The following is a 57,671-nucleotide window of genomic DNA, read 5'->3' as shown; positions in this document are numbered from 1 at the left end:
CCCGACATCTTCTATCCCGACGGCCATCCCACCGCCGCCGGCCACGCGGCGGCGGGGGAGCGCGTCGCCAACTGGCTGGTGGAACACGGCGCGGGGGGTGCGCCGCGTCAGCGCCGCTGATCGGGACGCGCCTGAGCGCGGCCTGGAATCGGTGCTGGCACTGACGCGCCGCACGCCTTGCGGCCGACCACCAGCACGCCGGCGCAGGTGGCCCATGGCGACAGGGCGTTCAGCGTTCGCGCCAGCAGACGGCCGGGGGCGTTGAGCTCCCAGCCGCCGGCGGCCAGACCGCGCGGGCGCACCAGGCCGCCGAGGTCGACGCACAGGCCCTTCGCCCACGGATAGCGGTAGTCGTCCGGCGCCACGCGCTCGACCGCGAAGCCGGCGCCGCGCACCGCGGCGAGCACCTCGTCGCGCCGGAAGCGGTGCTCGGTGAAGGCGAGGGGCCGGCCGCGCCAGCGCGCCCAGGCGTAGTAGGCGCGCAGCGCCGGCTGCAGCATCGCCCGCCGGAACCAGTTCTCGAAGGGCACGATGAGGACCAGCGCGCCGCCGGGGCGGACGACGCGATGCAGCTCGCGCAGCACGGCGTCCGGGCCGTCGGGAAAGTGCTCGGCGACGTAGGCCGAGAACGCGACGTCGAACACGCCGTCGGCGAACGGCGAGACCAGCGCGTCGCCGCGCACCAGCGGCATCGCCGCGTCGTGCGCGCGCGCCACCCGCAAGGGGCCGGCGCTGTCGTCGAGGCCGACCGCGCGATGCCCCTGGCGCGCGAACCACGCCAGCCAACGCCCGCTGCCGCAGCCCGATTCGAGGATCAGCTTGCGGCCGCCGGCGAGGACGTCGCGCAGGATCGGGACGCACTGCTCGCGCTCGTCGATCACCGCCGCGTGCACGTCGTAGTACGCCGCCCCGGGCGTCTGCCCCGCCCACGCCTCGAAGCGGTAGGTCTCGTCGAGGCCGGCGGCGATCTCGGCGTGCACGTACTGCTTGAACATCAGCGAACGCCCGGCGGGCGCCGCGGCGGCGGTTCCTCGCGCCCGGCGCCGCCCAGCGCCGTCACACGTACTCCACCCGGTGCACCGCGACGGTGCGCTGCGATTCGGGCAGCGCGGCGAGGGCGGGGTGCTGGGCGAGGTCGGCGGGCTCGGGCGTCAGGCGGACCTCCACCTCGTCGCCGGGGCGGGCGCGGTAGGCGCCGAGCGGCAGCTCGACGCGCTGCCAGCGGCCGCGTTCGAGCGCGACGACGGCGTCGACGTAGACGTTCTGCGCCTGGACGCGGCCGAGCCAGCGGTCCCACACGATGACGTGCAGGCGCGCCGGCGGCGCGCCCGGCGCCGCGGCGGCGTAGAGGTCGAGGGCGACGCCGCGCGCCTGCTCCGGCGTCTTCAGGAAGGCCTGGCCGGTGTCGCGGATCCAGCGCTGCATGCCGGGCGCGCCGTCGCGCGGTTCGAGCGCGTGCCAGCCGGCGGCGCACTGGATGGCGTCGTTGATGCCCATCTCCATCCAGGCGTGGCGCACCAGGGTGTAGAACTGGATGTTGTCGAAGAGGTCGGGCGGGAAGGCCCAGCGGAAGCGCTCGCCGCGGCGGGCGCGCAGGAAGATGTGCTCGGCGCGCGGCATGTCGGAGTAGAGGCGGAGGAAGCGCTCCCAGGCGCGGCGCTGCCAGCGCTCGCGCGGCGGGTGCTCGACCAGGTCGCGCAGCGCCATCGCTTCGACGGTGAAGCCGCAGGCCTCGAGCAGGGCGCGCAGCTCGACCGGGTTGTACTCGCGGTTGTGGCGGGCGCCGTAGCCGAACAGCGGCGAGTAGCGGTCGACCATCTGGCTGCCGCCGCGCACGAAGGTCGCGAAGCGTTCGAGCGAGAGCGCGTTCGGGGTCGTCACCACCACCGCGCCGCCCGGCCGCAGGACGCGGTGGATCTCGCTCAGCGTGCGCACCGGATTGAGGCCGAGGTGCTCGATCAGCTCCGAGAAGACGACCACGTCGAACGACGCGTCGGGGTAGGGGAAGTCGTCGCTCTCGATGTTGAACAGCTCGAAGGCGAAGTCGATCGCCTCGCCGGTGCGCTGGTGCACCAGGCGGTCGCTGCCGTGGCGCGCCGTGGTGCCGAAGTAGTTGCCGTGCGCCACCCGGCCGCGGCAGAGGCGGTGCAGGCAGAGGCTGAGGAAGTACGGGCTCGAGCCGAGCTCCAGCAGGTCGCCGGTCGCCGCCTCGTCGGGGATCATCTCCAGGGTCGCCAGCAGTCGCGGCAGCCCGGTGCGGATCAGCTCCTCGCGCACGCCCGGCTCCTCGAGCTCGGCGCGGAAATTGATCAGGTCGTCCCTGAGCTCATCGAGATCCGGCGGCCGCATGGTGAACCGTTCGCCTAACATCGCGCCTGCCGAAACGCCACGCGCTGGAGGGCCGCGCCCGGGCGCGGCCGGCGCGGCGCGGCGGGGCCAGCGGGCGATGGATGCAGGCGACCGCGTCGCGCGGTCGCGCGGCCCGCGCCCAGCGGCCACATCGTCAGCGTTTGCCCGACGGCACGCACGGCGAAATGCCGGGCACTGGAAGGCGCTGGCGCCCGCACGCGCGCCGCCGACGCGTCACGGCTGGCTGGCGGCGGCGAGGGGCTCGCGCGGCGAGCCGAGCGCGGGAATGAGATGGTTGGCGCGCAGGTAGTCCTCGACGCGGGGGGCGATGTAGGCGGCATAGCCCGCGGTCAGGTGGTGCGCATCGACCTTGACGATGCGGTCGCTGACCACCGGATCGCACACCGGCCACCACGGGCAGACCAGGCGGTCGAAATCCGCCGACCAGATGCGCGGGTTCGCCGCGGCGATCTCGCGATAGAGCCGCTCCAGGCTGCTCGGCTTCAGCGAGGCGAGGTAGCGACAGTCCTCGAGGAAGCGGGCGTGCACCAGGCAGGCGGTCGGATTGGCGCTGGGTTGCGCGACCGGAATCGGCTCGACGATGACGAGGCCCTCGGTGGCCATCGGTTCGAGCTCGGCGGCCGACGCCAGGGTCGCGTCGCGCCACAGGCGGTCGAACGCGGGCGTGCCGCGCCAGATCAGGACGCCGTCCTCGCCGGCGGTGCCGAACTGCTCGAAGTGCGGATCCTCGTATCCGAGGTTGATGGCGACGATCAGGTCCGGCTTCAGCTCCGGGATGAGGCGGGTGTAGGCATCCTCTTTCAGCGTCCGGCACCCCGGGTCGCGCGGCCGCCCGTAGAGATGGCGCTGCCAGGGACACCCGCCGCGCGCCACCACCGAGAGCGTCAGGTTCTCGCGCTCCGCGATGGCCCGAAAGGTCGGGATCAGCATGCGCGCGTGGCTGTCGCCGAGCAGCAGCACGTGCGGGCCACTGCCGTGCACGATCGTGCAGTCGCTCGCCGGACCGCCGGCGCAATCCGGCGGCGGGGGCAGCCTGGTGAAGCTCGCCGCGGCGAAATCGAGGTTGGCGGGAATCGGCGTGCCGCCGGCGCGCATCGCGCGCAGCGACGCGGCCGCCGGATCGACGATCGCCGGCATCAGCGCCAACGCCGCCGCGCCGCTGGCGCACAGCCCGGCGGCGATCACGGTGCGCGGCCGGCGGTCGAGCAGCGGCCACTGGCGGAGCGGGTTCTCGAGCATCTGGAAGCTGAGCGACGCGAGGGCGCTGGCGATGACGGCGGTGAGCGCCATCAAGGCCGCGCCGTCGAGCGAGGCGACCACCGTGAGCACCAGCACCACCGGCCAGTGCCAGATGTATGTGCCGTACGAGATGCGCCCGAGGTAGACGATCGGCGGGATCGAGAGCAGGCGTCGCGCCGGGCCGCCGGGCGCCGCTTCGAGGGCGGCGATCGCCACCCAGGTGAGTCCCGCGACGGCGGCGCCGCGGACGATGGGATCGAGCGCGACCAGCGAGGACGCCAGCGCGACGAACCCGGCGACGCTCAGGGCCGCCAGCAGGCGCGCCGCCCGCGGCACCCGCCCCAGCCCCTGAATCACCCCCGGGGCGAGGGCGAGCAGCGCGCCGGCGAGGAGCTGATAGGCGCGCGCGTCGGTGCCGTAATAGGCGTGCTCGGGATGGTCGGCGCGCAGGGCGAGCGCGAGCAGCAGCGAGCCGATGGCGCCGGCGCCCACCGCCCGGCGGACCAGCGGCAGCGGCGGCGCGCCGCGCCACCGGCCGACGGCGACGAGGCCGCCGAGGACGAGCGGCCACAGCAGATAGAACTGCTCCTCGACCGCCAGCGACCAGAAGTGCAGGACCGGGTTCCGTTCGATGTCGCCGCCGAAGTAGGCGGTCGAACGCGCGATGAAGAACCAATTGGCGACGAACAGGAACGCGGCCTTGAAGCCGCCGACCGCGGCCGCCACGTCCGATGGCGAGGCGATGGCCACGTACAGCGCCGCCGTCGCCGTCAGCGCGACGAGCGCCGCCGGCAGGATGCGGCGCACCCGCCGAGCGTAGAAGCGAGCCAGGCGGATCGCGCCGACCGCGTCGATGTCGCGCCAGAGCAGTTGCGTCACCAGGTAGCCGGACAGGACGAAGAACACGTCGACGCCGACGAAGCCGCCGGTGAAGTGCGTGCTGCCGCCGTGGAAGAGGACGACCAGATACACCGCCAGGGCACGCACGCCGTCGAGATGCGGCCGGTAGCCCTCGGTGGGGGGCGGCTGCGGCGGCGCGGCGGGGGACACCATACGGTTGCTACCGTCGGCGACTGGGTTAGGCAAAGCGCGGCGGCAGCGCGCCGTCCAGCTCTACCGCAGCCCCAGCTCGCGCAGCGGCAGCGGCCGGTCGCGCCAGCCGTCGCGCAGACCGCGCAGGTAGGCCGCGAGCTGCGCGGCGCGGCCGCTGCGGTGCGCGTCGCGGATGCGGGCCGGCAGCCCGGGCCGCTCGCGCAGGGCCAGGCGCGCGGCGTCGCGCCAGCCGAAGCGGCCGAGGCGGAGCCAGCCCTCGCGGTCGTAGACCATCGCCAGGTACTCGAGCGGGATCTCGCGCAGGCAGGCGAGCGCGAAGGCGCGGCGCTGCGCCGGCGTCGCGTGCGCCCGCATCAGTCGCACCAGGTTGCGGGCGCCGAGGTAGGCGCGCACGGGATTGAACGGCAGCGGCTCGGCGTTCGGCAGGTCGGGATGCGCCAGCGCGGTCGCCGCCGGCCGCGCCACCAGGCCGGCGGTGCTGCCCGAGCCGCGGTGGAAGACGCGCGAGTAGGGCTCGTAGAGCAGCGTCCAGCCGAGCCGGCGGGCGCGCAGGCACCAGTCGACGTCCTCGTGGTAGGCGAAGTAGGCTTCGTCGAACAGCCCGACCTCGCGCAGCGCCGCGGCGCGGAAGAGGACGCTGCAGCCGACCGCCACCTCGATCTCGACCCGCTGCCCGAATCCCGAGCCGGGCAGGCAGTTGACGCCGCGCAGCTTGACCGCGTCGCGCTCGCCGAAGCGGACCTCGGAATACGCCACGTCGAGCATCTCCGGCCGATCGGCGCGATGGATCGCGCTGCACACCGCCGCGGCGCGCGGCACGCCGTCGAGCGCCCAGTGCAGCGGCAGCAGGAAGTCGGGCGAGACGGTGGTGTCGTTGTTGAGCAGCAGGATGCGCTCGGCGCCGGCGTCGAGCGCGGCGCGCAGGCCGGCATTGTTGCCGCCGGCGTAGCCGCGGTTCTCCGCCAGGGCGATCAGCCGCTCCGCCGGCAGGCGGGCGCGCAGCGCCTCGCGCGAGCCGTCGCGCGAGCCGTTGTCGACGACGAACAGCTCCGCCCCCTGCAGGTCGGCCTGCGCCAGGCTGTCGAGACAGGCGAGGGTGGCCTCTCGCTGGTTCCAGTTGAGGACGACGATGGCGGTGGTCATCGTCCGAGCAATCGCGCCAGGATGACCAGCGCCGTCTGCAGATCCGCCGTGACGAAGACGGTGGAGACGCTGAAGAAGCCAACGGTGATCGCCGTGCTGAGCGTGGTGGCCGCGGGGTGGCGACGCCACCACGTGACGAGCCGGGCGGGAAGTCGGCGGCCAACGTCACGCGCCAGAACCGTGACCCAGATGAGCCCGGCGCCGTGCACGAGCCCGAAGACGATGAAATTCCATCCGAATCCGTGCCACAGGCCGATCAGGAGCATGGTCGCGAGCTGGCCGATCGCGAGCGCCAGGCGGTCGTGGCCGCGGACGCGGCGCATGAGACCGCGCGAGATCGGGGTGAACACGTAATAGCGCAGCCAGCCGGTGAGCGTCATGTGCCAGTGCGCCCAGAATTGCGCGAGGTTGCGGCGGGCCCAGGGCCGGTCGAAGTTCTCCTGGATCTCGTAGCCGTACATGGCGCTCAGCCCGATCGCGATGTCGGTATAGCCGGCGAGATCGAAATAGAGGCGCAGCGCATTGGCGATCAGCGCCAGAAAGAGGGCGGCGGGCGACTGCTGGGGCGGAGCCGCGAGCACCGGGTCCGTCCAGCGGGCCAGGTAGGAGGCGATCAGCAGCGCCTTGACGAGGCCGAAGAGGATGCGCTCGAGGCCGCCGAGCACCCGCGCCAGGTCGTAGTCGGGCGTCTGGACTCGGAAGTGCCCGAACGCCTCGATCGGTCCGCTCGGGTAGGTGGGAAGAAAGACCAACCATGCCGCCACCTCGCCCGCGGCGATGCCGGACACGACGCCGCGGGCGGCGTCGATCAGCGCCCCGGCGATCTTCAGCGTCAGGAACGACACGCCGAGGAACAGGAGACCCTTCTGGGTCGCGAGCGCGGTGGGCTGCGCGCCTGCGAGCTTGTTGACGGCGAACAGCGCGGCGCAGGCGAGGATCCCGGTGCTCAAGAGCAGCCGCCGCTGCGCCGCCCCCGGGTGCAGCGCGCGGAGCAGCAAGGTCGTGGTGGCGATCACGGCGGCGAGCAGCGGCAGCAGACGCCAGTCGACCAGCGCCAGCGCCGCCAGGCTGGCGATGGTCAGCACGTCGCGGCGGGCCGGCGCCGGGACCAGCAGCCAGTAGGCCGGAACGGCGGCGATGGCGAGCACGAGGCCGGCGAGCATGGGCGGGGGGCCCGCGGGCGGACCAGGACCGGGGTCAGCGCGCCGCGGCGGCGACGTAGGCGAGGATCTGGCGGATGGTGTCGAAGTGGGCGATCGTCACGTCCTGGTCCGGGATCGTCGCCCCGGTGGCGTCCTCGACGAAGGCCGCCAGGCGCATCAGCCCGGCGGAGTCGACGAGGCCGTGGCTCATCAGTCGCGTATCGACGTCCAGGTGCGGAGCCTCGACGCCGAGGTCGTCACGCAGGAAGGCGATCAGCCGAGCGGTCAGATCGGGCGGCAGATCAGGCATCCGGGGGCCCCACCTCCCTCGGCCGCGCCGCCGAGTCGCTAGCCATCTGCGCGGCGTAGCGCTCGCGCGTCGCGGCCCTCGCCAACTTGCCGCTGGTGGTCTTCTGAACGCCACCGGGCGGCACCAACAGCACATGGCGCAGCCCGAGCCCGGTGGCGTCGCTGACGGCGCGGCGAACGGCTTCGCGAAGGGGTTCGAGGGCGGCTCCCGTCTCGCGCGTTTCCGCTACTGCCACCAGGTCCTCCGTCCCACGCTCGTCGTTGAGGACGCCGAAGACCACCACGCATCCCTCGCGGATGCCGGGCACCTGGTTGATGGCCATCTCGACGTCGTGCGGGGCGTACTTCTCGCCGCCGACCACCAGAAGGTCCTTCTCGCGGGCGATGAAGAAGAGATCGCCAGCGGCGAGATAGCCGCGGTCGCCGGTATCGAGCCAGCCGCCGACCAACACCTCCGCGGTTCGCGCCGGGTCGCGGTGGTAGCCGACCGAGAGCGAATCGGAGCGCAACCAGATGCGCCCCACTGCTCGCTCCCCCAGGACGCGTCCGGCCTCGTCGCGGATCTCGACTCGGCAACGAGGCAGGCAGCGGCCGATCGCCACCGATGTCAGCCCCTCGCCCGCCGTCGGGAGGGCATCGCCGCGGCTCGCCAGCGCGGCGCGATCGATCACCTCGATTCGCGGCGGTTCTCCGATCGGATGCGCCGTGGCGATGGTGACGTTCTCAGCCAGTCCCCAGGCCGGTGTCATCGCCCGCGGGCGGAAGCCGTAGGGTTGGTACCGTGACGTGAAGGCCTCGATGGTGCTCGCGAGCACCGGTTCGGCGGCGTTGATCGCGACCCGCCAGGACGAGAGATCGAGGCCCTCCAGATCACGGTCCCCGACCCGCCTGGCGCAGAGCGTGTAGGCGAAGTTGGGGGCCCAGGAGATCGTTCCGCGATAGCGATGGATGGCCCACAGCCAGAGCGAGGGATCGCGCATGAAGTCCGTGGTCGGCATGAGCACGGTCGGGCAACCGCTCAGCAGCGGCAGGAGGAAGGCGTCGATCAGGCCCATGTCGTGGTAGAGCGGGATCCAATTGACGCTGATGTCCGCCGGCCGCAGGACGAGCCCATCGCGCACCGCGCGGATGTTGTTCAGCATCGCGCCGTGGGTGAGCAGGACGCCCTTGGGCGTTCCGGTCGAGCCCGAGGAGTACTGGACCGTGGCGACGTCGTTGCCGCCCACCGGGACCTGCCGCGCGGTTCCGGGCCGGGCCGCTGCGGGGGTCAGCACGGCGGTCGCCGCGGGCAGGGTCGTCGCCGCCCGCAGCAGCGCGACGACGTCGTCGTCGCCGCAGATCGCCGCCGCCGCGGCATTCTCGGCGATGCGGCCGACGTGACGAGCGTAGGCGGCGGGGGCGGCGAAACGGTTCGAGGGGCCGGCCGCCAGCGCGGGCACCATGCCGGCCAGCATGGCGCCGAAGTAGGCGCCGAGCAGCTCGGGCCCGGTGGGCAGGATGACGAGGACGATCGAGCCCGGCGCGTTGGCCGCGAAGACGGCGGCGTACTGCTGGGTGCGATTCCAGAGCTGGGCGATCGTCAGGCGCTGCTCGCCGCCGCGGCGGTCGAGGATGATCAGCGCCTCGTGCGCCGGGTGCTGCGCGGCCATCGTGGCCAGCGCGCCGGTGAGGGTCTCGGCCTCGTCCAGCAGCGAGGCCGGCACGCGGCTGGGGGGCAGCGGGGTCACGGAGAACCGCATCTGCCCATTGCTACACCGCGCCGCGCGGCGCGGGCAACCGAATCCTGTCGGCACCGCGGCACGGCAGCGGCGGCCTCACGCCGAGCGTCCGGCGTGCTTGACCATCGCGGGAGGCGGACGGAAGATCGCGCGATGGGTTGGCGTCGTGCGGCCGCGGGTTCGCCGATCACCTGGCTGCTGGCGCTGGCGTTCCTGGGGGTGATCGAGCTGGCGCTGCGCTCCACCGATCTGCTGTGGCGGCCGACGGCGTCGGAGAACGATCTCGGCCTGTTCGTGGCGCAGGTGGCGCAGAGCTACCAGGTCGCGCGCCGTCTCTACGGCCCGCCGCCGGCGCCGGCGGGCGAGCGGGTGGTGATCCTCGGCGACTCGCGCATCTGGTTCGGCGCCCAGGCGGCGTATGTCGAGCGCGAGCTGCGGCGGCAGGCACCCGGGCGCGACGTGCGGGTCGAGCAGCTCGCGATCTTCGGCGCCCGCATCGGCGACCTCGCCGCGCTCGGCCGCCAGCTCGCCCGCCTGCGCCCGAGCCTGATCGTGATCGCCGTCGACGGCATCGAGCTGCTGCCGTACGCCAATGGCGGCTACGGCCAGTGGCCGCAGCGGATCTTCGACACCGGCGCGGCGCGGGGGTCGCTGGCGCCCGGCGGCTGGCAGGAGCAGATGGACCGCTGGGCGCGCACCGTCTCGTGGCTGTACCGCTTCCGCCTCTTCGGACGCATGCTGCTGACCGATCGCCTGCTCGACCGGCCGGCGACGCCGCCGCTGCCGGACCACTTCGAGTCGACCGCCGACGTCCACCGCTTCCTGCACGGCGACCGCGCTCCCGCCATCGAGGCGGCGTACCAGGCCTGGCGGGCGGCGCCGACCCTCGACCACTTCGTCGCCTACCTGCGCAGCAAGGACCCGCTGCGTCCCATCGACCGCACCGTGCCGCGCGGCACGGCGCTCGCCGCCGACAGCCCGGCGTTGCGCGGCCTCGGCGAGCTGCTCGACGAGCTGACGGCGGTGGCGCCGGTGATCGTCCTGCTCGGCCCGGAGAACCCGCTGCTCGATGCCGACGCCGCGGGCCGCTATCACGAACCGGGCTTCTCCGACGCGGCGGCGGCGCGCATCGCGGCGGTCGCCGCGGCGCACGGCGCGCGGGTGGTCGATGGCCGGCGCTGGTTGCCGGCCGACGCCTTCTTCGACTTCCTCCATCCCTTTCCCGACGTGAGCGGGCTGCAGGGCCCGCTGGCGACGGAGATCCTGCATGGCCTCGGATCCTGAACGCCCGTCCTGGATGGCCGTGGTGTTGATGGCGATGGTCTACGCCGTCTGCATCGCCGCCCTGATCCTCTACGCGCCGGTCGGCGAGCACGTGTTCGTCTACCAGGCGTTCTGAGCGTCAGCGCAGGCCGAGGCGGCGCAGCGGCAGCGGGCGGTCGAGCACGCCGTCGCGCAGGCCGCGCACCAGCTCGACGACCTGCGCGTCGCGGCCCTCGCGATGGGCGCGCCAGGCCTCGCGCCCGAGCCAGGCCGGCAACGCCAGGAGCCGGGCGCCGGCGCGCAGCCCGCGCGCCAGGCCGGCGAGCGGCGGGCGGTCGCCGTCGTCCAGGCAGTGCAGGGCGAGGGCGCGGCGAAAGCCGAAGGCGCCGATCTTCAGCGCCTCCTCCTCGCGCATCAGCATGGCGAGGTACTCGAGCGGCACGTTGTAGGCGCTCGACAGCGCGAAGTAGAGGCGCTCGCGCCAGCCGCCGTTCTTGCGCACGAAGCGCACCGTGTTGCGCGCCCCGAGATAGGTGCGCACGGGATTCCACGACAGCGGCATCGGTCGGTTCAGCTCGGCCTTGCGCCGGCGCGGGACGCGGCGCGGCTGATCGAAGCGCTCGGTGCTCTTCGAGCCGCCGTGGAAGACGCGCGCCAGCGGCTCGTAGCACAGGCGGTAGCCGGCGCGGCGGGCGCGCAGGCACCAGTCGACCTCCTCGTGATAGGCGAAGTAGGCGTCGTCGAGCGGGCCGATCGCCTGCAGCGCCTCGCGGGTCATCAGCAGGCAGCAGCCGACCGCGGCATCGACCTCGCGCCGCTGCGCGAAGCCGGCGCCGGGCAGCGCGTTGACGCCGAGGCGGCGCACGATGCCGTGCCCCCAGTAGAGCTCGAGCCAGGCGACGTCGAGCATCTCGGGATGGTCGGCGCGCAGGATGGCGCTCGACACGCCGGCGATGGCGCGGTCCGCGTTCACCGCCCAGAGCAGGAAGGTGAGGAAGTCCGGCGCCACCTGGGCGTCGTTGTTGAGCAGCAACACGCCCTGCGCGCCGGCGGCGAGCGCCGCGGCGATGCCGGCGTTGTTGCCGCCGGCGTAGCCCTCGTTGCGCGGCAGGGCGACGATCCACTGCTCGGGGAAGCGGGCGCGGATGCGCTCGACCGAGCCGTCGGCCGAGCCGTTGTCCACCACCAGCGTGCGGGCGCCGTCGAGGTCGGCGGCGGCGAGGCTCTCCAGGCAGGCGATGGTCGCCTCCGGCTGGCGCCAGTTGAGCACCACGATGACGACGTCGGCGGCGCGCAGCCGGGCGCCGCGCAGCCACACCCGGCGGACCGCGGCGCGGCGGGCGCGCCGCCCGGGCAGGCGCAGGCGCCGCGGGTGGTCGATCCACACCTCGACGGCGAGCGTGCTGTCGATCGGCGGCGAGGCGCGCAGCGGCAGCTCGAGGATCTGCCAGCGGGCGGCCGGCACCCGGAAGCAGCCCTCGACGTAGGGGCCGAAGTCGCGGTGCCGGCCGACCTCGGCATCGCCGGCGAACAGGCGGACGACCGCCTGCGATCCGCGGCGTCCCGGGACCCAGACCTCGACCCCGACGTGGGTCGGGACGCCCGCCACCCGCACCGCGGCGCGGGCGCCGGTGTCCGCCCAGCGCGTCGGCGTCCCGTCCGGCCCCGGCGCCGGCTCGTCGAAGCCGGCGCCGTAGCGCACCGGCGCAACGGCGCCGGGGACGGCGTCGGCGGCAGCGGCGGTCTCGGCGTCGGCCACGGGAGAACGAGTCTGGGGAAGATCGCGCCGCCGCGCGCGCCGTCGCGCCTACTGGACGTAGCCGAGGGCGCGCAGGCGCTCGCGCGCGGCGGGGTCGAGGGTGGTCTCGTCGACCGGCTTCGCATCCGGCGCGGCTTTGAACTGGCTCGGCTGCCAGGCGCGTTCGGCGAGGGCGCGCAGGGTGTCCAGCGCGACCGGCTCGGCGGCGGCGCGGTTGCGCCGTTCGAGCGGGTCGGCGGCGAGGTCGTACAGCTCGTCCGACTCGGCGGCGCCGTAGGTGGCGATCAGCTTGTCGCGACCGTCGCGCAGCGCCATCTGGCGATCGCAGAGCACGACCACCGGCGGCGGCGGATCGGGGTGGGCGAGGCCGAGGCCGGGGAGGACGTGGCCGCGCATCCACGGCGGCGGCGCGAGGTCGAGCAGGGCCAGCACGGTGGGCGCCAGGTCGATCAGCGACACCGGCGTCTTGACGCGCCGCGGGCCGGGGCGCCGCGGGTCGCGCACCAGCAGGGGCACGCGGACCAACTCCTCGTACGCGCGGAGCTGGCAACTGTGACCGCGCTGGTCGTGTTCGTCGAGGCCCTCGCCGTGATCCGAGGTGACGATGACGATGGTGTGCCCGTCGGCCTCGACGTCGCGCAGCGTCTGCAGCAGGGCGCCGAGCCGTCCGTCCGTTTCGGCGATCAGCGCCCGGTAGTGCGCGTCCAGCTTGGTGTACGTGGCGGCATCGAGCTCCGGCCAGGTGCCGAATCCATCGCCGGCGCCGGGCGGCAGGAAGGGGCAGCGGTCGTGCACGTCGTAGGTGTGGACGAAGAGGAAGAACGGGCGGTCGCCGTTGGCGCGCAGCCAGTTGTCGGCGCGCCGGAACACCTCGCCGCCGTCGAAGCGATCGGGCGGGCAGGCGTCGGCGACGTGCGTGGGCTGGGCGAACTCGTAGTAGACATCGAAGCCGCGGCGGAAATCGAAGGGCAGGCCGAGGAAGCCGCCGCCGGTGAAACCGGCGGTCGTCCAGCCGTGCTGGCGCAGGAGCTCGGCGAGCGGCTGCTCGGGGATGTCGAGGGCGGCGGCGTCGCGCTGCTGGGCGCGCAGGCCGGCGGGGGTGTCGGGCAGGTGGGCGCCGTAGAACAGCGAGGCGTGCGAGGGCAGGGTCCACATCGCCGGGCTGTAGGCGTCGGTGAACATGACGCCGCTGTTCGCCAGGCGGTCGAGCACCGGGGTGCGCACCACGTCGTCGCCGTAGACGCCGACCCGGTCGGCGCGCAGGGTGTCGATCGAGACCAGGAGGACCGACAACGGCGCATCCGCCGCGCGGCGTGGGATCAACGCCGGCGTGGCGACGGCGGAGCGCAGGAGGCGGCCGATCGATCCCGAGACCAACTCGCGGTTGATCACCACGCGCGGGTCGACGAGGCCGTCGGCGTCGATCTCGACCAGCATGTCGTGCCAACCCACCTCGCCGGTCTCGAAGCGCTGCAGCAGGCGATCGGGCACGCCCCGGCCGCGCAGCGAGACGTCGAGTCGGACCACGCCGCCCTCGCCCTCCAGCGGCGTCAGGCCGAGCGCGATGCTGAGCCGCGAGCGCACCGCCTCCGGGCCGATGGGCAATTCGTGCGATTGCTGATTGCGCGGCAGCACGCCGCGTTCCTCGCCCCCGATGCGCACTCGCCCGGGCGGCACGTCGAGGTTGACGCTGGCGGCGGCCGGCGTCGGCACCGCCGCGGTCGGCGTCGCGGCGCCGCCGGACGGCGCGCGCTGGCAGCCGGCGCTCAGGGCGAGCGTCGCCACGAACAGCCCAAGGACCCGGGAGCACGGCATCAGACCCTCACCCTCCCACATCCGCACCGCTGCATCGAGACCTCGCGTCCGCTTTCTCGCCGATCGCCGGCGCGCGTGACGGCGGCGCTGCTGGCCGGCGCGCCATCGCCGCCCGCGCCCCGGGGTTGCGACTGACGGCGCCGCTTGGCAGCTTCGAGTGGTTCCGCATGCGTCCGGTCGTCGGTGCCCTCGTCGGGCTGCTCGCGCTGGCGCTCGCCGCCTGCCAGCGGCCGGCGCCGCCACCGACCGTCGTCGTCGTGCTGCTCGACACGCTGCGCGCCGACCGGCTGGGGTGCTACGGCAACGACCAGCACCTGACCCCCTATCTCGACCAACTGGCGGAGCGCGGCGTGCGCTTCGAGCGCGCCTGGGGTACCAGCTCGTGGACCATGCCGTCGGTGGCCTCGCTCTTCACCTCCCGCTATCCGAGCCAGCACGGCGTGCAGACCATGGAGTCGCGCCTGGCCGACGGGGAAACGACCCTGGCCGAGGTCCTGGCGGCGCGCGGCTGGGCGGCGGCTGGCTTCAGCGCCAACCTCCTGGTCGGCGCGCCGCACGGGTTCGGCCAGGGATTCGATCCCTGGCTGGTGCCGGCGGTCGAAACGCCGACCGACAAGGTGCGCGGCCCGCGCCTGCGCGCCGACGGCGCGCGCTGGCTCGATCAGCAGCCGGCCGGCGGCAGGCCGCTGCTGCTGTACTACCAGTTCATGGAGCCGCACGCGCCGTACGATCCGCCCGAGCCGTACCGCGGCCGCCATGTCCGCGCGCACGCGCCGGGCGACGTCGAGGCGGCGGCGCAGGTCATGGCCGAGCACAAGATCTGGAATCGCCCGGCCGAGCAGATCGCGCTCCTCGCCTCGCTCTACGATGGCGAGGTGGCGGCCGCCGACGAGGAGGTGCGGCTGCTGTTCGCCGATCTCGAGCGTCGCGGCCTCCTCGCGAACGCGGTGGTGGTCATCACCGCCGACCACGGCGAGGAATTCGGCGAGCGCGGCGCGCTGTCGCACGGCTTCACGCTCTTCGAGGAGCAGGTGCGGGTGCCGTTGATCGTTCTCGCGCCCGGGCTGGCGCCGGCGGTGGTGCGCCAGCCGGTGTCGCTGGTCGACGTCGCGCCGACGCTGCTCGAGCTGGTCGGGGTGCCGGCGCCGCCGGCGTTCGAGGGGCGCTCGCTGGTGCCGCTGATGCGCGGCGCGGCGGCGCCGCCGGTGGAGCTGGTCGCCGAGCTCGAGGCGATGGGCCCGCGCAAGGCGATGCGCAAGCACCAGCAGGCGCTGCTGCGCGGCGACCACAAGCTGCTGCGCTCGCCGAACCCGTTCATCGCCCCGCAGGTCTTCGACCTCGCCACCGATCCCGGCGAGCGCCAGCCCGACCCGCCGGCGCTGGCCGACGAGCGCGAGGCCATGCTGGGCGACCTCGACCGGCTCGTCGCCCGCCTCGCCGAGCGCGCCAGCCCGGCGTCGGCGCCGGTCGAGCTCGACGCGGCGACGCGCGAGAAGCTGCGCGCCCTCGGCTACGGCGGCGACTGAGACGCGGCGGCGGCGCGGCGGGCGCGGACCCGCTCGAGCATGGCGTCGAGCGGCGCCCGCAGGCGCTCGGCGACCTTGCGGTGGCCGGCGGCGGTGACGTGCACGCTGTCGAAGAAATCGTCGTCCGCCAGTTGGTCGTGGAGATCGACGAACGCGAGCCCGCGCCGGCTCGCCTCGGGACCGATCCAGGCGCCGAAGTCCGCCATGTCCTGGTAGGTGAAGCGGGCGCTGAAACACTGGCCGGAGGGATTGGCGGCGAGCGGCCAGTAGACCACCATCACCTCGACGCCGGTCTCCCGGTGCAGCGCTTCGAGCTCCGCCAGGATGTTCCAGCTCTGCCAGTCGGCGAAGTGCCGCAACTGCTTGGCCATGACCTCTTCGCAGTCGTAGGGAGCCGCCGGTTTGCGATTGCTGCCCGGCGGCACCCCGGGCGGCGCGCCGAGCGCCGTGGGCAGAACGGCGCCGAGCTCGCCGGCGGCGGCGCGCGTCAGGCTGCCGAGATCGCGCAGGCGTTCGAGCAGCGGCGCGCGCGCGTCGGCGCGGGCGGGGAAGGCGGCGTAGCGCTGGACCGGCTCCTCGAGGCCGCGCGGCGGGTCGGCGAGCATCTCGCGCACGACGTTGCGATTGCTGGCGAAGAAGGCGTACGGCGGCCCGTAGAGGTTGGGCGCGACGTGGACGAACTCCGCCAGCGTCAGCGGGTAGATGATGGCATCCGGGTGAAAGGCCATCGCTTCGCGCAGGATGATGGCGTCGCGCAGTTGATAGGGGTTCACCCAGGCGAGGTTGAAGACCGCCGCGTCGACGCCGGCGGCGGCCAGATCGGCGGTGAGCAGGGCGCTGAAGGTCTCGGAGGCCCAGATGCCGAGCCCGAACACGGCGCTGCTCCCCAGGACGATGACCCGCATCTCGTCCGGCCGCAGGGCGGCGTGCCAGCAGAGCTGGTGCTGGCGCAGCGCCAGGGGCAGCCAGTTGACGCGCGGCGCCGGCGAGGAGTGCAGGCGCTGGCCGCCCTCGAAGACCGGCGGCAGGCACCACGTCGGCATCGCCCGCGCCGGCGCCGCGGCCGCCGCCAGGAGCAGGGCGGCGGCGATCAGAAGGCGACGTAGATGAAGGGCGGCGCGCTGTTGTTCCACAGCGACAGGACGGCCATCAGCATGAGCGCGTCGAGGAGGATGCGGCCGGCGATCCGGAGCGAGGTCCACACCTCGCCAGCAAGCCACAGCCGCGCCGCAATGGAAAGCCCGCACGCGCTCAGCCCAGGCCCACCAGCGCCGCCGCCATGCCGGGCAGGCGCTCGACCGGGTAGAAGAAGAGCAGCCAGCCGAGGGACACCCAGGTGTAGGTGACCAGCCAGCCGAGGGCGCGCTCGCCGCGCGAACCCTCGAAGAGCCGCGGCCGGCGCAGGCGCGCCGCCGCTTCGAGGGCGAGGCCGCCGCCGTGCCACAGTCCCCAGAGCGCGAAATTCCAGGCCGCGCCGTGCCACAGGCCGCAGATCACCATGGCGAGCAGCAGATTGACGCCGCGGCGGACGCGGTTGCCGCCGAGCGGGATGTAGACGTAGTCGCGGATCCAGGTGCTCAGGCTCATGTGCCAGCGGCGCCAGAATTCGCGCAGGCTGGTGGAGAAGTAGGGGCGGTCGAAGTTCTCCGGCACCCGCAGCCCGATGGTCTGGCCGAGGCCGATCGCCATGTCGGTGTAGCCGGCGAAGTCGTAGTAGATGCGCCAGCCCTGCAGCACCGCGAGCGCCAGGACGATGGCGGCGCTCGGGTGCGGCACCTTCTCCAGCGGCGTGATCAGCTCGACCAGCAGGTCGGCGATGCAGACCTTCTTGAACAGGCCGAGCAGGATGCGGCGCGCGCCGGCCAGCCACTGCTCGGCGTCCGGGTTGTCGAGCTGCTCGAGCTGCGGCACGAAGTCGGGAAAGCGCTTGATCGGGCCCGCGGCGAGGGTCGGGAAGAAGACGGCGAAGATGGCGAAGTGCATCGGGTTGCGCACCGGTTGGTGGCCGCGCACCCGCACCTCGTACAGGTAGTGGACGAACTCGAAGGTGAAGAACGAGACGCCGAGGGGGATGGCCGGCGAGCGCCAATCGGTCATCCAGGTGGCCGACACCAGGCCGAGGGCGTTCAGGGGGAGGCGGACGCTCTCGAACAGAAAGTCGGCGTACTTGTAGAGCACCAGCGCGCCCACCAGGACCACCATGCTGAACGCGGTCACGGCGCGGGCGCTCGGCGCCAGTCCCACCAGGTAGGTGAACAGCGCCAGGGCGACGATCGGCAGCATGCCGGCCGGACCGGCGAAGTGGTACTGGAAGATCAGGCTCGCCAGCAGCACCCAGGCCGGCTTCAGCGACCGCGGAACGATCAGGTACAGCGGCACGACCAGGGCGCTGAAGCCCCAGAACCAGTTGCTGAGGAAGAGCATCGGCTAGTCTCGATACGACAAAACAACTTCACCACGGAGACACGGAGCCACGGAGGGTGCAGCGTGGGAATGGCGGGTGGGCGCGATCCCCATGGCCATTGCTGATGGCGTTGCGGATCTCGCCTCCGAACCCTCTCTTGTCCAGGTGACTCCGTGTCTCCGTGCCTCCGTGGTGAAATGTTTTCGTCACGTCAAGGCTGGCTCGGATGATTCACCAGCTCGCGTCGCGAGCGCGCCGAGGGTGCGGCAGGTCTGGCCAAGCGCAACGACGACCGACGCAGACGGACTCGACAGTCCGTCGCGGAGGTACGGAGCGGGCGCGGCCAGCGATGGCGTGCCCTCGGTGCGCGCAGGAGCGAGCTCATGAATGATCCGGGCTGGCGGCGGCCGGCGGCTCAGGGCGCGGCGGGGGGGGCGTCCGGGGCGGGTGTCGTCGGGACGGCGGGGATGACCAGGGGCGCCGGGACCACCGGCGCGGGCGGGGTCAGGATGTGGGCGGCGAGCGCCTGCGCGATCAGGGCGTGGCCCTCGGCGTCGGGCAGGTTGGAGTCGGCCATCAGCGGCACGACGCCGAAGCGGTCGACGCCGTTGGTCGCCGGCGCGACGCGCAGGGTCGGATTGCGCTGCGTGCCGCGCGTGAACTCGCGCACCGGGCCGAGCACCGAGGCGCCGCGATAGGTGTAGGCGAAGCGCTCGCCGAGGCGACCGGGGACCAGGGCGGTGAAGACGTCGTCGTGCGCGACCTGATCGCCGCCGCTGCCGTCGTCGCGCATCGGCACCAGCGTGCTCTCGCCGCCGCGGACGATTTCGAGCCAGATCTCGAAGTGCGCCGGCGCTTCGACCCGGAACGCCACCTGGCCGGGCTGCGGCGGCGGCGCCGGCAACTGGTGCTGCACCGCGACGTCGGTGGCGCGCTGCCGGGCGACGGCGCGCACGGCGCCGACGGCGTCGAGATAGTCGGCGCCGCTCTGTCGGACGCCGCGGCGGATGCCGTCCAGCGCGTCGGTGGCGGCGAAGTCGGCGTTGAGCACCAGCAGGCGGCCGCCGGCGGACTCCACGGCCTGCTGCGCCGCGACGATCGCCAGGGTGAGATCGTCGAGGGAGGCGCGCTGGACGAGGTCGGCCTTCGGGGTCGGCAACGGCTCCTGGCCGACCAGGGCGATGAACAGGCGCACCGCCGTCGAGCCGTTGACGAGCGCGTCGACCCACGGCGGCGGACCGTCCGCCGCGCGCTGCATGCGGGCGTCGTCCGACTCGGCGGCGCGGAGCAGGCGGTCGGCGGATCCGAACGCGAACACCACCAGGTCGGGCCGCAGCGCCAGCGCCTGGCGGCGCAGCAGCTCGAGGCCCTGACGGCTGGTGTACCCGGGGACGGCGAGATTGATCACCTCGTACGTTCCCGGCGCCGCCTCCTCCAGGCGCGCCGCCAGTTGCCGCGGGTACGCCTGCTCGTCGTCGACATAGGCGCCGAAGCTCACCGCGTCGCCGAGCACGACGATGCGCGTCACGCCGGGGGCCTTGGCGGCGGCGAAGGGCGGGGTGCGATAGCCGCTGGCGTTGGTGTGGACGCGGAAGCGCGGGATGCCCAGGTCGAAGGCGTTGCTGCGCGGCAGCTCGGCGTTGGCGTCGGGGGCGAGCGCGAACAGCAGATCGTGGTCGGGGCGCAGCAGGTCGGGCAGCCCCGTGCTGTCGAGGTTGCGCCCCAGGGAGACCCGTGGCGGCTCCGGCAGCAGGGTCGGCCAGGCCGCGACCAGCCCGCGCGCCGCCAGCTCGAGCGCGGCCGCGACGGCGACGAGGGCGAGCGGAACGGTGAGCCAGCGGGAACGGGCCGAGGCCATGCGGCGGCCGACGCGCTTACTTGCGGGCGCGGGTGACGAAGAAGATGCCGCCGGCGGCGGCCCACGGACCGAGGCCGCGGATCGCCGCCGCGACGGCGCGGCCGATGGGGCCGAACTCGTACGGCGGCTTGGGCTCGTAGCGGAAGAAGCAGCCGAGGTCGCAGGCGTCGCAGAACAGCCCCTTCTGCCAGGGGGCGAAGAAGTCGTCGGGCTTGACCTCGAGCACCTCAAAGTCGGTGCGCCGCAGGAAGCCCTCCATCTCGGCCCGCGTGTAGCGGAACTCGGTGAAGCCGAGGCCGCGGCCGCGCCACTTCCACACCTGCCACAGCGCCATCAGCAGCGGATTCACGACGAAGCGGCGGAAGGCGTTGTTGAACGGCACGACGACGAAGAACAGGCCGCCGGGCTTGAGCACGCGGTGGATCTCGCGGAACAGCGCCTCCGGCCCCTCCTCGAAGTGCTCGGCGACGTACGAGGAGAAGCAGGCGTCGAAGGTGTCGTCGGCGTAGGGCGTCTGCAGCACCGTGCCGCGCACCAGGTTCATGTCCGGATCGTGCTCGTGGGCCAGGCGCAGCGGCCCCCAGGCGTCGTCGACCCCGTAGGCGCGGTTGCCGAGCGATTCGAAGAACGCCATCCAGCGGCCGCTGCCGCATCCCGACTCGAGGATCTTCAGACCGCCCTGGCCGAGGTACTGGCGGAAGGTCGGCGTCGCCATCTCGTGGTCGCGGATGGTCGACAGGTGGACGTCGAAGTACCGCTTGCCCGGGTAGTCCTTGGCCCAGGCCGCATCCACCTTGTAGGTCTCGTCGAGACCCTTGGTGACCTCCTCGACCAGATACTGCTTGAAGCTCACGCCGGCGATCCCCCTCGAACGATGTGCCAAACCACAGATGCGGGCCGAGTGCCACAGCCGATTGCAGGATCGGCGCCGCCCGGCGCCCGCGACCCGCGCCGCCCGGCGGGCCGGAAGCCGATCAGTGCGTATAGCCCAGCGCGCGCATGCGCTCCTTGGTGTCCTCGTCGATGACGGCGGCGCCGCCCGTGCCGTCGCCGCCGTGCGCCGCCGCGGCCTGCAGCGGCTCGGTGACGCGCTCGAGCGCCGCGCGGACGGGGGCGGCGACCGCGTCGCCGTGCCGTTCCGCGGGGTCGCTGGCGAGCTCGTAGAACTCGCGTTGGCCGTCGACCCCGGCGATCATCTTGTCGCTGCCGATGATCACGGCCCGCTCGTGCGGCGAGTAGCGGGTGGCGTTGGCGACCTTGATCAGCTCGCTCACCACCGGCGGCTCGCCGGCGGTGCGCGCGGCGAACCAGTTGCGCAGCCCCGCCAGCGACCAGGCGCCATCGCGGCCGCGGCGCAGCAGCGGCGCCAACGAGCGCCCCTCGTAGGCGGCGGGGCGGGCGATGCCGGCGAGGTCGAGCAGGGTCGGCGCGACGTCGACGAGCGAGACGTTGCGGCGCACGTCGTAGCGCGCGCGCTGGCCGGGCAGGTGGATGATCAGCGGCACGCGGATGACTTCCTCGTACAGCGTCTTGTCGTGGCCGATCAGGCCGTGCTCGAGGAACTCCTCGCCGTGGTCGGCCATGACGACGACGATCGCATCGTCGAGCACGCCGCGCCGGCCGAGCTCGGTGAAGAGCTCGCGCAGGGCCATGTCGATGCTCAGCACCTCGGCGTCGTAGAGATCCTTGGTGGCCTGCATCAGCGCCGGGTCTTTGCTGAAGTCCACCAGGGTCCAGATCCTGAAGGCTTGGTTGACGGCCGCGGCGTCGGGCAGCGGTTGGTCGCCCATCACCGTGGCCAGCGCCTCCGGCCGCGGCGCGAAGGGGACGTGCGGCTCCATGTAGTGCAGGTAGAGGAAGCGCGGCGCCTGGATCGGCCGGTGATCGAGCCAGGCGAGCGCCTCGCGGTTGATGCGGTCGGCGCTCGCCTTTTCGATCTGGCCGGGCGTCGTCGGATCGATGCGGGCGTAGTTGTCGAAAGTGGCGAAGCCCTGATCGTAGCCGAGGTTGGCGCGCAGCAGGAAGTTGGCGACGAAGGCGCCGCTGTCGTAGCCACCGGCGCGCAGCGCCTCCGCCAGCGTGTCCTCCTCGGCCGGCAGCACGGACGAGAAGGAGGTGACGCCGGTTTGCGACTGGTAGCGCGAGGTGAACAGCGAGGCGACCGAGGCGCTGGTCCACGAGCTCTGCGCGTAGGCGTTGTCGAAGACGGTCGAGCGCGCGGCCAGCTCGTCGAGGAAGGGCGACAGGCCGCGCGTGTTGCCGTAGACGCCGAGCCGGTCGGGACGCAGGGTGTCGATGAGCACCAGGACGATGTTGGGCGGCGTCGCCGGGGTCCGGCTGCAGCCCGCGGGGAGCAGCAGCGCCAGCAGGGCGAGGGCGCGAAGGGCGCGAACGATCGACATCACGGAATGGGGAGGAGCCTGAATCTCAGGGGCTACCAGACGGAGATGGGTTATGCCATCGCGACGGCGAGGGGCACGATGTCGCCCGCCGCGCCTGCTGGTCGATGCCCCGGTTCCGGCGCCGATGCCGCGCGAATGCTCAGCGGCGGCCGCCGGGTGAGCGGAGGGTCGCTCGATCATCATCGCTTCTGATAGGGTGCGCGGACATCCTGCTCATGCCCGCCGCTCGTCACTACGCCGCCATATTCGTCCTCAGCCTGACGGTCCTGGCGCTGGAGATCACCGTCGCCCGGGTGCTGTCGGTGGCGCTGCTCAGCCACTACGCCTTCGTCGCCGTGTCGCTGGCGATGTTCGGCATCGGCCTCGGCGCCCTGGCCGTCTACCTGGCGCCCGGCCTGTTCCGCGCCGAGCGCCTCGACCGCCACCTGGTCGTCACCCTGTGGACCTTCGGCTGCACCGCGGCCCTGGCCATGCTGGCGTTCCTCCACATCCACGTCGTGCAGGAGATCTCCTGGGCCGGCTTCGCCACCCTCGGCCTCGCCTACACCGTGCTCGCCGTGCCCTTCTTCTGCGGCGGCCTCGGCATCAGCCTGCTGATGACCCACGGCGCGGCGCGCATCGGGCCGCTGTACGCCGCCGACCTGCTCGGCGCCAGCGCCGGCAGCCTGGCGGTGGTGCTCGGGCTGCAACTGCTGCCGGCGCCGCTGCTGGCGCTGGCGGTGGCAGTGGTCGCGGTGGCGACGGCGCTGCTCTATGCCGCCCGCATCGGCGCCGGGCGCGTCGCGCCGGCGCTCGCCGCGCTGTTGGTGGCGGCGCTCGCCGGGCTGGCGGCGTCCAGCGACGCCTTCACCATGCGCTACGTCAAGTCGTGGGCCTCGGTGTACAGCGACTACGAGGTGTGGAACGCGTTCTCGCGCATCAGCGCCTTCGACTACGCCAACGATGCCGGACAGCCCCTCGGCCTGTCGAAGGCGCCGCCGGGCGGCTTCCCGCCGTCGCTGATGATCGACATCGACGGCACCGCCTGGACGCCGATGATGCGCTACGACGGCGACCCGGCCTCGATCCAGTTCCTGCGCGACTCGGTCCTCTACCTCGCCCACCACATCAAGCCCGACGCCGACGTGCTGGTCATCGGCACCGGCGGCGGCCGCGATCTGTTGGCGGCGCGCGCCTTCGGCCAGCGCAGCATCCTCGGTCTCGAGCTCAACCCGCTGATGCGCCACGTCGTCGACGAACGCTACGGCGACTACTCGGGACGGCCCTATTCCCGCATCGGCGCGACGGTGGTCGAGGACGAGGCGCGCAGCCGCCTGGCCAAGGTCGACCAGCGCTTCGACGTCATCCAGCTCAGCCTGATCGACACCTTCTCGCTCAACGCCGCCGGCGGCGTCGTGTTCAGCGAGAACTACCTCTACACCGTCGAGGCGTTCCGCGAGTACTTCCGCCACCTGACGCCCGACGGCGTGCTCACCGTCAGCCGCTATTTCGCGCCCAAGTACCCGCTGGAGATGCTGCGCCTGCTGGCGATGGCGCGCGAGGCCTGGGCGGCGGAGGGGGTCACCGACTTCGCCGCGCACGTCGTGGTGCTGAGCCAGAGCATCAACGCGACCATGCTGGTCAAGCGCTCGCCGTTCACCCTCGCCGAGCTGGCCGCCATCGAGGCGCTGGCGCAGCGCAACGGGTTCACCGTCCGCTACATGCCGGAGGACGACCAGTCGCACCCCGACCTGCGCCAGGTCGTCACCACCAGCGACCTCCCCACCTTCCTCGCCTTCTACCCGTTCATCCTCGATCCGCCGACCGACGACCGGCCCTTCTTCTTCCACTTCCTGCGCGGCCCCCTGGCGGAGATCCCGGGGCCGCAGGAGGATCCGTTCCAGATCCTCCGCCAGTGGAACGACGCGCAGTTCCTGATGTACCTGCTGATCGGCGTGGTCTCGACCCTCGCCGCGGTGTTCTTCCTCGGGCCGCTGCTGCTGCTGGCGCGCGGCGCGGTGCGCGGCGCGCCGGTCGCGCGGGTGGCGCCGCTGCTGCTCTACTTCGCCTGCCTCGGCTACGGCTTCATGATGCTCGAGATCCCGCTCATGCAGCGCTTCATCCTCTTCCTCGGCTACCCGGTGTACGCGCTGGCGGTGATCCTCTTCGCCCTGCTGCTGTTCTCCGGCCTCGGCAGCCTGGCGAGCGGGCGCCTCGGCAGCGACCGCCTGCCGACGGTGCTGGTGGCGATCATCGCCGTCGGCGCGCTGTACGTCTGGGGCGTGCCGCGGGTGGTCGAGCCGCTGATGGGGCTCGGCATCGTCGCCAAGATCGCGCTCACGGTGCTCTTCCTGGCGCCGCTCGGGCTGGTGCTGGGCATGGCCTATCCGCTCGGCATCGGCCGCCTGACGGCGGTCAGCGACGGCCTGGTGGCCTGGGCGTGGGGCCTGAACGCGGCGCTGTCGGTGGTCGCCTCGGTGCTCGCCACCTACATCGGCAGCCGCTTCGGCTTCGGCGCCGCGATGGCCACCGGCGTGCTGGCCTACGCCGTCGGCCTGGCCTGCATCCTCGCCTCGGCGCGGCGGCCGGCCGCGTCACCGATCGCGTCGCGCGCACCCGCTGTTGAAGCTCAGTGATTTTGTCCGCCTAACTGCTCAGTGAAAATGTCCGCCCCTCCGCGGCAAAGAAGGAGGGATGGAGAGGATGAGCAAGCGGCAATGGAAGCGGCTGGACGCCGTGGAGCGGATCGAGCGAGGGGCGCTGACGGTGGGAGAAGCGGCGGAGGTGCTGGGACTGTCGAAGCGGCAGGTGCGACGGCTGCGGCGGGCGGTGGGGCGGCGTGGGGCGAAAGGAGTGCAGCACGGGAACACGGGGCGGGCGCCGAAGCACCGCTTGGGGGAAGCGGTGCGGGAGCAGATCCTGGAGCTGCGGCGCAAGAAGTACGACGGGTTCAACGACCAGCACTTCACCGAGAAGCTGGGGGACGTGGAAGGGGTCAAGGTCTCTCGGGCCAGCGTGCAGCGGCTGCTGCGCGCGGCGGGCATCGGGCCGCCGCGCCGGCGGCGCGCCCCGAAACACCGCCGGCGCAGAGACCGCAAACCGCAGGCGGGGTTGATGATCCTCTGGGACGGCAGCCGACACGAGTGGCTCGAGGGGCGCGGGCCGATGCTGTGCCTGATGGGAGCGATCGATGACGCGACCGGCGAGCTGCTGCCTGGGGCGTCGTTCGTGGAGCAGGAGTGCGCGGCAGGGTACCTGCGGGTGCTGCGAGCGATCGCGGAGGCGAAAGGACTTCCGTACAGCGCCTACATGGATCGGCACGGGAGCCTGAAGCGCAACGACGCGCACTGGACGCTGGAAGAGGAGTTACGCGGGGTCCAAGACCCGACGCAGGTGGGCCGGGCGCTCGCGGCCTTGGAGATTGAGGTGATCTACGCGCTGTCGCCGCAGGCGAAGGGCCGAGTGGAGCGGCTGTGGGGCACGCTGCAGGATCGGTTGGTCTCCGAGCTCCGGTTGGTGGGGGCCACGACCGTGGAGGAGGCCAATGCCGTGCTGGAGGCCTTTCGGGCGGAGCACAACCAGCGGTTTGCCATTCCCCCGGCCGAGGCCACCCCGGCGTGGCGGCCGGTGCGACGGGGGACCGATCTGAGCCGGATCTGCAGCTTCCAGTACGAGGCGACCGTGCTGAACGACAACACCGTGCGGATCGGCGGCCTGGTCCTCGACATCCCGCCCGGCCCGCGCAAGCGCAGCTATGCGGGGACGCGCGTCGAGGTGCGCCAGCTCCTCGACGGCAGCTGGCGCGTCTACGGCGGCGACACGGTGATCGCCACGGCCGCCGCCACCTCGCCCGGCGCCCTCCGCACGCTCAAGCGCCGGCGGCGGCGGCCGCCGAGCGCCGCCTCGGTGGGGAAAACTCCAGTCGCCCTGCGGGCTCCTTCCGTTTCCCCCACCGACATGATCCCGTCACCACCACGATGAACCCCGGGGGGACGGAATCACTGAGCAGTTGAGGGCGGACAGAATCACTGAGCAGCGACAGCGTCGCGCGCACCCGCTTGACCCTGCCGCGACGCGGCGATTACTGTCCGCCGTCTATGATTCTCGTCACGGGTGGTTGCGGATTCATCGGCAGCGAGGTGGTGCGGCAACTGCTGGCCAAGGGCCACGCGGTGCGCATCGCCGACAACCTCAGCAAGCCGTCGGCGAAGCCGATCGCCGGGGCCGAATTCGTGCGCGCCGACCTGGCCTCGCCCGAGGCGGCGCGCGCCGCGATGCGCGGCGTGCGGGTCTGCGTCAACCTGGCGGCCCGCATCGGCGGCATCGGCTATTTCCATCGCCTGCCGGCCACGATCCTGAGCGAGAACAACCAGATCTATTCCTCGACCTTCGAGGCCGCGGCCGCCGAGAAGATCGAGCGCATGATCTTCGTCTCGTCGTCGATGGTGTTCGAGTCGGCCACCCGCTTCCCGAGCCGCGAGGACGAGCTGCTCTCGCTGCCGCCGCCGTTCACCGCCTACGGCTTCAGCAAGCTGATCGGCGAGTGGTACTGCCGCGCCTTCCACGAGCAGCACGGGCTCGACTACACCATCATCCGGCCGTTCAACGCCATCGGGCCGGAAGAGGAAGCCGGCGAGAACGTCGGCGACGCGCACGTCATTCCCGACCTGGTGAAGAAGATCCGTTCCGGCCAGTACCCGCTCGAGCTCCTCGGCGACGGCACCCAGACGCGCTGCTTCACCCACGTCTCGGACATCGCCCGCGGGTTGATCATGGCGATGGAGAGCGAGGCGGCGGTCAACCAGGACTTCAACCTCGGCAACGCCGAGGAGATCACCATGCTCGACCTCGCGAAGCGGCTTTATGCGCTGTGTGGCGACGGGCGGCCGTTCCAGGCGACGTACGTGCCCGGGTTCCCCTCCGACATCCGCCGCCGCGTTCCCGACAACAGCAAGGCCGAGCGCGTGCTCGGCTGGACGCCGCGCGTGACGCTCGAGGAGGGACTCCGCGAGGTCCTCGCCGCCGCCGCCGCGCGCGCCGGCGCATGAGCGAGTCGGTCGCCGTCATCGGGCTCGGCCGCGTCGGCCTGCCGTTCGCGCTCTTCCTCGCCCAGCGCGGCTGCACGGTCCACGGCATCGAGTCGAATCCGGCGACGGTCGCGGCGCTGCGCGCCGGCCGCATGCCGTTCCGCGAGACCGGCGGGCCGGAGGCGCTGGCGGCGACGCTCGGCACGCGGTTCCATCCCGGCGACGACCTGGCGGCGATCCGCGAGGCCGAGACCATCGTCATCACCCTCGGCACGCCGGTCGACGACTTCAACAATCCCGTCTTCCTGCCGATCGAGAACCTGCTGCGCGCCGCCCTGCCGCACCTGCGCCCCGGCCAGCTCCTGGTGCTGCGCAGCACCGTCGCGCCGGGCGCCACCGAGCAGCTCGGGCGACTGATCGAGCGCCTCGGCGGCCCGCGCATCGGCTCGGACCTGTTCCTGGCCTTCTGTCCCGAGCGCATCGCCGAGGGCCACTCCTTCGCCGAGCTCCCCGAGGTGCCGCAGATCGTCGGCGGCGTCGACGCGGCGAGCAGCGAACGGGCGGCGCGCTTCTTCCGCCTGGTGACGCCGACCATCCACCAGCTCGACGCCCGCAGCGCCGAGCTGGCGAAGCTGTTCTGCAACATGTACCGCTACATCGACTTCGCGATCGGCAACGAGTTCATGATGATCGCCGCCCAGCACCGGCGCGAGATCTACCCGATCCTCAACGCCGTCAACCGCGGCTACAAGCGCGGCGGCATCAAGTCGCCGGGCCTCACCGGCGGCCCGTGCCTGTACAAGGACGGCTTCTTCCTCACCGGCAGGATTCCCTACAACGAGCTCATCGCCAGCGCCTGGAAGATCCACGAAACCACGCCGGCCTACCTCATCGAGCAGGCGCGCGCCCTGGCCCCGCTCGAGGGCGCGCGGGCGGCGATCCTCGGCCTGTCCTTCAAGAAGGAGATCGACGACCCGCGCAACTCGCTGTCCTACAAGTTGCGCAAGCTGCTGCTCGCCGAGGGCTGCGACGTCGCCCTGCACGATCCGCTGATCGCCTCGGCGCCGCTCGACGAGGCGCTGGCCGGCGCCCAGTTCGTCTTCCTGGCGATGAACCACGACGCGTTCCGCCGCCTGACCCCGGCGGCGCTGCGGGCCCGCTGCGCCCCGGGCGCGGTGATCGTCGACGTCTGGAACGTGCTCGGCACCGACCGCGTCGTCTTCGCGCTGTGAGCCCCGGGCCGCGCTGACGGACCGCGCATGCCGCCCGCCGATCTCTCCGCGTCCACCGGTTCGGCGCCGCTGCGCCTTTCCATCGTCATACCGGTCTATCGCGAGGGCGAGGGCGCGCGCGCGACGATGGAGACCGTCGCGGCGACGGCGCCGCGCCCGCACGAGATCCTGGTCGTGCACGACGAGGCGGACGATCCGACCCTGCCGGTGATCGCCGACGTCCAGGCCCGCTTCCCGCAGGTGCGGGCGGTGCACAACACGCTCGGCCGCGGCCCGGCCTGGGCGCTGCGCGCCGGCTTCGCGGCGGCGCGCGGCGAGACCGTCTGCGTCACCATGGCGGACGCCTCGGACGTGCCCGAGGACATCGGCCGCATGCTGGCGCTGATCGAGCAGGGCTACGACCTGGTGGCCGCCTCCCGCTACATGCCGGGCGGCGTCCAGGAGGGCGGGCCGCTGCTCAAGCGCACCCTGTCGCGCCTGGCCGGCCTCAGCCTGCACGCCCTGACCGGGCTGCCGACCCGCGATCCGACGAGCAACTTCAAGACCTATCGGCGCGCCATGCTCGAGCAGTTGCGGCTCGAATCGAGCGAGGGCTTCGACATCGCCCTCGAGATCACGGTCAAGGCGTACCTCGCCGGCTTCCGCATCACCGAGATCCCGACCGTCTGGAAGGATCGCACCGCCGGCGCGTCGAACTTCAAGCTGCTGCGCTGGCTGCGGCGCTACCTGCGCTGGTACGGCCTGGCGCTGCGGGGAGGGCGCGGTGGACGAGCAGGCGCTCTACGCGCAGCGCTTTGATCCCGCGGAGCGCGCCGCCAAGGCGCGCCTGTGGGCGGTGCTCTGCCAGGACGTCCTGCAGCGCTACGTGGCGCCCGACGCCGCCGTGCTCGATCTCGGCGCCGGGAGCTGCGAGCTCATCAACCACATCCGCTGCGGCCGCAAGTTCGCCGTCGACACCAACCCGGCGCTCGCCGAGCACGCCGCCGCCGACGTGCAGACGCACTGCGGTCCGGTGGACGCCCTCGGCTGGCTGCCCGGGCCGCTCGACGTCGTCTTCGCCAGCAACCTGTTCGAACACCTGCCGAACCCCGAGGCGCTGCTGGCGACCCTGCGCGCCGTGCGCGACGCCCTGCGCCCGGGGGGCCGGCTGGTCGTCATCCAGCCCAACATCCGCTTCGCCTACCGCGAGTACTGGGACTTCCTCGACCACCGCCTGGCGCTCAGCGACCGCTCGCTGCGCGAGGCGGTCGAGCTCGCCGGCTTCGCCGTCCGCGAGCTGCGGCCGCGCTTCCTGCCATACAGCACCAAGGGCATTCGCGTCGCCGCTCCGCTGCTGCTGCGCCTCTACCTGCGCTGCCCGCCGCTGCAGTGGCTGACCGGCAAGCAGATGCTGCTGGTCGCCGAGCGGCCGCGCTAGAACGAGCCACGAGGCGATAAGACAACTTCACCACGGAGGCACGGAGACACGGAGGGTACCGCGTCGGGATGGCGGGTGGGTGCGATCCCTATGGCCATTGCTGATGGCGTTGGGGATCTCGCCCCCGAACCCTCTCTTGTCCAGGTTACTCCGTGTCTCCGTGCCTCCGTGGTGAAGGTGTTTCGTCGGATCGAGGCGAGATCGCGGCGCTGGGGCGGTTCCAAAACGGCGCCGCGAGGGATAGACCACTGCACGGCCAACTTCCGGGGGGATTCGATGTATCGCGAGCCAGCGCAACTGCCGGGCATCCAGGTGATCACCGCCAAGTTCTTCGTCGACGACCGCGGCTTCCTGCTGCAGTCGTGGGTCGAGCAGGATCTGAAGGCCCTCGGCATTCCGACCGACTTCAGGCAGGCCATCCAGACGCACTCGAAGAAGGGCGTCATCCGCGGCCTGCACTTCCAGTGGGCGCCGCCGATGGGCAAGTTCGTGCGCTGCATCCACGGCGCCATCATCGACGTGGTGGTGGACGTGCGGCACGGGTCGCCGACCCTCGGCGATCACACCGCGGTCGAGCTCAACGATCAGAACCACCGCATCATCTGGGTGCCGCCCGGTTTCGCCCACGGCACGGTGGCGCTGACCGACGACGCCATCGTCCTCTACGAGTGCTCGGCGCCGCACGGCGCCGGCGAGGGCGGCATCCTGTGGAACGATCCGGCGCTCGCCATCGCCTGGCCGAACATCCCGCCGATCGTCTCGGAGAAGGACCAGAAGGCGCCGACGTTGCAGCAGTGGCTCGCCGACGAGCGCTCGCAGCACTTCCGCTACGGCGCGTAGTCCGCGCGGTCGCCGTCGTCGCGTCGACGCCGGGGCGATTCCGACCGACCGACCTCGCCCGCCGGCGCGCCGCGGCGGATGCGCGGGATTCGCGCCCGCTGGCGCCTCACGGCTGGTCCTTGCGCCACTGGCAGACCACGAAGCAGGCGGTGCGCGCCGACATGCGCCGGGTCAGCCAGTCCTCGAGGCGGAGCATCGCGGGGCTGTACCAGGGCTTGGCGGCGAGCGGGATGCGGAAGACCATCGAGTTGAAGACCAGCAGGAAGGCCGGGCCGCCGCCGTAGTGCTCGCGGACCACCGTGAAGCGACCAGCGAAGCGCTGGCGCAGGCCGGCGATGTCGACCGCCGCCTCGTTGTCGACGAACAGCCGGTCGTAGCGATACCAGATGCGGCGCAGCACGTCGGGCAGCGACCCGGTGTGGGGCTCCATGAAGGCGAAGGTGCCGCCCGGGACGAGGATGCGGTGGATCTCGGCGACCGCCTCCTCGACGTGCGGGTGGAGGTGGTGCAGGCCGCCCACCACCACCGCGGCGTCGAAGTGCGCGCTCGGCAGCCCGGAGCGGGTGATCGAGGCGCACACCGCCTCGATCTCCGGCCAGCGCCGGCGCATGGCGGCGATGGCGGCGTCCGACACGTCGAGGCCGGTGACCCGCGCGCCGCGCGCCAGCAGCGCCGGAATGCCGAGGCCGCTGCCGCTCATGGCGTCGAGCACGCGGCGGCCGCGCAGGTCGAGGCCGTCGAACAGCGGCGCGTGGACGAAGCGCTCGCGGAATTCGCGGCTCCACGGGTCGTCGTAGTGCGCGTCGTACTCGTCGATCTGGGCGTTGTACTGCGCCCGCTGCGCGTCCTCGGACGAGGCCATCGCGCGCTCAGGGGGCCCGCAGCACCTCGACCTCGCCCGCCTGCAGGTCGAGATCGATCGACGACACGATGCTGCGGTGCTTGCCGGTGCGGACCATGTCGATGCGCGGGGTGAATTCGACGTCGATCTGCATGGCGGCGCCGAGGTAGCGGCGCATCAACGCCAGGATCTCGTCGAACTGCTCGTCCGAGAAGCGCGTGCCGCGAACGATGCGCAGCCGGATGGCGCCGCGCCGCTCCTGCACCACCTGGTACTGGCGGACGACGTGGTCGTAGTCCTTGAACAGGTGGCTGAAGAAGGTGCCCGGGATGTAGGCGCCGTTGTCGGCGACGATCACCGCCTGCACCCGGCCCTCGATGCGGCCGATGCGCGGCAGGCCGCGGCCGCAGGCGCACGGCACCGCGGGATCCATCGCCACGGCGAGATCGCCGATGCGGTAGCGGATCAGCGGCATCACCAGGTTGTTGAGGTCGGTGATCACCACCTCGCCCAGCTCGCCGGGGCGCGCCGGGCGGCCGTCCCTGAGGATCTCGACGATGAAACTCTCGGCGACCACGTGGTGGCCGTCGTGCTGCTCGCACTCCCAGGCGATGCCGGAGAACTCGCGGCTGCCGTACTTGTCGAAGACCTGGCAGCCGAAGGCGTTCTCGATCGTGGCGCGGCTGTGCGCCGGCAGCTCCTGGGCGGACGAGATGATGCCGCGCGGCCGGATGCCGTCGAGGCCGTGGCGGCGCGCGTGGTAGGCGAGAAAGTTGAACGACTCGGCGTAGCCGTCGACCAGCGCCGGCCGGTGGCGCCGCAGGGCGGCGATGGAGCGCGCGATCCCGGCCTCGTTCATCTCGAAGGCGGGGATGAACAGGCGCCGGTTCCACCAGGCGTCGGCCCGCTCGCGGGCGACCTGCAGGCGGTTCATGCCGATCGTCTGGTGCCAGAGCCGCGCCGAGCGGTCGCCGAAGCGCCAGCCGGTCCATTCCATGCTGCGCTGGGTGGCCGCCCAGCGGATCTCGAGCTGATGCTGGTCGACGTAGATGGTGAGCGGCTCGCCGGTCGAGCCGCTGGTGGTGATGCGCTGGATGCGCCGCTTGTCGTGGTTGTCGGAGAGCAGGTCGAAGTAGAGCTGGGTCCGCACCACGTCCTTCGACAGCAGGGGCAGCTTGCCGAGATCCTCGAGGTGGCGGATGTCGTCCGGCGTCAGGCCGCGCTCGTCCATCCGCTCCCGCCAGTAGGCGACGTGGCGGTAGGCGTGGTCGATCAGCCGCCGCAGCTTGCGCTCCTGCAGGGCGCGCACGTCGGCGGGGCGCAGCCATTGCGAGCGCTGCAGCTCGTCGTAGTAGTGCCGCGCCTGCCGGGTGATCATCCAGTGGTGCAGCGGCATGGTCGCGAAGTAGGCGCGCAGCGACCAGGCGCGCCAGCCGGTGAGCGGCGGCGACGCGCGGGTCGGCTCGTGGTCGCGCAGGAAGTCGTGCACGGTCCCATCGCGTTTCGGCGACCAGCGGAACTCCGCGAAGGCCTTGGCGAGGTCGACCAGGCTCCACAGCACCACCCGCACCGGCAGGCCGGCGATGAACGACTGGCCGACGCGGCGGCGATCGAAGAGGGTCTCGACCTCGCGGACGGTGTAGCCCTTCGAGTGCGCGGCCACGGTGATGAAGGACTGGTAGTAGCGGTAGCGGTAGCGGTGGGTGAGGATGTCCGCCAGGACCTCGCGCCGGGCGAGGACGAAGCCCGACTTGTTGTCGCGGGCGCGCATGCCGAACAGCCCGTTGAGCAGGACGTTGAGGCCCTTGCTCAGCACCCAGCGGTGATCGAAGAGGCGGCCGATGTTGCTGCGCCAGCCCTGCACCAGGTCGGCGCCCGACAGGCGGATCTCGCGCAGCAGCCGGGGGACGTCCTCGGGCGGATTCTGCAGGTCGGCGTCGATGAGGCAGACGAACGTGCCGCGCGCCGCGTCGAGCCCGCTGCGCCAGGCGGCGGCGATGCCGCGGTTGCGCTCGTGGCGCACGACGCGCAGGCGCGGCGAGGCGGCCGCGAGCTCGGCGAGCACCGCGCGCGAATCGTCGGTGCTGCCGTCGTCGACGAGGACGATCTCGCCGTCGATCCCCTTGCGATCGAACGCGCCCTCGAGCCGCGCCACCAGCTCGGGCAGGTTGCGCGCCTCGTTGTAGCAGGGGGCGATGACCGTCAGGGTCGGCGTCACGTCGGCTGTTGCCTGATCCATTGCCAGGTCCGTCGCAGGCCGTCGTCGAGCGCGACCGTCGGCTGCCACGCGAGGGCGTCGCGGATGCGGTCGATCGCGGCGACGCGGTGGGTGTCGTGGGTCCAGTCGGGCGGCGCCGAACGCGGCGGCGGGCCGGCGGCGATGGCGGACATGCGCGCCACCAGGTCGCCGACGGCGGTGGCGCGGCCGGAGCCGACGTTGAGCACCCGCCCGCCGCCGGGCGCCAGCAGGGCGCGCAGGACCGCTTCGACGACGTCATCCACGTAGACGTAGTCGAGCGCCTGCCGGCCATCGCCGATCACCACCGGCGCCTCGCCGCGCGCCAGGCGCTCGAACGAGCGGACGATCACCGATTTGTATCCCATGCCGGCGTACTGTCCCGGCCCGTAGACGAAGAAGAACCGCAGCGCGTCGCCGCGCATGCCGCCGTCGGCGGTGTGCAGGCGCAGGAGCTGCTCCCCGAACAGCTTCGACATCCCGTACAGCGTCGCCGGCTGCGGGCACTCGCCCTCGTCCATCGCCGGCGCGTGCAGGCGGCCGTAGGCGTAGAGCGAGGAGGAGAAGACGACCTTGGCGACGCCGGCGCGGGCGGCGGCGTCGAACAGGCGGCGCGTTCCGACGACGTTGCTGGCGAGCAGCGCGTCGGGATCGTCGAGCGCCGGGCGATGCTTCTCCGCCGCCAGGTGGACGAGCAGCTCGATGCCGTCGAGCGCCGCTGCGAGCGCCGGCAGCGGGTCGCCGCCGAGCTGGTGGCGAACGATCTGGACGCGCGGGTCGTCGACCAGCCCGCGGCGCTCGGCCGGGGCGTCGATGCGATCGAGCACCACCACCCGCGCCGCCCCCTCGCGCCGCAACGCCGCCACCAGATGCGCGCCGATGAAGCCGCACCCCCCGGTGACCAGGACATGGCGTCCGGCGAACCTACTCCGCACGGGCGTCTCCCTGCCGCGGGGCGAGGCGGAAGAGCATCTGCGGCTGGGTGTGCAGGGAGTTGTGGAACAGCGCTTCGTCCTCGACCCGCCAGTGGGCGGCGGCGAGTTGGCGCAGGGCGGCGCGGGAGCGCAGGAAGGCGCCGCGATCGCGATGCATGAACCAGTCCTCGAGCGGGTTGCCGTTGTCGGGGTCGAGGTCGACCAGCACGACGCGCCGGGTGACGACGCGGCGCAGGTCGCGCAGCAGGACGTCGCACTGTTCGTCGGTGAGGTGATGGGCGACGTTGACGATCAGCGCCCGGTCGACGCAGCCGTCGGCGAGCCCGAGGTGGGTGGCGCTCATGACCGCGAAGGCGTGTCCGGCCGGCGCGTGGGCGCGGCCGAAGCGGAGCGAGGGGAGGGCGGTGTCGAAGCCGATGTAGGGGCCGCGCGCCAGGCGCGAGAAGAAGCCGGTGCCGCAGCCCACGTCGAGCAGCCGCTCGCCGTCGGCGAGCTCGAGCGCGGCGGCCAGTCGGGGCGCCACGCCCAGGTAGGCGAGCCAGCGGGTGTAGTGGAAGAGGGCGGTGTTGCGCGCCGCCGCGTGTGCCAGTCGGGTCGCGAGTCCGGGCCGGGTGGCGCGCATCGCCGCAGCTATTGCCGCTGGCGCGGCATTTTGGAAGCCCTGGCACCGCGGCCGGCGACCGACATCGGCCCGCCGCCTGGCGCCGGCACGGGGCACTTGAACTCGCCAGGGGGCCCAGGCAAACGAGCCGCGATGCGCCGCGTGGCTTCGCTGCTCTATCTGCTGCCAGCGGTCGCGCTCGGCGCCTGGGCCTACTGGCCGATCACCGCCAACTTCTTCCACGGCGACGACTTCCAGCATCTCTACCTGATCGCCGACGGCCGCCTGGGCGAGTTCCTGGTGACGCCGCACGGCGGCCACATGCTGGTCGTCCGCAATGCCCTGTTCGCGCTCTCGCACGCCCTCTTCGGCGTCGACCCGCGCGGCTACTTCTGGATGGTGCTGGCGACCCATCTGCTCAACATCGGCCTGCTGGCGGCGGCGATCGCCGCCGCCAGCGGCAGCCGCCGGCTGGCCTGCGCCGGGGCGGCGCTGTGGGGCATCTCGCCGCTCAACGCCGAGGCGCTCGGTTGGTACTCGGTCTACGGCCAGGTGGCGATGACCGCCCTGCTGCTCGCCGTGCTGGGGTGGCTCGGCCGGGTGCTGCGCGACGGCCGTTCGGCGTCGCCGCTCGCCGCGCTGGGCGCCTATCTGCTCCTGGTGATCGGCAGCGCCTGCTTCGGCACCGGCATCGGCATCGCCATGGCGGCGGCGGTCGCCCTGCCGCTGTGTCTGCCCGGGCGGCCGAATCGCTTCGCGCGCTGGCTCTTCGCCTCGCTGGCGATCGTCGTGCCGCTGCTCTACGCGCTGGTGCAGGGGCTCTATCGCCTGATCACCGGCGGCTGGCACGCGTCGATCGCCGGCACCCGGGACACGCTGCCCGACGCGCTCACGATCCTGTCGCTGCTGGCGCGCCTCACGGCGGTGGCGATCGCCAGGACGCTGACCGGGGACTGGCTGCCGGGCGCCTGGCGGACGCCCGCGATGATCGGATGCGCGGCGCTGTATGGGCTGCTGCTGGCGCTGGCGCTGTGGCGCGCCGCGCCGGCGCCGCGCCGTCTGCTGCTCGCCTGTCTGCTGCTCGCCGGCGGCGCCTACGGCATCATCGCCGCCGGGCGCGGCGGAGTGGCCAGCCAGGCCGTGTTCGAGCTGTCGCTGCGCTACCACTACTGCGCGCCGGCGCTGTTGGTGCTCGCGGGTTGCCTGGCGCTGTCGATCGTCGGCGCGCCGCTGGCGGCGCGGCCGCGCCTGGCCACCGGGATCCTGCTCGCCTGGCTGGCGGCGCTCGCCGCCAACGTCGCGCTGTCGCCGCCGGCGATCGATCACTACGACGCCGAGCGCAAGACGGTGGCGATGATGAAGGCGGTCGTCACCGTCCGCGCCCTGGCCACCCCGGCGGGCGAAACGCTCGTCCTCTTCAACCGGCCGATGCCGCCGCTCAACTACTTCGCCCGCATGGGCGAGTTTCCCGGTTGGGCGGGCCTGTTCGTGATCTTCTTCCCCAGCAACGAGGTGCTGGGCCACCCCGTCGTCTACGCGATGGTGGATCCCGCCATCGTCGCGCAGCTACGCCGGCGCGGCGGCCGCCGCACCGCGACCTTGCTGCGCACCCACGAGGAAGCGCTGCCGCTGCTGGCGGCCGGCCTGCCGCCGGCGCCGACGGCGTCGCCCACCGTCGCACCGACGCCGACGCCGACGCGCCGCGCGCCGACCAGGCGCCCGACGCCGCGCCACGGCTCGCGGCGCGGGGCGCCGCGATGACCCGCGGCCGGGCGGGCCTGCCGCGCCGGCTCATCGCGGCCTTGCACAACGCGAATGCCGTCGAGATCATTGCCACCGTGGGGAAACGTCGCCGCGTCGCGTGTCTGGCGCTCGCGTTGATCGCGTTCGTCTGCGCCGCCGGCGTGGCGCGCGCCGTCTGCGTCGGCGACTGCGCCGGGGATGGGGCGATCAGCATCGACGACCTGATCCGCGGCGTCGCGATCGCCCTCGGCAGTCAGCCGCTGGCCGGTTGCCCGGCCTTCGACGCCGACGGCGACGGCCAGGTCGGCATCGCCGAGCTGGTGCAGGGCGTCAACGCCGCGCTGTCGGGATGCGCCGCGGCGCCATCGCCGACCGGCACGGCCAGTCCCACCGTCACGCCGACCGGACCGCTCGCCACCGCGACGGCGAGCGAACCGCCGCCGTCCGCGACCGCGACGGCGCTGGCGAGCGCCAGCGCGACGGCGACGGCCGACGGCGACGCCACGGTCACCGCGACGGTTGCCGCGACCGCGTCCGCGACCGCGATCCGCACCGCGACGGCCTCGCCGCGCGCCACCGCCACCCGCGACCCGGACGTCACCCCGCGTCCCAACTTCCTCGTCATCAACCTCGACGACGCCCGCTTCGACGGTGTGGACCGCATGTCCGTCGTGCTCGACCGGCTCGCCGCCGCCGGCGTCACCTTCCACAACTCGTTCGTGCCCAATTCCGTCTGCACCCCGAGCCGCGCCTCGCTCCTCACCGGGCTCTACTCCATCCACCACGGCACCCGCTCGGTGGCCGGCGACCTCGGCGGCGCCGACAGCTTCCGGGTCGGCGGCGCCGACCTGCAGACGATTGCCACCTGGCTGCACGCCGCCGGCTACGCCACCGGGCTGTTCGGCAAGTATCTCAACGACTACAGCGGCAGCGAGGCGACGGCCGGTCCGGGCGGTGCCTACTACATCCCGCCGGGATGGGAGCGCTGGCAGGCCATGCAGTCGCCCGAGCACTACGGCGGCGTGAACGGCCAGAGCTACGCGTTGGTCGACGAATCCGGCGCCGTCGAGGCGTTCGACGACCATACCTCCGACGCCCAGTACAGCACCGACGTCCTCGGGGCGCGGTTGCGCGAGTTCATCGCCGCGGCGCTGCAGCGCGGGGCGCCGTTCTTCGCCCTCTACACGCCCTACGCGCCGCACGTCGACGCCGTCGAGCCGCAGCCGGCGCAGCGCCACGAGGACCGCTTCGCCGATCTGCCGCCGTGGCGACCGCCGAGCTGGAACGAGCCCGACATCGGCGACAAGCCGCACTGGGTCGCCTTCCAGGCGCCGGATCCCTTCGGCGGCGAGCTGACCGACAGCGTGCGCCGCAAGGCCTACCGCAGCCTGCTGGCGGTCGACGAGCAGATCGACGCGACCCTTGACCTGCTCGCCGACGCCGGCGTCGAGGCGGACACGATGGTGATATTGACCGGCGACAATGGCGTCATGTGGGGCGAGCATCGCGGCTTCCTGCAGCGCAAGGAGAACGCCTACGAGGAGGCGATTCGCGTTCCGTTCATCGTCCGCTACCCGCGCCTGGCCGGCGAGGCGGGGTTCGCGCGCTCCGAGCCGGTGCTGAACATCGACATCGCGCCGACCATCGCCGCCGCCGCCGGCGTCGTGCCGCCGCTGGCGCTCGACGGCGAAAGCCTGCTGCCGCTGATCGGCGGCCTGCCCGACCCGGGGCAGCGCGGCGACTTCCTGCTCGAGCGCTTCCGCACCCTGCGCGGCGACAATTTCTCCTACGCCGGCCAGCCGCGGGACGGCGACCGCATCCGCGTCCTCTACGGCCCGACCCGCCAGCGGCCGCGGCCGGCGAAGGTCTACGAGCTCGACGGCGATGGCGTCGTCGGCGCCGGCGCCACCGCGGTGGCGATCGGCGCCACCGCCGACGAGACGTTCGCCAACCTGGTGCGCGTCCTCCGCGCCACCCTGCCGCAGATGCAGGTGGCGCAGCTCTCCATGCCGGACCGGGTGAGCATCAAGTACCGCATGCCGGGCGCCGACCCCGTCCTCTTCATGATCGACGTCGATCAGGGCGGCGTGCTGCGGCCGTTCGACCAGGTTCCCGACTACGTCGGGGTGCGCGACGTGATCAACGGCTACACGTACGTCGAGTACGAGACCGGGGAGGTCGAGCTCTACCTCCTCGACGCCGATCCCTGGCAGCTCGACAATCGCGCCGACGATCCGGCCTATGCCGGCCTGCGCGTCAGCCTGGCGAACCGGCTGCGCCAGTTGCTCGGCGAGCCGTGACCCGGACTCGGCGCTCGGCGCCGATGCGCCGCGCCGGTTCCCGCCCGTTCGCGCCTCCGCGTTGATCTAACCTCGATACGACAAGACACCTTCACCACGGAGGCACGGAGACACGGAGGGCTCGGTGCCATAGCGAAGGCGCGGGGCCTCTTCTCACTCCATTTCTAATGAACTTTGGGAGGACCACTTGGCGGGCTTCGAGATCAGTAACTCTCCGTGTCTCCGTGCCTCCGTGGTGAAAGTCTTTTGTCGCATCAAGGCTAACCTCGATACGACAAGACACCTTCACCACGGAGGCACGGAGACACGGAGGGTGCAGCGTCGGAATGGCGGGTGGGCGCGATCCCTATGGCCATTGCTGATGGCGTTGGGAATCTCGCCCCGAACCCTCTCTCGTCCAGGCTACTCCGTGTCTCTGTGCCTCCGTGGTGAAATGTTTTCGTCACATCAAAGCCAATTCCATCAGGTCGAGGCCGACTCGCCCGCGAGCCCGAGACGGTCCTCGAGCCACCAGGCAGCGCGCCGCCAGGCGGCGGGTGGGGCTTCGTTGCGCCGCAGCCTGCGCGCCAGGCGCGCGAGCGCGCGGCGGCGGGCGGGATCGTCGCCGCAGAGCTGCGCCAGCGCCTCGGCGAGGCCGGCCGCGCCGCGGTCGTCGCTGGTCGGGTAGAGGATCGGCACGCCGTACTGCGAGGCGAAGCGCGTGGCGCAGGCGGGGCAGCGCAGCGCGAGCGCGTCGGCGGCGAGCGCGCCGCGGCAGTCGGGGCAGCACAGGCGCCGGCGCAGCGGTTCGGCGACCGGGCGATGGACCAGCGCGTCGGCGGCGGCCTGCGGCACCTCGGCGAGCCCCTGCTGCCAGGCGGCGGCGATGGCCAGCGTCTCCTCGACGATGCATTCCTCCTCGCGCGTGCGCTCGAGGAGCCACTCGGGCAGCGCGTCGTCGGCGGCGGCGGGGGAATCCGGCAGCGGCGCGCCGTCGCGGCGCACCACCGCCAGCACGCCCATCGCGCCCGGCAGGTGCCGGGTCTCGGCGGTGGCGCGGCGCAGCGCCGCGCCCAGCGCCGGCGCCTCGGCGAGGCGCGCGTACGCGGCCGTCTGCTCGCCCATCGGCGCGAACGCGCTGGCGGGCTGATCGGGGTCGTGGAGCAGGTTCTCGAGTCGGGCGCCGGCGCCGAACAGGGCGCGCAGCTCGTCGCGCAGCAGGAAATTGCGGTCGACGTGCGGCCGGCGGACGTCCACCCGGTGGTGCTGCCAGAAGCGCTCCCAGCGGTTGACCGAGAAGGCCTCCAGGCTGGTGACCAGCAGCACCTGGTTGGTGACCCGCAGCAGCTCGGCGATCGACTCGACCGGGCGGACGAGATGCTCGAGCACCTCGGAGCAGAGGACGACGTCGAAGGCGCGGTCGGGGAAGGGCAGCCGCGGCAAGCGCAGCGTCACCGCGTGATCGAGCTTGCCGAACGGCGGGCCGTCGATCGGCAGGTTCATGCGGTGCACCAGGTCGGAGTAGTAGGCCTCGGCCCCGTAGCGCTGGCGCACCAGCCAGGGGAAGTGATCCCAGCCCGAGGCGAGATCGATGAACGACGCGAAGGGCGGCAGCCGGTCGAGCCAGCGGAAGATGCGCAGCTTCCGGCGCAGCCGCCCGAAGTGGTAGCGGCTGATGCCGCTCGGGCGGCCCGCGGCGTCGAACAGCCGGCCGCCGGGGGCGGCGATGCCGGGATCCATCGTCTGGTCGAGCCACGCTTCGGTGCGCTGCTCGACGCTGGGGGGAGCGGCGGTGGTCATGGTTGGCGACGACCGGCGCGCCTCACTCGCCCGCCGGATCCGGGCCGGCGACGCCGCGGCGGAAGTCGGCGAGCCCGCGGCGCATGGCGCGCAGGGCGGCGAGCGGCGCGCCGCCGCCGCTGGCCAGCGCGTAGGCCGCCGACCAGGCGGCGACGCGCGCCTCCCGCAGCGCGCGCAGCCAGGGCGCGCCGGGGCCGTGTCGCTGCAGCAGGCGGAGGTGATTGCGGGTCGTGTAGTAGAGGCTGGCGGTCGACTGCCGGCCGCGCCGCGCCGGCGGGCGGTCGTGCAGGACGCGGGCGCGCGGCGCGAAGGCGACGCGCAGCCCGGCGGCGCGGGCGCGCAGGCAGAGGTCGACGTCCTCGAGGTAGGCGAAGTAGCTCGCGTCGAAGCCGCCGAGCGCGTCGAGCGCCGCGGCGCTCGCGAACAGCGCGCAGCCGCTGACCGCGACCGGGTCGCTGAGCCGGTCGTACTGGCCGCGGTCGACCTCGTCGTGACCGATCAGGCGCATGCGCCCGGAGGCGAGATCGATGTCGATCCCGATCGAGTCGAGCCGGTCGGGCGCCTGGCGCTGCAGGATCTTCGCCCCGACCAGATCGGCCGGCGGCGGGCCGGCGGCGGCGGCGCGCAGCGCGCCGAGCGCGCCCGCGTCCGGCATCGCGTCGTTGTTGAGGAACCACACCCACGCCGCGCCGCGCGCCCGCGCCGCCTGCCAGCCGAGGTTGGCGCCGCCGGCGAAGCCGCGGTTGCTCTCGCTCGCCACGTACTGGCCGCCCGGCGCCAGGCGGTCGAGCTCCGCCTGGCTGAAATCGCGGCAGCCGTTGTCGACCAGTACCAGCGACCAGTCGCGGTCCGCCAGGCGGCCGAGCGCCGCCAGGCAGTCCAGCGTCGCGCCGCGCTTGCGCCAGTTGACGACGACGACCTGGACGGTGGGGACGGGCATCGGCCGGTGGCCAGATCGCGCGCCGTCAGGCGCGTCGCCGCGACGGCCGCGCGCGCTCCTGCCGGTACCCGATGACGCCGCTCACCCGATGTGCCCCTTCGCCTTCAGATAGTCGGTCAGCGCCGCGCGCCATGGCCGCAGCTCGCTGAAGCCGGCCTGCATCCACTGGCCGTGGTCGAGCACCGAGAAGGCCGGGCGGCGGGCCTTGGAGCCGGATTCGGCGGTGGTGATCGGCGACAGATCGACCGCCATGCCGCAGAGCTCGAAGATCGTCTTGGCGAAGACGTACCAGGAGCACTGGCCGCCGCTGGTGATGTGGTACAGGCCGTAGGGCACGTTCGGGCTGCCCTCGCGCGCCAGCAGCTCGGCCACCGCCGCGGACAGGTCGGCGGTGGCGGTCGGGGTCATCACCTGGTCGTCCACCACCCGCACCGGGCCGGCCTTGCCGAGGCGGATCATCGTCTCGACGAAGTTGCCGCCCTTGCCGCTGGCGCCGGCGACGCCGTAGAGGCCGGTCGAGCGGATGATGAAGTGGCGCGGCGCGTAGGCGGCGATCAGCTTCTCGCCCGCCAGCTTCGAGGCGCCGTAGACGCTGATCGGCTCGCACGGGTCGGTCTCCCGGCAGGGCACCGCGCCGTCGCCGCGGAAGACGTAATCGGTGCTGAAGTGCACCAGGGTGAAGTCGAGCTCGGCGGCGAGCCGCGCCAGGTGGTAGGCGCCGGTGGCGTTGACGGCGAACGACTCGGTCGGCGTGTCCTCGCAGACGTCGACCTTGTGGTAGGCGCTGGTGTTGATCACCACGTCCGGCGCCAGCTCGCCGAGCACCGCCCGCGCGCGCTCGGCGTCGGTGACGTCGAGATCGGCGTGCGCCAGGCCGCTCAGCTTCCAGCCGCGCAGTGCCGGCTGCAGGTCCGTCCCCAACTGCCCCTTGGAACCAATGATCACCGCATGGCGCATCGGCGAGGTGTTACCCCAGCCACCCCGGGTCGGCAACCACGGTGTCGCCGGTCGGCTCCGTGCGGCGCCGGTCGCCGGCCGCGATGCGCGCGGCCGGCGCGCGTCAGTGCCGCCAGCGGTAGGCGGTCCAGCCGTCGCCGCTGTCGAACGGCGCGTAGTGTTCGGCGAGGCCGGTGACGAAGGGGTCGTTGGCCGGCGGGCGGCCCATGACGATGACCAGCGCCGGGTGCTCGGCCAGCGCCTGCCGCACCTCGGCGAAGTACGACGGCCAACTGAGCGAGGGGAGGAGGATCTGGTGCCGGGTCGGGTTGTGGGCGCCGGCGGTGAGGTAGAGCGAGGCGTAGCAGGGATAGATGAACAGCTCGCGCGACGGAGCCTGGTCGAGCAGGTCCCTGACGCGGGCGTTGAGCGCGACCTCGCTGGGGGCGTGGAAGTCGACCGGTCCGAACGCCGTGTCGACCCGGATGCCGTATTCCGCCCGCATGCGCTGCGCGTTGCGGAACAACTGCAGGCCGAGCACGGCGGCCAGCGCCGCGGCGGCGAGCGCCGCCGCGGCGGTCTGCCGGCGGCCGGCCAGCGCGGCGACGGCGGTGTCGAGGAGGAGAGCGGCGAGCACCAGGAGCGGCGGGGTCACGTAGGCGATGTGAATGAAGTCGGCGTTGTAGCCGATGGCCGCGAGGGCGCTGGCGCAGACCAGCATCGCGGCGCTCCACTGCGCGACGCGGCCGCGCGGCCAGCCGCGCCGGCAGCCGGTCGCCGCCACCGCGCCGGCGACCGGCAGGAGCAGGGGCAGGAAGCGCAGGAGCGGCGGCCAGGTGTAGGCGGCGAGGGCGGCGTTGAGGATGCCCACCCGGCCCCAGCCGACGTCGGTGTGGAAGCTGCGGTAGCCGGTGAGCGGGAAGCGCACCGTGTCGTCGAGCAGCCGCTGCAGGTCGACCGTGGCCAGCAGCGTCGCCAGCACCGGCACCATGATCAGCGCGCCGCCGGCGGCGAGCAGGCCGACGCGGACCCACCAGCGCGGCGCCGCGGCGCCGCGCCGCACCCAGCAGGCGATCGCGATCGCCAGCAGCAGCCCGACCGTCAGCGCCGGCGCCTTCTGCTGGTGCACGCCGGCGAGCAGGCCGAGCACCAGGCCGGCGGCGAAGAGCCGCCGCGGCCGCTCGAGCGCGCCGGGGGCCGCGACCAGCAGCAGCAGCGCCATGATCAACGACGTGACCAGCCAGTGCGGGCTGACGTGCGGCCAGACCGGTTGCACGAGGGCGAGAAACGCCAGCGCCGGCAGGACCGCCAGCCGCGCCCGCACCCCGAGGGCGCGGGCGCTGGCGACGCTCATCGCCGCGGTGGCGCTGTTGACCACCGCCATCGCCGCCTTGGCGGTGGCGAGCGAGGCGCCGAAGACGGAGAACACCGCCACCAGCCCCCAGTGGGCGAGCGGCATCGCCAGCCAGAAGATGTCCCGGTACAGGCGCTCGCCGTTGCCGATGCGCACGGCGTCGGCGAGCAGGAACGCCTCGTCGGCCGGACCGAGGTTGTGCGGTTGCGCGGCGAACCACGCCATCGCGCCGGCGAAGACGACGAGCGCCAGCCCGGCGTCGGACCACCGGAGCCGAGCATGCGACGCGGACGCCCTCACCGCGGCGCCTCCGCGCTGCGGGCTCGTCGAGGCTGTCCGGGGCGTTGACGCACGCCGGCAGCTACCACTCCCGGTCCGGGGCGCGCAACGCGGCCCGCGATGGTCCCGCGCCGCGTCGGATTACGTTGACATCACCCGGAGGCTGCCACAGGATTGGCCGGCGCCCCGGGGGAGTGGCGCGTTCCCTTCATCATGACCAGCACGCAGGCTCACGCGCCGCGGCCCGATGCGCCGCTCGTCACCCTGATCCGCCCGCCGGGCGCGGAGACGTTCCGCGTCGGCACCAGCACCCTGGTGCCGCCGCTCGGGCTGGCGTACATCGCCGGCACCGTCGAGGCGGCGGGGTACCGGGTGCAGGTCATCGACGCCCTGTCCTCCGGTCCGACGACCCACACCCGCTACTTCCAGGGCTACCTGGTGGGGCTGCCGCTGGCCGAGGTGGCGGCGCGCGTCGCGCCCGAGGCCCGCTGCGTCGGCATCACCTGCATGTTCACCCACGAGTGGCCGATGGTGGTGCAGCTCATCCGGTTGATCCGCGAACGCCGGCCCGAGCTGCCGATCGTCGTCGGCGGCGAGCACGTGACCGCGATGCCGGAATTCTCGCTCGCCACCTCGCAGGCCGACGTGCTGGTGCTGGGCGAGGGCGAGGAGACGGCGCGGGCGCTGTTCGACGCCCTGCTGCAGGGCGGCTCGCTGGCCGACGTCGCCGGCATCGCCTACCGGCGCGACGGCGCCATCGTCGTCAACCCGCGGCGCAATCGGTCGACGGCGCTGGAGGCGATCCCGCGGCCGGCCTGGCGCCACTTCGACCTCGAGGCGTATCACCGGCACCGCTTCATCGGCGGCGTCTATTCGACCTACCTGACGGTGCCGATGCTGGCGACCCGCGGCTGTCCCTACCAGTGCACCTACTGCTCGTCGCCCAACATGTGGACGACCAAGTGGGTGCCGCGCGACCCGCGCGACGTCGCCGACGAGATCGAGGGCTACGTGCGCGACTACGGGGCGCGCAACTTCCCCTTCTACGACCTGACGGCGGTGATCAAGAAGGAATGGATCGTCGCCTTCTGCAAGGAGATCATCGGTCGCGGGCTGCGGATAAGCTGGCAGATGGCGAGCGGCACGCGCTCGGAGGCGATCGACGGCGAGGTCGCCCACCTGCTCAAGCAGTCGGGGATGATCAACATGGCGTACGCGCCGGAATCGGGATCGGAACAGACCCGGCAGTACATCAAGAAGCGCATGCACAGCGACCGGCTGTACGCCAGCATCGCGGCGGCGGCGGAGGCGGACCTCAGCGTCGCCGCCTACCTGGTGGTCGGCTTCCCGCACGACGGCCGGCAGGAGATGCGGGAGACGATCGCCTTCCTGGCGGAGATCGCGCGCCGCGGCGTCAATGACCTGGGCAGCGGGTACTACATGGCGCTGCCCGGCACCCAGCTCTTCCGGACCCTGTACGAGAACGGCAAGGTGGTCATCGACCGCGAGTACTTCCGCCACATCCTGAACGGCCTGGCGATCTACCCGGCGGCGACCTACAGCGATCACTTCGGCCGCCCGGAGCTCTTCTACTGGCGGCTGCGCTTCATCGCCGCCTTCTACGGCAGCCGGCTGCGCGTGCTCGGCGCGCGCAAGGTGCTGGCGGCGTTCTTCGAGAGCGTCGGCTCCGGCAGCCACCACTCGAAGCTGCAGACGGCGCTGCGGGTCTCGCTGAAGAACGGCCTCGCCACCCTGCGCCTGGCGCTCTCTGGCTCGCGCTGGATCTCGCCCGAAGAGGAAGCGGCGATGTTCGCGCCCTGGGACGCGATCTACCGCCAGATCCGCCGGCAGCGGCTCGGCAGCGGGGTCGACGAGACGCCGCCGCTGGACAGCCGCGAGCTGCACCGCCGCAACTACGTCGACGTGCTGCGTCCCGACCACGGCACGGCGCGCACCCTGGCGCTGCAGGGCGTCGCCGACGCTCCCGGCGCCTGAGCGCGGGTCAGCGGCCGGCGCCGGCGACCACGAGCACGGAGGTGCCGGGCAGGCGCCCCGGCAGCCAGCGCGCGTCGGCGTACAGCAGGGCGGCGAGCAGTCGGTGCAGCCGGCGATGGCGGATCGGCGCGAACTCGACGCCGCGCGCGCCCGCCAGCAGGCGCTGCAGCGCCAGGCCGGGATAGAGCGCGTGGAAGACGTAGTCGCAGCGCCGCACGGTCAATCCGGCGTCGCGGCAGAGCGCCGCCGCCGCGGCGCGGTCGTAGCGCCGGTGGTGCCCGTAGTAGACGTCGTAGTTGCTCCACAGCTCCTGGCGCGCCGGCAGGGTGACGACGACGTGGCCGAGCTGCGGGAAGGCCTCGACGCAGCGACGCAGGAACGCCGCCGGGGCCTCCAGGTGCTCGAGGACGTCGAGCAGCAGCAGGGTGCGGATCGGCGCCCGCTCCGCCGCGGGCAGGGCGAAGACGTCCTGGCGATAGCGGATGACGGCCGCCAGGCCGGGTGCCGCTGGCGCATAGGCGGCGACGTCGACGCCGGAGCACGCGAGGCCGCGCTGGCGCAGGTAGGCGACCGTGGCGCCGGGCCCGCAGCCGATGTCGAGGATCGGCGCCGCGGCGCCGGCGGCGCGCAGCGCCGCGGCGACGACGCGGTTGCGCGCCAGCAGCCAGTAGTGATCGCCGATGCCGGGGGGATAGGCGTCGCCGCGCTGCTGCTCGCTGAAGCCGGCGCCGGCGGCGCCGGGCGATGCGGCGGGCGCGTCCGTTTCACTTCTCCAGGCAGATGACGCTGTTCCAGGCGTAGCGGCCGAACCACGGGAAGCGGCGCAGGGTCCAGCGCTCGACGCGGTACAGCGGGCGGAACAGCCAGCGGATGCGGTCGACGTCGTAGAGCACCTTCTTCCAGTAGCGCTCGCGCGCCGGATGGACGCCCATGCCGACCAGGAACCAGACGAATACCAGTTGGGTGGTGAGCCAGAACTCGCGGTGCGCGACGCGGCGGAAGAACGGCCGCAGGGCGTCGATGTCGGTAAAGCGCAGGGGGCGCTCGCTGGGCGTCCGCATGTTGCCGGCCATCCACCGGTAGACGTCGATGACCGGGTTGTAGCCGAGCGGCTCGATGAAGTAGGCGCGCCCGCCCGGCCGCAGGATGCGGCTCACCTCGCGCATCGCCGGCAGCAGCTCGAGGTGGTGCAGGACGCCGTGTCCGTAGACGACGTCGAAGCTGTCGTCGGCGAACGGCAGGTGCTCGCCGGCGCCGACGGCGAGGCTGATCGGCGCCTCGTGCCGCAGCGCCACGCGCTGCGCGACCTGCAGGAAGGCGCCCGAGAGATCCATGGCCGTCACCCGCGCGCCCTGCTGCGCGAAGTACACGGCGGCCTCGCCGGAGCCGCAGCCGATGTCGAGCAGACGCTGGTCGGTCAGGGGGCCGATCTGCGACAGGATGTAGCGGTTCTCGATCGCCGTCTCGGGAGCGAAATTCTGGCTCGGGACGACGCTGTCCGGGTCGATGCTGCGCGCCCATTCGTCGTGGAAGTGGCGCTCGGACGCGTGGCGCTCCTGTTGGGCCGCTGCCGAGGTGGAGCGGCGCGCTGGCTCGCTGCCCATGTGACCGCTCAGTGGTGCCGGGCCGCCGTCAGGGCCTGCGGCCCACCAGGTGCGAGACGCTGCCGACGATCAGGGTGCGCCGGGCGGCTTCGTGGACGTCGGCGAAGCCGGCCTCGCGCATGAGCGCCGGCAGGCGGCCGCGGATGTTGTCGCGGGCGTCGCGCCCGGGGTGCAGCAGCGGCGCGAGGAGCCGTCCGAGCCGGGTCGGTGGCTGGCCGAAGTCGAGCACGCAGAACGCCGCGCCCGGCTTCAGCACCCGCAGGACCTCGCGCAGGGTCGCGCGCTTGGCCTCGCTGGGGAGGTGATGGAAGACGAACGCCGAGAGCACGCGATCGACCGAGGCGTCGGCGTAGGGCAGGGCGGTGGCGAATCCGAGGTCGAAGCGCATCGCGAGGCCGGCGGCGGCGGCCTTCTGCCGCGCCCGCTCGAGCGCCTTGGCGTCGGGGTCGAGGCCGACGACCTCGGCCGCCGGCTGCATCGCCTTGATCAGCACGCTGAGCGTGGCCGTGCCGCAGCCGAGATCCACCACCACGTCGCCTGGCTGGATGGCGGCCAGCGCGACGAGCTGCCGCTTGATCGCCTCTTCCGGAATGACGGCGCGCAGGATCGGGTCGTAGAGCGGCAGCAGCCAGTCCACGCCCAGCGCGGGCGAGTATGCTCTCGATTGTTTGGCCGTGCCGCTCATGAGTCGGTGGATGTCGCCGCCGTCGCCGCGGCGCGGCCCCACCGTGTCCCCCCTGGACGGGCAATTCAAGCACGTCGTTCCGGCGATGCAAAGGCGGACGTGGCGGTGGGTAGTGTCCTAATCTGAGCCTTGGCCCTGATGTGACGAAGGGCTTTCACCACGGAGGCACGGAGACACGGAGAGCACTGATCTCGCAGCCCGCTCAGCGTTCATCCCAAAGTTCATCAGAAATGGAGTGAGAAGAGGCCCCGCGCCTTCGCTATGGCACCGAGCCCTCCGTGTCTCCGTGCCTCCGTGGTGAAGGGTTCTTGTCGTATCGAGATTAGGACAGTACCTGGCGGTGGCGCGGGCGCGGCGGCGCGAGGCCGCCGGGCGCCGGGAATCGCATTGACATACCGCGCGAGCTGCCCGTACTGTCGCGGATCCGGGGGAGGTCGCATGCGCGCCAAGGCGAGAAAGATTCTGGTGATCGGCGGGGCCGGGTACGTGGGCTGCGTGCTCGTCGACGAGCTGCTCAAGCGCGGCTACGCGGTGAAGGTGTTCGACCGGCTGATCTACGGCGATTACGGGCTGCGCGAGGTGCGCGACCGGGTCGAGGTCGTGTCCGGCGACATGCGCGCCATGGAGCCGTCGATCTTCGAGGACGTGACGGCGGTGGTGAATCTCGGCGGGCTGTCCAACGATCCCACGGCCGAGTTCAACCCGGACGCGAACTACCAGATGAACACCGTCGCCACCGAGCAGTCGGCGAAGCAGGCCAAGCAGGCGGGGGTCGAGCGCTACGTCTTCGCCTCCTCGTGCTCGATCTACGACCAGGGGGTCGAGGATCCCGACGCCGACCTGATTCTCGACGAGAGCTCCGAGGTGGCGCCGCGCGCCGCCTATTCGAGCTCGAAGTACGAGGGCGAGCAGCGCCTGCTGCCGATGACCGACGAGCACTTCTGCCCGGTGGTGCTGCGCAAGGGCACCGTCTACGGCTGGTCGCCGCGCATGCGCTTCGACCTGGTGGTCAACACCTTCCTCAAGGACGCGCTGACGCGCGGCAAGATCACCATCCACTACGGCGGCGAGATGTGGCGGCCGCTGGTCGACGTGCGCGACGCGGCGCGCGCCTACGTCGCCTGCATCGAGGCCGACGCCGACAAGGTGCGCGGGCAGATCTTCAACGTCATGTTCAAGAACATGCGCATCTCCGAGCTGGCGCTGCGCGTCCAGGGCGCCCTCGCCGAGCACGGCATCCCGGTCGCGATCGACGCCGCCTACGGCTACACGGGCGTGCGCAACTACCGCGTCTCGGCGCGCAAGATCGCCAGCGTCCTCGACTTCCGTCCGCTGGTGACGATCGAGGAGTCGGTGGCGAATGCGCTCGACAAGCTCAAGGGCGTGACCATCTCCGAGCTCGAGAATCCGCGCCACTACAACATCCGCTGGCTCAAGGTGCTCGAGGAGGCCGAGGGCGTCCTCGGCGCGCGCGGCGCGCTCTGGGGCATCCCCGGCAGGGGTGAGCCGGAGGGCGTGCGGGCGATTCGCTCGGCGAAGTAGCGTCGCGCGCCGTCGCTCGTCAGGGCGATTGGCGACCGGCGCCTGCCGCCTCGTCGGCGGTCGCCAGCAGCGCGGCCAGCCGTCCGGTGTCCCCGTCGCGGGCCGCGCGCACCCGTTCGGGGTCGGCGACGAAACGGACGCGCCGCCCCTCGACCGTGTTGGCGTCGAAGTAGGCGATGAAGGTGCCGGAGTCCCAGTCGCTGGGGGCGAATCCGGGACGCACCCGGCGATCGGTCAGGAAGACCTCGCCGCCGGCGGGCTGACGCGCGATCGCCGCTCGCATGGCGCCCACCCGGGCGAGCACCCGCGCCCGTTCCGCCACGTGGAGGTCGATCGGCCGCGGCAGGTACCACAGCATCGCCGCGCACGCCGCCGCCCAGGCGAACGGCGCCAGGCGCCGCAACGCATCCGGCACCGCCCAGCGGCGCCCGATGGCGGCGCCGGCGAGGCAGAAGAGCGCCGTGATGCCGAGCGACGCGACGTAGTGATAGCGGGGAAAGATCAGGTCCTGATCGGGGGGAAAGACGGCCGCCATCGGACTGCGGCCGACGGCGATGATGCCGTAGGCGGCGATCGTCACCAGGCTCCAGGCGGCGGCGACGCGGCGCAGATCGCGCGGCGCGCGGGCGAGCATCAGGGCCAGCCCCAGGGCGACGGCGCCGGCGAGCAGCGCCATCATCGCGCCGCGGCCGGCGAGAGCCGCGGCCGGCGGCAGCCACATCTGGGTCAGACCCGCGACCACGAGTCCGCTGACCAACTCGGTCACCTGCAGCAGAAGCGCCCGCATTCCGATCACGTCCACGATGGCCCGCCAGTCGCCGATGCCGCCCGGGTCGGGGCCGGCCTTCAGGAGATTGGCCAGGATCCACAGCAGCGGCACCGCGATGGCGACGCCGACGAGCGGCCGTCGCGCCGCGCCCGACAGCCGTCCCGCCGGCAGCATCAATGCGATCACCAGCGGTCCCATCATCGCCAGCGGCACGCCCACGCCGTATGACAGCGCCGCCCCGAGCAGCGCCGCGCTCCACAGCCACGGCGCCGCGCGTGGCAGCGGGCGATCGCCGGCGCCGATGGACGCGACCTGCGCCACGACCAGCAGCAGCAGCGTCGCCACCAGGCAGTGGCCGTAGACCGACAGCCAGGCGAGCGTCTCGCCGTGGAGCGGCGAGATGCCCCACAGGCTGGCGCCGAAGAAGGCGAGGCCGCGGCTGGCGGTCTGCAGCGACAGGACGCGGAACAGCAGGGCGACGTTGACCAGGTGCGTCAGCAGGACGGCGACGAAATACCCCGTCGGGTCGGTGTCGAAGACGCGGAACAGACCCGCGAAGGCGGCGTTCCGGAGCGCGAAGAGATGGCCGAACCAGGGCTTGAACAGGAACGCGGGCAGCGACTCGGTGCGCAGCAGGTACAGGTAGAAGTAGTCGTCGATGAAGAAATAGCTGCGCAGGATCGGCCAGTAGGCGACGGCGGTGAATGCCAGGGCGACGGCGAGCCACGCCATCGACCCCATCCGCCCGCTGCCGGTGCCGGCGCCCTCGCGTCGGGAATCGATCGACGGCAGCGGTTCCTCCTCGCTCACCCGTGCTCGACGTCGGGCAGGGCGAACGGCGCCGGCGGGCCGGCCTCGCGGTCCTTGCGCCCGACCATCAGCAGCGACATGCCGAGCGGCGGGTCGAAGCGCTGCTCGAGCGAGAGCCATGGCACCAGGGCGCTGGCGATGCGCGCCTGCAGGCCGGGCACGCTGCGCCGCCGCAACAGGCGCGAGTTGACGTACCAGCCGATCAGGCCGGGCAGATTGAAGTAGCGGCCGTGCTCGACGACGAAGCCGTGCCGCTCGAGCTGGGCGCGCAGCGCCTCCCGCTGGTAGCGCCGGTGGTGGCCGATGGCGCGGTCGATCCCGCCGTAGAGGCCGGGCAGCGCCGGCACCTGCAGCACCAGGCGGCCGCCGATCGGCAGCAGGCTGGCGAAGGTGGCGAGCGCGTCGTCGTCGCGCTCGACGTGCTCGAGGACGTTGAGGCAGAGGACGGTGTCGAACGCGTGGGCGCGCAGTGCCGCCAGGTCGGGGCGCTCCCAGTCGATCCGCTCGACGCGGATGTTGTCGTACTGCTCGAGCCGCGTCGCCACCTGGCGGACGTACTCCGGGTTGTGGTCGGTGCTGACCACCAGCGCGTGGTTGCGCAGGAAGCCGGTGTAGTTGCCGATGCCGCAGCCGACCTCGAGCACGCGGTCGCCGATGAACGGCCGTAGCCGGCCCCACACCCACTCGTTGTAGCGGCGCGCCTGGCGCAGGCGGCGCAGCGTCAGCAGCCCCGGGTCGCGGCCGCCGCCGTCGAGATTGAACGCGTAGCGCAGGATCGTCCAGATCGCCGAGACACCGTCCTTCCAGCCGATCTTCTTCCCCTCCCAGTACTCGCGACCGTGGTAGGAGATCGGCACCTCGTAGATGCGGCAGCCGAGGCGGGCGACCTTGGCGGTGATCTCGGGCTCGATGCCGAAGCGGTTCGACTGCAGGTCGAGGCGCTTCAGGACGTCGCTGCGGAACACCTTGTAGCAGGTCTCCATGTCGGTGAGGTTGAGATCGGTGCACAGGTTCGACAGCAGCGTCAACAGCCGGTTGCCGATGGTGTGGCGGAAGAAGAGCACGCGGTGCGGGCCGCCGAGGAAGCGCGAGCCGAAGACCACGTCGGCGTGGCCGTCGAGAATCGGCCGGATGAGGCTCGGGTACTCCTCGGGATCGTACTCGAGATCGGCGTCCTGGATCAGCGCCATGTCGCCGCTGACCGCCGGAATGGCGGAGCGGACCGCCGCGCCCTTGCCGGCGTTCTCGGCGTGGAAGATCGCCTCGATCCGGTTCAGCGCGTCCGCCGGCTCGTCGGCCAGCGCCCGCACCACGTCGCCCGTGCCGTCGGTCGAGCAATCGTCGACGAGGATGATCTGCTTGCGGATCGGCACCGCGCGCACCCGCTGCACGAGCGTGCGTACGGTCAGGCGCTCGTTGAACACGGGGATGATGACGGAGAGGGTGAAGTCGGACCGCACGGGCGGGCGAGTCTACGGATAAAACGCGGCGCCGCAAGTCATCTGCGGGGTGGCGCTCGCGAAGCGGCTGGCATCCGCGCGCGGCGCGCGGTAACAGCGGAACAGATGCCGCCCGATCCGCTCCGCCCGCCCCCGGGCGCCGATCCGTTCGGCGCCGCGCGCACGTGGCTGCGCAAGCAGGGGGCACGGGACGTCGGCATCCGCGCCGTGCCGGTCGGCGCCGACGCGGTCTATCCCGACACGCTCGACGGGTGGGTGACGGCGCAGGCGTGGCGGCTCGGACTGCGCGACGGGCCGGCGCAGCGCTTCATCGGGCGCGAGATGCCGGTGGGCGGGGTGGCGATCGACGTCGGCGCCTACCTCGGATGGTACACGGTGGCGCTCGCCCGGCGCGCCGGCCCCAGCGGACGGGTCATCGCCCTCGAGCCGGAGGCGGGGAACTTCGATCTGCTGACCCGCGCCGTCGGCGGCGGGCGCTTCCCGCAGATCGACGCGCGGCAGGTCGCGGCCGCCGAGTACTCGGGCTGGACCTCGCTCTACCTGGCGCCCGGCGATCGCGGCGATCACCGCATCGTCCCGGCGGCGGAGGAGCGGCGCATGCGCACGGTGCGCGCGGTCAGCGTCGACGACGTCGCCAACGACCTGCCGCGCCTCGACGTCCTCAAGGTCTCCGCCCAGGGCGCCGAGGTGTCGGTGCTGCGCGGCGCGCGCCGCGCCCTGGAGCGGCACCCGGCGCTGCGCATCCTCTGCGCCGTCGCGCCGGCGCTGCTGACCCGCGCCGGCGCCAGCGCCGCGGCGCTGTTCGAACCGCTCGCGGCGCGCGGGTTCGCGCCGCACCGGCTGGAGCGCGACGGCAGCGCCGTGCGCACCCACGCCACGGCGCTGTGGGCCGAAGCGCAGGCGCGCGGCCGGCTACTGATTCTGTTTCGCCGCTGAGGCGGGCGCGCCGGCGCGCGCCGCCGCCGCCTCGGCATCCATGCGCTGCTTGAGCTGCACGGCGCGCGGCAGCGTCGGGTTGGTCTTGAGCAGCTTGTCGAGCTGGATGCTGGCCCCCATGCGGTCGCCGGCGCGCAGCTTCATCTGCACCATGTCGACCACCCAGTCGGGGTCGTCGTGGTACTTGAGCGCCTCGCCGAGGCGCTCGACCGCCTGCTTCCAATCGCCGCGCTGCGCCGAGATGCGGCTGAGCAGCATGTTGGCCATCGGCCGCAGCGCCAGGTACTGGCCGCCGAGCTCGAGGCTGCGCTCGAGCTGCGGCTCCGCCTCGTCGTACTGCTTGCGGGCGTACTGGACGGCGCCGAGGTTGTAGTGGATGAAGGCGCCGATGCGGGGGAACGCCTGCACCGACTCGCCGCGGTCGTAGAGGCGCTTGGCTTCGCGCAGGGTCTCGTAGGCGCGCTCGGTGTCGCCCTCGTTGAGGTAGGTGACGCCGAGGTTCAGGCGCATGCGCGGATTGCCGGGGGCGCGGCGCACGCCGTCCTCGTGCAGCGCGATCGCGTCGCCCCACAGCACGGCGCGCTGCCAGGTGAAGGGCGTGAGCGCCGCCACCAGGGCCGCCACGACCAGCGCGTACGTGAGCCCCTGGCGCCGCCCCCATGCGCTCGGCAGACGGCCGCAGCCGTCGTGCAGCCAGGCGGCGGCCAGCAGCATGAGCCCGACCAGCGGCAGGTACATGCGGCGCTCGACCGCGAGGTCGGCGATCGGCATCACCGACGACGTCGGGGCCAGGATCAACAGCACCCAGCCAGCGACGAAGGGGACCAGCGGCTGCGTCGCCCGCAGCCGCCAGGCGCCGATCAGCAGCGCGACGAGGATGGCCAGCGGCACGATCACCGCCAGCGGCTGGTGCAGGCTCGCCAGCGCCCAGTCGTAGTCGAAGGTCTGGCCGAGCGGCAGCACGGTCAGGCGCAGGTAGTGGACGATGACCCCGAATTGCGTCGCCAGATACTGCAGCGGCCCGAAGCGATCGAAGCTGAAGCCGGCGGTGGCGCCGTACTGGCCGAGGCTCATCTGCCCGGCGAAGGCGCGGATCAGGAGGACGGCGGCGACCAGCGCCAGCGGCAGGATCGGGATGACGATCAGGCGCCAGTGGACGCGCCGCCAGTGGCGGTCCGCGAGCAGCAGCCAGTCGAGCAGCGGCAGCACCGCGAACAGGGTGAAGACCGTCTCCTTGCTCGCCGCGCCGGCGATCGTCGCGACCACGGTGAGCGCCAGCCAGGCGGCGCGCCCGCCGCGCCCGCTCGCGGTGGCGGCGCGCACGAAGCCGATGACGGCGACCAGGTACCACACCGCGGCCAACGACTCGCTGCGGCTGGAGATGTACGCCACCGCCTCGCTGGCCAGCGGGTGGGCGGCGAACAGCGCCGCCGCGGCCCAGGCGATGCGGTGGCGCGCCGCTCCGTAGCGCGGCGCCAGCGACGGCAGGCCGAGCAGCAGCCAGGCGAGGGCGTAGACCAGCAGCGCCGTGCAGACGTGCAGGATGATGCCGGTGGCGTGGTACGGCGTCGGCGCGTAGCCGCCGATCGCGTAGTTGATCGCGTAGCTGTAGTCGGTGAGCGGCCGGGTGCTGAGGGCGAGGAAGGTGCGGATCGGCGTCAGCGAGCGGATGAGCGTGCTCTGGGTCACCGCGTTGGGATCGTCGAAGACGAAGTCGCCGCCGAGGCTCGGCAGGTAGGGCAGCGACGCCAGCAGCCCGACGACGAGCAGCGCCAGCAGGTGCGCCCACCAGGGGGCGCTGGCGGCGACGACGCGCGCCGGCGGGCGCCGCGCCTCCGGGCGCGGCGCCGCCGCGGGCGTGGGGGACGGGGGACGGCGGCGGCTCATGCCGGCAACGGGGCGGCGAAGCGCAGCCGAGGCTCGGCTGCCTGCCCAACACGGGAGCGGAGCATCTGCATCATCTCGTCATCGCGCCGCGCGCTGCTCCTCCAACTCGCGCTCCAGCAGCGCCACGGCCTGCGCCAGGCGGCGGATCGAATCGCGGTGCGACGAGATCACCAGCGAGTAGTGGAGCATGATCAGGAGCGCGAAGAGGAAGGCGAGGCCGAAGAGCAGGGAGGGCGGGTAGGCGATGCCGAGCAGCGCCGCGGCCCAGTGCAGCAGCGGCCGGTAGAGGGAGAAGAGGAGCAGCGCGGCGCCGGCGCCGAGCCAGAGGATGGCATAGCGGGCGTTGAGATTGCTGCGCCGGATCGACTCGACGACGAACAGCATGACGATGAGACTGGCGGTGACCGCCAGGATGTCGAGCGTGTGCATGGCGTCCTCCCCCTCAACGCGGGCGCAGCCGGCCGATCAGCAGCGCCAACACCACCTTCAGCATGTAGAACCCGGAGTAGATCGAGCCGATCGACGACTGGCCGGCGATGCGCGCGTACATGATCACCGGCACCTCGCGCACCCGGCAGCCGGCGCGCGAGGCGAGCACCAGCGCCTCGGTCTCCGGATAGTCGTCGGGATGCGAGCGGGCGAGCACGGTCAGGGCCCGGCGGTTGACCGCCCAGTAGCCGGAGGTCGGGTCGGTCACGTGCGTGCCGACCAGGCGGCTGACGATGCCGAGCACGACGATGCCGACCCGGCGCACCCAGGTGGACTGGTACCCCTCGCGGGCGAGGAAGCGCGAGCCGACGACGATGTCGGCGTCGCCCTGCTGCAACACCTCGAGCAGGCGCGGGATCTGTTTCGGGTCGTGCTGCCCGTCGCCGTCCTGGCGCACGACGTAGTCGTAGCCGCGGTTGAGGCCGTAGAGAAACCCGGTCTGCACGGCGGCGCCGATGCCCAGGTTGCACGGGTGGCGGATCACCGCCGCGCCGGCGGCGCGCGCCAGGTCGGCGGTCTCGTCCTCCGAGCCGTCGTCGATCACCACGATGTCGCCGTCGATGAACGGCCGCACCGCGTAGATCACGCCCTGGATCGACGCGCCTTCGTTGTAGGCGGGGATGATCAGCAGGTTGCGGCTCACCAGCGTCGGTTAGCATCGAAGCGGCATCGCGCTCCAGCGCCTCAGTCCTTCAGCGCCACCTCGCGGATGCCCATGCCCCAGCGGCGCAGCCAGGTCACCGGCTCCCAGGCGGAGACGCGGCGGCGGCGCTGGATCTCGCGGCGCTTGCGCCAGGTGACGGGCAGGCCGGCGAGCGCGGCGGCGTAGGCGCGCAGCAGGACGCCGACCAGCGCCAGCGGCGAGTGGGTGGCGGCGAACTGGCCGGCGGCGCCGCGGTGGGTGAGGGCGCCCCAGGCCTGCGCCGCCAGGCGGGCGAGGGTGAAGAGCGGGCTGGCGAGGAGCAGCGGCGCCGGCAGGCACTTGATCGCCACCCAGGCGCGGTTGCGTTCGACCAGGAACGCCTTCAGCGGCGAGTAGGCGGCGCTGGCGGCG

The 57,671-nt window shown here is 72.6% G+C and carries 46 protein-coding genes (2 of these 46 cut by a window edge); 15 read left to right on the top strand and 31 right to left on the bottom strand.

Translation table 11 applies throughout. The annotated features are described in order from the left end of the window. Nucleotides 1–120, top strand: partial view of a hypothetical protein gene (locus KF840_11965; protein MBX3025612.1) — the final stretch only. 840 nt of this gene lie to the left of the window's left edge; the window shows 120 of its 960 coding nt (coding positions 841–960); its start codon lies beyond the left edge, outside the window; the stop codon is at nt 118–120. Here the strand turns inward: KF840_11965 and KF840_11960 are convergent. The 7 genes from KF840_11960 to KF840_11930 form a co-directional block, all read right to left on the bottom strand. Then, complete coding sequence (locus tag KF840_11960) at nt 108–995, bottom strand: methyltransferase domain-containing protein (GenBank protein MBX3025611.1); 888 nt, start codon at nt 993–995, stop codon at nt 108–110. The genes KF840_11965 and KF840_11960 overlap by 13 nt on opposite strands. A 61-nt stretch (nt 996–1,056) precedes the next feature. After that, complete coding sequence (locus tag KF840_11955; protein ID MBX3025610.1) at nt 1,057–2,370, bottom strand: methyltransferase domain-containing protein; 1,314 nt, start codon at nt 2,368–2,370, stop codon at nt 1,057–1,059. A 213-nt stretch (nt 2,371–2,583) separates the two neighbouring features. Then, complete coding sequence (locus KF840_11950; GenBank protein MBX3025609.1) at nt 2,584–4,659, bottom strand: acyltransferase; 2,076 nt, start codon at nt 4,657–4,659, stop codon at nt 2,584–2,586. 63 nt (nt 4,660–4,722) lie between these two features. Next, entirely contained in the window at nt 4,723–5,805 is a 1,083-nt protein-coding gene (locus KF840_11945; GenBank protein MBX3025608.1) for a glycosyltransferase family 2 protein, read from the bottom strand. After that, nucleotides 5,802–6,968 carry a hypothetical protein gene (locus KF840_11940; GenBank protein MBX3025607.1) on the bottom strand — a complete coding sequence of 389 codons (1,167 nt, stop codon included), beginning with the start codon at nt 6,966–6,968 and terminating at the stop codon, nt 5,802–5,804. The genes KF840_11945 and KF840_11940 overlap by 4 nt, the downstream gene beginning before the upstream one ends. A gap of 34 nt (nt 6,969–7,002) precedes the next feature. Continuing rightward, nucleotides 7,003–7,257: an acyl carrier protein gene (locus tag KF840_11935; GenBank protein ID MBX3025606.1), complete on the bottom strand. Its 255-nt coding sequence runs from the start codon at nt 7,255–7,257 to the stop codon at nt 7,003–7,005. After that, nucleotides 7,250–8,995 carry an AMP-binding protein gene (locus tag KF840_11930; protein MBX3025605.1) on the bottom strand — a complete coding sequence of 582 codons (1,746 nt, stop codon included), beginning with the start codon at nt 8,993–8,995 and terminating at the stop codon, nt 7,250–7,252. Before KF840_11930 ends, KF840_11935 begins: the two co-directional genes overlap by 8 nt. A 132-nt stretch (nt 8,996–9,127) precedes the next feature. Here KF840_11930 and KF840_11925 point away from each other — a divergent pair, with 132 nt between their 5' ends. Further along, nucleotides 9,128–10,258, top strand: coding sequence for a hypothetical protein (locus KF840_11925; protein ID MBX3025604.1), 1,131 nt, complete (start codon nt 9,128–9,130; stop codon nt 10,256–10,258). 118 nt (nt 10,259–10,376) lie between these two features. Here KF840_11925 and KF840_11920 read toward each other — a convergent pair whose 3' ends face one another. Both KF840_11920 and KF840_11915 read right to left on the bottom strand, forming a co-directional pair. Next, the gene (locus tag KF840_11920) at nt 10,377–11,996 is read right to left on the bottom strand and encodes a glycosyltransferase family 2 protein (protein ID MBX3025603.1); all 1,620 of its coding nucleotides are present in this window, start codon (nt 11,994–11,996) and stop codon (nt 10,377–10,379) included. A 48-nt stretch (nt 11,997–12,044) separates the two neighbouring features. Beyond that, nucleotides 12,045–13,811, bottom strand: a complete 1,767-nt coding sequence (locus KF840_11915) for a sulfatase (protein MBX3025602.1) — start codon at nt 13,809–13,811, stop codon at nt 12,045–12,047. A gap of 167 nt (nt 13,812–13,978) precedes the next feature. Between KF840_11915 and KF840_11910 the strand changes: the two genes are divergently transcribed. Continuing rightward, on the top strand, nt 13,979–15,337 hold the full coding sequence (locus tag KF840_11910) for a sulfatase-like hydrolase/transferase (GenBank protein MBX3025601.1): 1,359 nt from the start codon (nt 13,979–13,981) through the stop codon (nt 15,335–15,337). Here the strand turns inward: KF840_11910 and KF840_11905 are convergent. The 5 genes from KF840_11905 to KF840_11885 form a co-directional block, all read right to left on the bottom strand. After that, nucleotides 15,322–16,380, bottom strand: a complete 1,059-nt coding sequence (locus KF840_11905) for a hypothetical protein (protein ID MBX3025600.1) — start codon at nt 16,378–16,380, stop codon at nt 15,322–15,324. The two genes, KF840_11910 and KF840_11905, sit on opposite strands and share 16 nt — an antisense overlap. A 208-nt stretch (nt 16,381–16,588) precedes the next feature. Then, the gene (locus KF840_11900; protein ID MBX3025599.1) at nt 16,589–17,761 is read right to left on the bottom strand and encodes an MBOAT family protein; all 1,173 of its coding nucleotides are present in this window, start codon (nt 17,759–17,761) and stop codon (nt 16,589–16,591) included. 395 nt (nt 17,762–18,156) lie between these two features. Next, nucleotides 18,157–19,599: an SGNH/GDSL hydrolase family protein gene (locus KF840_11895; GenBank protein ID MBX3025598.1), complete on the bottom strand. Its 1,443-nt coding sequence runs from the start codon at nt 19,597–19,599 to the stop codon at nt 18,157–18,159. Nucleotides 19,600–19,615: 16 nt separating this feature from the next. Further along, the gene (locus KF840_11890; protein MBX3025597.1) at nt 19,616–20,452 is read right to left on the bottom strand and encodes a class I SAM-dependent methyltransferase; all 837 of its coding nucleotides are present in this window, start codon (nt 20,450–20,452) and stop codon (nt 19,616–19,618) included. Between the two features lie 121 nt (nt 20,453–20,573). Next, nucleotides 20,574–22,001, bottom strand: coding sequence for a sulfatase (locus KF840_11885; protein MBX3025596.1), 1,428 nt, complete (start codon nt 21,999–22,001; stop codon nt 20,574–20,576). Nucleotides 22,002–22,216: 215 nt separating this feature from the next. On the opposite strand from KF840_11885, the gene KF840_11880 reads away from it, so the two are divergent. The 7 genes from KF840_11880 (at nt 22,217) to rfbC (ending at nt 30,496) form a co-directional block, all read left to right on the top strand. Next, nucleotides 22,217–24,616: a hypothetical protein gene (locus KF840_11880; protein MBX3025595.1), complete on the top strand. Its 2,400-nt coding sequence runs from the start codon at nt 22,217–22,219 to the stop codon at nt 24,614–24,616. 67 nt (nt 24,617–24,683) lie between these two features. Continuing rightward, entirely contained in the window at nt 24,684–25,961 is a 1,278-nt protein-coding gene (locus KF840_11875) for an ISNCY family transposase (protein MBX3025594.1), read from the top strand. A 116-nt stretch (nt 25,962–26,077) separates the two neighbouring features. Further along, on the top strand, nt 26,078–27,028 hold the full coding sequence (locus tag KF840_11870; GenBank protein ID MBX3025593.1) for an NAD-dependent epimerase/dehydratase family protein: 951 nt from the start codon (nt 26,078–26,080) through the stop codon (nt 27,026–27,028). Beyond that, nucleotides 27,025–28,239, top strand: a complete 1,215-nt coding sequence (locus KF840_11865) for a nucleotide sugar dehydrogenase (GenBank protein MBX3025592.1) — start codon at nt 27,025–27,027, stop codon at nt 28,237–28,239. The genes KF840_11870 and KF840_11865 overlap by 4 nt, the downstream gene beginning before the upstream one ends. Nucleotides 28,240–28,266: 27 nt before the next feature. Then, nucleotides 28,267–29,037 carry a glycosyltransferase gene (locus KF840_11860; protein MBX3025591.1) on the top strand — a complete coding sequence of 257 codons (771 nt, stop codon included), beginning with the start codon at nt 28,267–28,269 and terminating at the stop codon, nt 29,035–29,037. Further along, the gene (locus tag KF840_11855; protein MBX3025590.1) at nt 29,003–29,656 is read left to right on the top strand and encodes a class I SAM-dependent methyltransferase; all 654 of its coding nucleotides are present in this window, start codon (nt 29,003–29,005) and stop codon (nt 29,654–29,656) included. Before KF840_11860 ends, KF840_11855 begins: the two co-directional genes overlap by 35 nt. 276 nt (nt 29,657–29,932) lie before the next feature. Next, on the top strand, nt 29,933–30,496 hold the full coding sequence (gene rfbC / locus KF840_11850) for a dTDP-4-dehydrorhamnose 3,5-epimerase (GenBank protein ID MBX3025589.1): 564 nt from the start codon (nt 29,933–29,935) through the stop codon (nt 30,494–30,496). 106 nt (nt 30,497–30,602) lie between these two features. Here the strand turns inward: rfbC and KF840_11845 are convergent, their stop codons facing one another. Genes KF840_11845 through KF840_11830 form a run of 4 tightly spaced genes read right to left on the bottom strand, consistent with a single transcriptional unit; the run spans nt 30,603 to nt 35,130 of the window. Then, nucleotides 30,603–31,358, bottom strand: a complete 756-nt coding sequence (locus KF840_11845) for a class I SAM-dependent methyltransferase (GenBank protein MBX3025588.1) — start codon at nt 31,356–31,358, stop codon at nt 30,603–30,605. 7 nt (nt 31,359–31,365) lie between these two features. Next, nucleotides 31,366–33,576 carry a glycosyltransferase gene (locus tag KF840_11840; protein MBX3025587.1) on the bottom strand — a complete coding sequence of 737 codons (2,211 nt, stop codon included), beginning with the start codon at nt 33,574–33,576 and terminating at the stop codon, nt 31,366–31,368. After that, nucleotides 33,552–34,508 (bottom strand): NAD-dependent epimerase/dehydratase family protein, encoded by a 957-nt coding sequence (locus KF840_11835; protein ID MBX3025586.1) that lies wholly within the window; start codon nt 34,506–34,508, stop codon nt 33,552–33,554. Before KF840_11835 ends, KF840_11840 begins: the two co-directional genes overlap by 25 nt. Beyond that, a complete protein-coding gene (locus tag KF840_11830) occupies nt 34,498–35,130 on the bottom strand; it encodes a class I SAM-dependent methyltransferase (GenBank protein MBX3025585.1) in 633 nt (210 codons plus the stop codon). The genes KF840_11835 and KF840_11830 overlap by 11 nt, the downstream gene beginning before the upstream one ends. A 132-nt stretch (nt 35,131–35,262) precedes the next feature. On the opposite strand from KF840_11830, the gene KF840_11825 reads away from it, so the two are divergent. Then, the gene (locus KF840_11825; protein MBX3025584.1) at nt 35,263–36,870 is read left to right on the top strand and encodes a hypothetical protein; all 1,608 of its coding nucleotides are present in this window, start codon (nt 35,263–35,265) and stop codon (nt 36,868–36,870) included. Between the two features lie 77 nt (nt 36,871–36,947). Next, the gene (locus KF840_11820) at nt 36,948–39,152 is read left to right on the top strand and encodes a sulfatase (GenBank protein MBX3025583.1); all 2,205 of its coding nucleotides are present in this window, start codon (nt 36,948–36,950) and stop codon (nt 39,150–39,152) included. Nucleotides 39,153–39,614: 462 nt separating this feature from the next. Here KF840_11820 and KF840_11815 read toward each other — a convergent pair whose 3' ends face one another. The 4 genes from KF840_11815 to KF840_11800 form a co-directional block, all read right to left on the bottom strand. Further along, entirely contained in the window at nt 39,615–40,931 is a 1,317-nt protein-coding gene (locus KF840_11815) for a methyltransferase domain-containing protein (protein ID MBX3025582.1), read from the bottom strand. A gap of 22 nt (nt 40,932–40,953) precedes the next feature. Continuing rightward, the gene (locus tag KF840_11810; GenBank protein ID MBX3025581.1) at nt 40,954–41,871 is read right to left on the bottom strand and encodes a glycosyltransferase family 2 protein; all 918 of its coding nucleotides are present in this window, start codon (nt 41,869–41,871) and stop codon (nt 40,954–40,956) included. 81 nt (nt 41,872–41,952) lie between these two features. Further along, nucleotides 41,953–42,828, bottom strand: a complete 876-nt coding sequence (rfbD, locus tag KF840_11805) for a dTDP-4-dehydrorhamnose reductase (GenBank protein ID MBX3025580.1) — start codon at nt 42,826–42,828, stop codon at nt 41,953–41,955. A 103-nt stretch (nt 42,829–42,931) separates the two neighbouring features. Then, nucleotides 42,932–44,461, bottom strand: a complete 1,530-nt coding sequence (locus KF840_11800) for a hypothetical protein (protein MBX3025579.1) — start codon at nt 44,459–44,461, stop codon at nt 42,932–42,934. A 192-nt stretch (nt 44,462–44,653) separates the two neighbouring features. Between KF840_11800 and KF840_11795 the strand changes: the two genes are divergently transcribed. After that, the gene (locus KF840_11795) at nt 44,654–46,435 is read left to right on the top strand and encodes a B12-binding domain-containing radical SAM protein (GenBank protein MBX3025578.1); all 1,782 of its coding nucleotides are present in this window, start codon (nt 44,654–44,656) and stop codon (nt 46,433–46,435) included. Nucleotides 46,436–46,442: 7 nt separating this feature from the next. Here the strand turns inward: KF840_11795 and KF840_11790 are convergent, their stop codons facing one another. From KF840_11790 to KF840_11780, 3 genes are all read right to left on the bottom strand, one after another. After that, nucleotides 46,443–47,117, bottom strand: coding sequence for a methyltransferase domain-containing protein (locus KF840_11790; GenBank protein ID MBX3025577.1), 675 nt, complete (start codon nt 47,115–47,117; stop codon nt 46,443–46,445). A gap of 82 nt (nt 47,118–47,199) precedes the next feature. Beyond that, nucleotides 47,200–48,039 (bottom strand): class I SAM-dependent methyltransferase, encoded by an 840-nt coding sequence (locus KF840_11785; protein MBX3025576.1) that lies wholly within the window; start codon nt 48,037–48,039, stop codon nt 47,200–47,202. Nucleotides 48,040–48,067: 28 nt separating this feature from the next. Then, nucleotides 48,068–48,724 (bottom strand): methyltransferase domain-containing protein, encoded by a 657-nt coding sequence (locus KF840_11780; GenBank protein MBX3025575.1) that lies wholly within the window; start codon nt 48,722–48,724, stop codon nt 48,068–48,070. 438 nt (nt 48,725–49,162) lie between these two features. Here KF840_11780 and KF840_11775 point away from each other — a divergent pair, with 438 nt between their 5' ends. Then, a complete protein-coding gene (locus tag KF840_11775; GenBank protein ID MBX3025574.1) occupies nt 49,163–50,266 on the top strand; it encodes an SDR family oxidoreductase in 1,104 nt (367 codons plus the stop codon). 19 nt (nt 50,267–50,285) lie between these two features. Here the strand turns inward: KF840_11775 and KF840_11770 are convergent, their stop codons facing one another. Further along, a complete protein-coding gene (locus tag KF840_11770) occupies nt 50,286–51,845 on the bottom strand; it encodes a hypothetical protein (GenBank protein MBX3025573.1) in 1,560 nt (519 codons plus the stop codon). Further along, on the bottom strand, nt 51,842–53,305 hold the full coding sequence (locus KF840_11765) for a glycosyltransferase (GenBank protein ID MBX3025572.1): 1,464 nt from the start codon (nt 53,303–53,305) through the stop codon (nt 51,842–51,844). The genes KF840_11770 and KF840_11765 overlap by 4 nt, the downstream gene beginning before the upstream one ends. 105 nt (nt 53,306–53,410) lie before the next feature. On the opposite strand from KF840_11765, the gene KF840_11760 reads away from it, so the two are divergent. Then, a complete protein-coding gene (locus KF840_11760; protein MBX3025571.1) occupies nt 53,411–54,241 on the top strand; it encodes an FkbM family methyltransferase in 831 nt (276 codons plus the stop codon). Here KF840_11760 and KF840_11755 read toward each other — a convergent pair. From KF840_11755 to KF840_11740, 4 genes are all read right to left on the bottom strand, one after another. After that, complete coding sequence (locus KF840_11755; GenBank protein MBX3025570.1) at nt 54,218–56,128, bottom strand: hypothetical protein; 1,911 nt, start codon at nt 56,126–56,128, stop codon at nt 54,218–54,220. The two genes, KF840_11760 and KF840_11755, sit on opposite strands and share 24 nt — an antisense overlap. A 78-nt stretch (nt 56,129–56,206) precedes the next feature. Next, nucleotides 56,207–56,557: a DUF2304 domain-containing protein gene (locus KF840_11750; protein ID MBX3025569.1), complete on the bottom strand. Its 351-nt coding sequence runs from the start codon at nt 56,555–56,557 to the stop codon at nt 56,207–56,209. A 13-nt stretch (nt 56,558–56,570) separates the two neighbouring features. Continuing rightward, entirely contained in the window at nt 56,571–57,260 is a 690-nt protein-coding gene (locus tag KF840_11745) for a glycosyltransferase family 2 protein (protein MBX3025568.1), read from the bottom strand. 41 nt (nt 57,261–57,301) lie between these two features. Beyond that, on the bottom strand, nt 57,302–57,671 hold the final stretch of the coding sequence (locus KF840_11740; GenBank protein ID MBX3025567.1) for a glycosyltransferase family 2 protein. The gene runs 722 nt beyond the window's last position; only the last 370 of its 1,092 coding nucleotides appear in the window; its start codon lies off the right edge, out of view — the gene reads right to left on this strand; its stop codon occupies nt 57,302–57,304.

This window comes from bacterium, assembly GCA_019637795.1.
GTDB lineage: Bacteria > Desulfobacterota > Binatia > HRBIN30 > CADEER01 > JAHBUY01.
Note: the sequence above shows the minus strand (reverse complement) of the source record. Positions and strands in the feature narration are given on the sequence as shown.

Coding starts and splice junctions, on each gene's coding strand:
- KF840_11960 (MBX3025611.1), bottom strand. CDS start 995: ATGTTCAAGCAGTACGTGCACGCCGAGATCGCCGCCGGCCTCGACGAG.
- KF840_11955 (MBX3025610.1), bottom strand. CDS start 2,370: ATGTTAGGCGAACGGTTCACCATGCGGCCGCCGGATCTCGATGAGCTC.
- KF840_11945 (MBX3025608.1), bottom strand. CDS start 5,805: ATGACCACCGCCATCGTCGTCCTCAACTGGAACCAGCGAGAGGCCACC.
- KF840_11940 (MBX3025607.1), bottom strand. CDS start 6,968: ATGCTCGCCGGCCTCGTGCTCGCCATCGCCGCCGTTCCGGCCTACTGG.
- KF840_11935 (MBX3025606.1), bottom strand. CDS start 7,257: ATGCCTGATCTGCCGCCCGATCTGACCGCTCGGCTGATCGCCTTCCTG.
- KF840_11930 (MBX3025605.1), bottom strand. CDS start 8,995: ATGCGGTTCTCCGTGACCCCGCTGCCCCCCAGCCGCGTGCCGGCCTCG.
- KF840_11925 (MBX3025604.1), top strand. CDS start 9,128: ATGGGTTGGCGTCGTGCGGCCGCGGGTTCGCCGATCACCTGGCTGCTG.
- KF840_11915 (MBX3025602.1), bottom strand. CDS start 13,811: ATGCCGTGCTCCCGGGTCCTTGGGCTGTTCGTGGCGACGCTCGCCCTG.
- KF840_11910 (MBX3025601.1), top strand. CDS start 13,979: ATGCGTCCGGTCGTCGGTGCCCTCGTCGGGCTGCTCGCGCTGGCGCTC.
- KF840_11905 (MBX3025600.1), bottom strand. CDS start 16,380: ATGCCGACGTGGTGCCTGCCGCCGGTCTTCGAGGGCGGCCAGCGCCTG.
- KF840_11900 (MBX3025599.1), bottom strand. CDS start 17,761: ATGCTCTTCCTCAGCAACTGGTTCTGGGGCTTCAGCGCCCTGGTCGTG.
- KF840_11895 (MBX3025598.1), bottom strand. CDS start 19,599: ATGGCCTCGGCCCGTTCCCGCTGGCTCACCGTTCCGCTCGCCCTCGTC.
- KF840_11885 (MBX3025596.1), bottom strand. CDS start 22,001: ATGTCGATCGTTCGCGCCCTTCGCGCCCTCGCCCTGCTGGCGCTGCTG.
- KF840_11880 (MBX3025595.1), top strand. CDS start 22,217: ATGCCCGCCGCTCGTCACTACGCCGCCATATTCGTCCTCAGCCTGACG.
- KF840_11875 (MBX3025594.1), top strand. CDS start 24,684: ATGAGCAAGCGGCAATGGAAGCGGCTGGACGCCGTGGAGCGGATCGAG.
- KF840_11870 (MBX3025593.1), top strand. CDS start 26,078: ATGATTCTCGTCACGGGTGGTTGCGGATTCATCGGCAGCGAGGTGGTG.
- KF840_11865 (MBX3025592.1), top strand. CDS start 27,025: ATGAGCGAGTCGGTCGCCGTCATCGGGCTCGGCCGCGTCGGCCTGCCG.
- KF840_11860 (MBX3025591.1), top strand. CDS start 28,267: ATGCCGCCCGCCGATCTCTCCGCGTCCACCGGTTCGGCGCCGCTGCGC.
- rfbC (MBX3025589.1), top strand. CDS start 29,933: ATGTATCGCGAGCCAGCGCAACTGCCGGGCATCCAGGTGATCACCGCC.
- KF840_11845 (MBX3025588.1), bottom strand. CDS start 31,358: ATGGCCTCGTCCGAGGACGCGCAGCGGGCGCAGTACAACGCCCAGATC.
- KF840_11840 (MBX3025587.1), bottom strand. CDS start 33,576: ATGGATCAGGCAACAGCCGACGTGACGCCGACCCTGACGGTCATCGCC.
- KF840_11830 (MBX3025585.1), bottom strand. CDS start 35,130: ATGCGCGCCACCCGGCCCGGACTCGCGACCCGACTGGCACACGCGGCG.
- KF840_11825 (MBX3025584.1), top strand. CDS start 35,263: ATGCGCCGCGTGGCTTCGCTGCTCTATCTGCTGCCAGCGGTCGCGCTC.
- KF840_11815 (MBX3025582.1), bottom strand. CDS start 40,931: ATGACCACCGCCGCTCCCCCCAGCGTCGAGCAGCGCACCGAAGCGTGG.
- KF840_11810 (MBX3025581.1), bottom strand. CDS start 41,871: ATGCCCGTCCCCACCGTCCAGGTCGTCGTCGTCAACTGGCGCAAGCGC.
- rfbD (MBX3025580.1), bottom strand. CDS start 42,828: ATGCGCCATGCGGTGATCATTGGTTCCAAGGGGCAGTTGGGGACGGAC.
- KF840_11795 (MBX3025578.1), top strand. CDS start 44,654: ATGACCAGCACGCAGGCTCACGCGCCGCGGCCCGATGCGCCGCTCGTC.
- KF840_11785 (MBX3025576.1), bottom strand. CDS start 48,039: ATGGGCAGCGAGCCAGCGCGCCGCTCCACCTCGGCAGCGGCCCAACAG.
- KF840_11780 (MBX3025575.1), bottom strand. CDS start 48,724: ATGAGCGGCACGGCCAAACAATCGAGAGCATACTCGCCCGCGCTGGGC.
- KF840_11775 (MBX3025574.1), top strand. CDS start 49,163: ATGCGCGCCAAGGCGAGAAAGATTCTGGTGATCGGCGGGGCCGGGTAC.
- KF840_11760 (MBX3025571.1), top strand. CDS start 53,411: ATGCCGCCCGATCCGCTCCGCCCGCCCCCGGGCGCCGATCCGTTCGGC.
- KF840_11755 (MBX3025570.1), bottom strand. CDS start 56,128: ATGAGCCGCCGCCGTCCCCCGTCCCCCACGCCCGCGGCGGCGCCGCGC.
- KF840_11750 (MBX3025569.1), bottom strand. CDS start 56,557: ATGCACACGCTCGACATCCTGGCGGTCACCGCCAGTCTCATCGTCATG.